The organism is Methanogenium organophilum (genome assembly GCF_026684035.1).
In the GTDB taxonomy this organism is placed as follows: domain Archaea; phylum Halobacteriota; class Methanomicrobia; order Methanomicrobiales; family Methanomicrobiaceae; genus Methanogenium; species Methanogenium organophilum.
Genome location: NZ_CP113361.1, coordinates 519,043 through 575,718 on the forward strand (window position 1 = coordinate 519,043; position 56,676 = coordinate 575,718).

The following is a 56,676-nucleotide window of genomic DNA, read 5'->3' on the forward strand; positions in this document are numbered from 1 at the left end:
TCCACACCCTCCTCTTCTACGGCCAGAGTGTCCCTCTCACCCGGACAAATGAGACGGACACAGGCACTTCCTGCGGAGCTGTCGTCCCTGAAACCGTCATCGACGGCCACATCACCGTCCACGCCTCGGGCCGGGCCGTCCTCGCGACCACACGGGCGGGCCACTTCGCAATACCCTTCGCGAGCTTCCAGCAGGTCGCCCGCGGGGAGGCCGTCTCCGCACCCCTCTTCCCCGCCGTGCCAAACACTGCCGGGGGGTTCCTGTGACGCCGGACAGCCAGGCAGGGAATCGGGCGGCCCGGACACAGGACATCCGGGACGCCCTCTTCTCAGACGACATCGTCCACTGCGACACCCCGAACTTCAACGCCGGGCGCATTGACGATGCGGATGACAGTGCAGATGATGACGGGCATGCGGGAGATGACAGTGACACGAAGAGTTCCACTCTTCCACCTCACTTCCACCCGAAAACGGCAAAAAGTGGAACTCAAAAAAATGCGCATATTGACGATCATTCAGGTAAATAGGATAATAATAGAGAGATATGTACAGATACTACAGGAGTCTTCCACTCAATTCGGGTATCATTCAGCAATCAGGGTTCGGGTAGGAAGGGGGACGGGGGTATCTATGATCCGGCGGAAAGTGGAACTCAAACTCTTTCCACGCCAGTTCGTCCACGAAATTCAGTTTAATCATCAGAAACGGCACAGAACGAGTGGAAGACAAAGTGGAACACCGGGGAAACGTGTGGAAGACAAGAACCAAAAACCGGGGGCCGCACCCTCCTCCTCCCCGGCATCCCTGACCACCGGGACTTTAAGCGTTCATCCGTCTCCCTCGGGCACTGCACGGTCTGTGGTGACGGGCCGGCCGTGTACCAGTCAAAAGCACAGCGGGCAGCGATCTGTGAGACGTGCTATGCCCGGCTTGTCCGGGAATGGAACCCGGGAGTGGGGGTGCGGTGATACGAAAAATGGGATTTCATACGGAGGAAACCGGCCCCCGTTTTCATCTTTCGCACCGTTCAGGTATCCTCCCTGCGTCATCTCCGGCGGAAGAGGCCACCGGCAACCGCGAGCACCGCAACCATGAGAAGCATACCCACAACCGGGAAATCCATTCCTGACTGCGTGGCTGTCGGCACCGCCGTGGTCGGCAGAGGGGGGACCGGGGTGACAGGAGACTCGGTTGGCGTGGCCACCGGCGTAGTGGTGGCAGGGACAGTGGGGCCGGTATCCGGCGCCACCTGCTGCATCAGCGCAAAGATACTGAAGTGGGTCACCTGGGCCGTTACCGTCCGTTTCGCAGCGTCGACCGTAGTCACGACATTCTCATAGGACCCGCTCTCCTCATTATAGTACATCACCACCAGCGGCTGGCCGGTTGCCATGAGGGCGGCCCATTCCCCTTCGGTAAAGGTGAAGATTAGATCAATGGCAGGCGAGAACGTCGCACCATCGGGTTCGCACGCATAGGCGTATCCGGCGAGAGAGTAGCTGGTCCTCCTTCCGGGGGATGGCGCAGCGACTGCGGTGATGCCCACTTCACTGAGGCGCTCCCCGTCTTCGTCGAGTGCCACCACACCTCGCGGGACCGTCAGTTTGCCGATGGCATCGTCGGCCTCAACATCAACCGGTGCAACGACATACCCCTTTGCGGTGGTCATAAGGGCGCCGACATCATCGTATGACCTTGCCCCCAACCCACTGTCGTCCCCGTCATCGGCGGATGGTATCACCGTGATCAGGTCTGCACGGATCAGCTCGTTATAGCCGGTGGGGCCCGTTACGTTCAGGGTTACCGAATAGCGGCCCGCCGTTTCATAGATATGCTCCGGGTTCTGCAGAACGGAGGTCAGCCCGTCCCCGAAGGACCAGGACCAGTTCGTGATGTTCCCGGTCGACGTGTCAGTGAACCCGACACGCAGAGGAGCAGTCCCGGTGACGGGTTCGGCAGTGAAATTGGCCACCGGGTCGGGGCTGACATAATAGGTGAGCGGAAGGAAATCCGTGTTGTATGTGTCAATGACACGCGACGCGTTGCAGAACCCGTCGCCGCGGTCCGGAGTGATTTGCGACCAGCCGGTGCCGTCCGGTTTCGCCCAGTAATTGCCGCCGATGAAGGGGCCGTTTACAATATTCGGGCCGGGAGTCTTGGATACATTCCAGAATGAACCGGTGACCAGGCCCTGGGTGAGGTCGACATTCATCTCGTTGAAGAAGTAGTTGTTCCAGAATGTTGCGTTGGTGGTATCGTACATTCCGATTCCGACATCCCCGTTCCCCCGGACAGAGCACCCGGTGACTGTAAAAGAATTGCCCCCGAGGATCAGTCCGACGACGCCGTTGTCATCCGCCGTCACATTGACCAGCTGTACCAGACTGCTCTCTTCCACATCGATACCGGCAAAATTGTTCCTGCTGGCGTTCACCGCCTGAAGTGACAGGTCCCAGCAGTCTTCAGCGGCGATTCCCGTCCCGGCACCCTCCGGCCCCCTGTTCAGGAGAGCGTCCGTTCCGACAATCCGCACCCTGTCTGAGTCTTCAATCAGGATTCCGTTTTGGGTGTTATCGCTGGCAGCCGAGGTTTCAATACGAACGTCGTCACTCCCCAGAAGAACAAATCCGTTGGTGTTCTGCTCTGCAATCACGTTCTGGATGGACGCCCCGTCGGACGAGAGCAGGAATATCCCGTTCTCATTTTTCTCCAGGGAAAGGTCCCGGATGACGAGATCCGTTGCGTTTATCCCATAGACCGTTCCCGCATTAATGGCGCTGTCGACAACCGCACCGGACACATTGACGAGGTAGGAGACTGGCTTGCCGTCAACGGTATTGGAGGTGTCGACCTGATGCAGATAATTCTCGTACTGGTTCCCGTCGACGCAGAAATTCAGATCGTTGTCATGCATCACGTTGCCTGTCAGTGTTGCATTTTGGCTGGTATCGATCAGGATGCCATAGCCGCAGGTGCTCACGGTGTTGTCTGCAACGTAGTAGTCGTTTCTCATGATCCATATGCCCCATTCACTCCCGGATATGGTATTCGCCGTGATACTGCCGTTCATCGCCGGGTGAAGCACCGAGCCCGTCATGAAGACTCCTCCGTTGCCCTCGTTATTGTGGATCTGGTTGCCCTGCACCTGCGAATCGTTCGAATTCTCGTTCCACAGGCCGGTGTTCACGTTCCCGTTCATCGTGCAGCCGGAGACGATGAGCCCGCTGTTGCCATGCGAAAGAATGCCGGTCCCGCCGACAGAGGGGAGTTCTTCGCCCCATCCGTTATGGCTGACATTCGTGTTCAGGACCTGTGTGTTCGGGGAGTTCGTGACGGTAATGCCGTTGCCGCCGAAGAAGACCCCTCCGTCTGCCAGCGGGACATTATCGGTCACGGTGCAGTCCCGAATCGTGGCATTCGGGGAGTCGGCGATGCCAAAGCCGCCCTGATTGCCAAGGGCCCGCACCTCCCACAGCGCCGCACCCTCCACATCGGTTATCCAGATGCCGGCCCCCCAGCCGCTCACCGAGAGATTGGTGATGGTGATATTACTGAGTCCCGTGGTACGGTTCTGCGCCAGGATACCGGTTGTGTTCTGAGTCAATACCCCATCGAGAATGTGCCCCCCGCCGTCAAGGAAGACATCAGAGGACTGTATCCATAGGCCGGTATCCACACTGGCGTTGGTGAGGTTGTTCGTGAGCAGATACTGTCCGGGGCTGTCGATTATGCCGGGGGCAGTGAACGGGATCGCGTCCCCGGCGGAAGGTATCTGGAGAGAGCCGGCAGCGGAGATCATGCCGAGATTCACCTGTGCCGGAGGAGATGATTGCATGGTGTCTCCTGCTACGCATCCCACCAGAAGGAGCGTACAATATGCGATCATCAGCACAGTGGCGACGACCTTCGTCGGTTTAATCATGCTGAGGTCATTTCGTCCTATCGCATAAAAATGTTGCTTCAAAAAGGGGATGGCATTCAATCCCAAAATGGCAGGCATTTCGTTCAAAAAGGCTTTAAAATATAGATAACAGGAAACTGAAATGAACATGCCCATCCGGAACATGTACCGGACCACCACCACCCGGTCCATCACGGTGAGGGATGGCGGTGCGGGTATTTCGCACAACCGCTGTGGCGAACCCGGCGGGGATGCAGACAAAGAGGGATATATTCCTGCAGCGGGCACATCGGTAACCCGTGCCCCGGTTCATCCGGAAAGGGGAACAGGGGAGATGCGAAGCGATCTCGTTTGTTACCGGGCACTGCACACGTCCCTGACCCTCCCGCTGCCGTACTGCAGCACAATCCTGCGGGTATTTCCCCGCTTCGGGGGCCGGTATGTCTTAATGAGCCCCAGGTTGCGGAACTTCTCCAGCCGTTCAAAGAAGAGGGTATAGCACATCGGTACCTGCGGTTGCAGTGCCCGGTAGAGGTCGCCTGAGATCATCTCCTCCCCTGTCTGCTGGTATAGCGTGCCAATGGCGCCCAGCATGTTCCGTTCGTCCTCCCTGAGTGTCCGGACAATGGATTTGAGGTGCTGGTTCTCTGCCTCCTGAACGGATGCGACGACATCAGCCGCACTGACCGAACGGCGTCCGGCGGATTCAGCCCGCAATACCGAGCGGTTCGCAAGAGCGATGCCCATCCGCAGGTCGCTGCACCGCATCGTTTCCGTAACGATACTGTCCAGGATCTCCGGGGACACCACATCCGGGTAGAGGCCCGCCCGGACCCGGTCACGGAGGATGGCCCGCACCTCCCCCTCCCCATAGGGCGGGAAGTATATTTCGTTCGGCTGGAAGACCGAGACCACCGATGGACTGAGGAGACCGGCAACAGGGATGTCGATATTGCTCACGGTCACGATGATGCCTGTCCGGATGCCGGGATACTCCTCATAGAGCCGAAGCAGGGTGCCAAGCACCTTCTCGAGCAGGTTGTCATGGAAGATGAAGTTCGCATCGTCCAGGCAGATGAGGAGGACGGCGCCTCTCGCAGAGAGTTCCCCGCAGAGGGTTTCCGTGAGACTCTGGACACAGACACCGGATACCGGGGGTTTCTGGTGGAATACCGCCTCGTATATCCTGCGAAAGACCCGGTATTCGGTCTGGTTCCTCCGGCAGTTGACAAGCACCGGGATTATTTTCCGGGTTGTCCCCTCAATCTCTCCAAAAACCTGTTTCACAGACGTGGTCTTCCCCGTACCCGGCGGTCCCCTGAGGATCATATTGAGGGGGCGGGCTCCGTGGAAGGCGGGCCGGATATTTTCTGCAATCCGGGAGAGCTGGGTGTCGCGGAACCGGAACTGTTCCGGTGTGTGTTCACCGTCAAAGATGCTGCAGTCCCTGAAGAGCGTTTCATCGGACATCAAAATATTCTGTTGCATATAGGAAAGATGAGAGAGGGTGCATTTTAAGGAAGGCTGGGGGGAGGGCGAAAGTATTTTTTAACGGGCGGCGTATTTCCTGAAAAATTCCCGTATTGCTGTAATGGGTTTGAATAGTGTTTTTTTCATGGACATACGGGCAGCATTTTCAGTTATATAGCGAAATTGGTCAATTATTTATCCGATCCACTGGAACATCCACGCCACCGCTCCGCCGACGACCCCGCTGAGTCCGGCACAGACACCGCCCATCCGCCGCTCTGCCCCGGCTTTTTCGGCCCGCCACCCTTCGAGGTCACGGAGGCGGCCCTCGAAGTCGGCATCGGTCTCTTTCATCTCTTCGAGCGTCCGGCAGATCCATCTGACATCGCGGTGCGTCTCGATGATTGTTGCAGTCAGATCATCCTTCATGTTCTTTTTGTCTCCGTATGTTCTGTGCATAGAATCGGTGAGGACGGGGGATAAGTATTACTTATGGTAATATTGATCTATGGCATTTGCACTGCTGGAAGGGACTGGCAGAAGTGTGGAGTTTGTCCCAATCTTTTATAGCGATGGAGAAACCAGGCAGACTGAATCAGCATAATGCAGTTTTCTTATCCCTTCATCACATGCTCCATCCTTATCAAATGAATCACCGTACAGGAGCAAATTAATATGTACGTGCCTTCATAGTACCATCTAAAGAGTGATTCTCTATGATGCTACCCAAAGCATCACGATTTCCCGTCATTCGATCATCACGAAATGGAGTAACAGAAAAAATGAAAGTGAGGGACTGCATTAAGATGATCGAGGCAGACGGATGATATCTTGTGGTTACCAGGGGTAGTCACCAGCAGTATAAACACCCGGCAAAGCCTGGCAGAATCACCATTGCCGGACACCCGGCAGATGTTCTTGCACCGGGAACATTGAACAGTATACTAAAACAGGCAGGTCTTAAAGGAGAGAATGGATAATGAATCGATTTCTGGTTATTGTTGAAAAGACTGACGGCAACTATTCTGCATACTCCCCTGATCTTCCAGGATGTGTGGCTACCGGAGCGACCCGCGAGGAGGCAGAAGAGCGAATGCACGAAGCCATTGAACTCCATATCGAAGGTCTGAGAGAGGATGGATTTCCGGTACCCATGTCACGATCTTCAGCCATTTATATAGCGGTCCGCTAGGCAGGACAGATTCCTTCTGCTCTTCATATTGTTCCCGGATGCACATTTCCCGGAACCAGAGACCGAATGTTCGTCTATTTTTTCGGAATTGATTCACCCCGGTGCGGCGATGATAATGGTGCAGTGAACCGATGGATTCCGCCGGTGCGCCGGGATCATTTTTACGCCCGTATAATTCTTCTTTTACTTTCACACCGCCGCATTTTCTTTGAATTCCATCCAATGTTAAGTCACGTTAATATTACCCAAAGTAATATGTTAGTATGTCAGTCGCATCCCGGGACCTCGGCTGGCAGGAGTGCCAGAAAATGGCTGACTTTATCCAGACAACCAACACCAAGAGTGCGGTGCGGGACCTCTCCGTCCCCATCGCCGATATCACCACCTTCGATGTCCTCGTGCAGGACATCATCGACACGAACCCCTTCGGCTGCACCTCATACGAGGAGCAGGGAGTGACCATTGACCCCGTCGTCCGCTCCCAGGAGCGCTACACGGCAAAGGTCATCTACGAGAACCTCGAGGCCGATACCATCGGAGAGGTATCCGTCCGGTCGCCGACCGTCACCGCCTTCGGGACCGCTGCCTCCCATGTGATGGCCGACGACGACCTTGCGACCGCAATCGGCGGAACGCAGTCCCGCGACACCGCAAAGGACACCTTCTCCTGCAAGCTGAAGTGCCACGACCCGAACGGGGAGGTCTACTACGTGACCCTCTCCCGCTCAAAGGTCCGCATCTCATCCTACGCGGATGATGCCATCCGGGCCACCGTTGAGACATGGGCCGACGGGAAGCCGGAACTTTCCTGAAACGGCCTGTGCCGGCTTTGTGAGGCAGGGGGTTACCCCCTGTTTTTCTAAATCTATGAATTTCTTTATCGTATCAGGAGTGCGAAATCAGAAATTCTCAGGGGTTGAGGCTCTGAAAAAACCGGCCAAAACTGACTTTCGCTGTTTACTATTCTCATGGCGAAACAGTCTCTGATACCCTTTAAAGCCGCTGATAATATTTTTTAAATCAGAATGGTTGCCGGAAAACATCACTCAAATTCAGTCCTTTGAATTCCGGACTGTCTTATGATTGATTGCAGTGTACCACTACGAATTTCATTATGGTTTGGAACAGGAACGGTAATTGTTGAACCAGGAATGCTTTTCTGCATTATTATATGGCTCCCTTTCTGTCTTACTTAGAGAGTTACCATGTTTTGAGAGAATATTGCAGACTTCCTTTCCCGATAATACATGAAGTTTAGCCAATAGCCACATCCATCCGTGTGATATAAATCTCTCCGTGGAACCGTGACTGTATCTCCTGCGGGGATGCGGTTTCAAAAAAGAGCTGTAAAGCTTCATGAAGGTTTTTACGGGCTTCTTCTACTGTACTGCCCTGGCTTGCAATGTCGTATTCAGGGCAGAATGAAACATAGCCATCGTCTTCCTTTTCAATAATAGCCGTCAGCTGTTTTTGCATAATTTTTCTCCCGTTCTTTGTAATAATATCATTCAGCATACCATAAAATTTCTTAGTAATTAGAAGAATTTTTTAGCCTGTTCAATCATTACCTTGCTCAGGCCTTCTTTTTCAGGGTTGTATAGTATTCACGGGCTTCTGAAACCGAGAGGGGTTCATCATCATCTGCCTCGTCCATGAACCTGTCGAGACCATAATCTTCGATGATTGCTTCTATCTTATGAAATGTCTGAATATCAAGGATAACACTCACCGGCTCATTATCATCCGAAACAATGAACTGAGGTTTTATATCAAACATGTTCGTCTGCCTTCCTTTGTGGTTAATGTAAGACACAGTGGATGTAAAATGTTGTCTCCGGGGGAATCGTTACGGGAGAAGAATTCATGCGATACTATCCATAGTCCCCTTCGCGGCACCCTGTCCCGCGATACGAGGGTTGGACACCACCTCGCGTAAGCTGAAGTGCCACGACGCAAACGGCGAGACGTACTATGTCACGCTCAGCCGCGACAAGGTGCGGATCTCATCCTACGCGGATGACGCCATCCGGGCCACCGTTGAGGCATGGGCCGACGAGAAGCCGGAGCATCATCCGGCACTATCATTCGAACATCACGAAATGGAGACAGGAAAGAGAAGAACTGTATCAGGATGATCGAGGCAGACAGATGATGCCGGACGAAAGACACGGATGTTTTGCCAGGCATCGGTGATGGAGAAAAAACCGGCGCTGCTTTTATATGTATTCCACCTAATCCCTACATACCAGGTGTAATCACGATGTCTTTTGGAGATTCCCGGATCGGGGAAATAAAACAGGATCTGACCGATTCGGATAAAGAACGGATCATCAGTCAGATCACGACATATCTCTCCGGCGTAGATGATCTGTTGCTTGGATATCTCTACGGTTCGTTCCCTGTTCGGAATGATTTTCATGACATTGACATCGGATTGCTTGTCTCCGGAGAGAGGGAACCCTATGAATCCTTCCGGTATGCCATGGACATCGCATCCGGCCTTGAGCAATCCATTACACCGAGATTCGAGGTCGATTGCCGGATACTCAATGGTGCACCTGTTCTGTTTCAGTATGAAGTGGTGAAAACAGGCATGGCGGTTTTTGTCCGTGACGAGAACATCCGGATTGACTTTGAAGCTGGCGTGATGTCAGGATACCTTGATCAAAAACCCCTCTTTGACAGGATGGACAAAATGCTTCTCGCACCGGTGAGAGAATGAGAGTTCTTCATCATATGCAGGAGTTGCAGGATGCAGCGAATGACTGGAAGCGGTATCAATCCATCCCACGGGAAGACTTTTTTTCCAGTCGCGATACCCGAAATATGGTCTTTCATGCAATGATGGTTGCAATTCAGTCGGCAATTGATGTGGCAACCGACATTATTGCAGAGGAGCGGCTTCAAAAGCCTGCAACATACCGGGAGACGTTTGAGATCCTTGGCAAAAACGGGATTCTCCCCGACCCCCTCGCAAGAGAATTATCAGCTTTGGCCGGGTTTCGCAATGTTCTGGTCCATATATACTGGGATTTGGATTTAGAACAGATTTATGCGATTCTGCAGCGGGATCTGGTTTTCGTTGAAGATTTTGCTGAAGTAATACGGAAGCACCTCTCGTAGTGGCGATTTCATTGCCGCATGCCTGTCGGATTGCATACTATTTCCTCCCAATTGCTCTTCATTTTCCGTTCTTGTGTTGCATCCGTGGAAAAACTGCAAAAACGGGAGACGTATTATCAGGGATTATGGAACAAGAGAATAGATTTCTTCACGGCTTTTCACACGGCAAAAGACAACACTTCCATCAGAACGCAGGGCGCATCCAATCCGGCAGCGACCGATGCGGATACGATACCGGCTCCGTGTTCCTTTGATTTTGCGGATATCTGTGAGACTGAACAGTGATTTACATTCTGGTATTTCCTGAAATACGAGTTCTTCTATTGTTTCCCGGTATGATACCGGAATATGGGACAGGTTTTTAAAAATGTCATTATATAGACACAGGTGACCATGCTCAGGCCTTCTTTTTCCGGGCACAATCGTATTCGAACAGGCCTGAATTGACGATTGTGAATTTCTATATCTGTTCTAAAAACAGGAAGATACCTATTTAAGTCCAAAACGCCACACGGACGTATTTAGGTGATGAATCATGACAAACAGGCATCCGCACAGCAGGGGCGCCCTGCTTACTCTCCCGGGAATTATCCTTATTCTCTGCATCTGTACTCCGGCGATGGCCGCGACGATCACCGTCGGTCCGGACGGTGATTATACGGGCATTCAGGCGGCAATCGACAACGCCACCGCAGGTGACACCATCCTCGTCACTGCCGGTACGTATGCCGAGGCAATCGACGTGAATAAGACCCTCACGATACGGGGGGTGAACGGGACCCCTGCGGTAGGAAAGGCGGATGCATATGCATCGGTCCGGATAACGGCGGATGACATCATTCTTGAGAACTTCCGGATAACCACCGGTAAACGGTGGGATGTGTGGGTCGGCGGGAACAACCTCTCCCTGTACACCCTGAATATGACCGGCCATGACCCGGCGTACACGGGCGACCCGGTCATCCTCGCCGGGGATGTTGCCGGGCTCCTCGTTGACGGGTGCACCCTTGAAACGAGTGGTGCGATGGGGATCCTGACGAACGATGTCCCTGAATGTGTCCTCCGTGACTCAGCTGTCATCGTGCGAAACGATGAAGAAAGAGAAGCCGGAATTGGATTTTGGGCCAAGTATAACGAGACCTCTTCTTTCGGGCCTCAGATTACCAATACCACATTCATTGGCGGGTCGATCAGGATTTTATGTATGGGGTCATATGTTCACGGCATTACGGTTGCGGACAATACGGTCCGGAATAGCGAGTGTGAAGGGATTCTCGTGATCGGTCACGTAAAAGACGAACTGCCCTATCCGACAACGAACGTGACCATTGTGGGGAACCATGTGAGCGGCTCAGAATCTCTCAATGCCAATATCATGATCGAATACTGTGCAGACGGGCGTTTCGAGGATAATCTGGTTGAAGACTCGTATGAGGGTGCCGATGGGATATATCTGCAGTATCTGGACAATTTCCTGATACAGGGGAACACAGTGCAGAACGCCACGGTTGATGCAACGAAAGGGATGTGTGCAGTGAACCTGGAGGTGGTCACAAACTCCGTTATCTCCGGCAACACTGTCACAAATGTGGACCCGTATGGCTTCTGGTATGCGCCGGGACCAAATTTCCTCCCGAACCTGACCTTCGACACCACCAATACCGCTGACGGCCGGCCGGTGCGGTATTATGAAGCAGCGAACGGTGTCTCCCTGAATGGTGAGGAGATTGCGATGCTCCTCGCGCTCAGTTCATCGGATATCCAGGTCACGGACTGCACCATCGCAAATGCCGGACTCGGGGCCGGTATCTATGGGTGCAGTGACCTCACCATCACGGGCAATACCTTCCGGGAGACGAACAACGGCATGATGCTCATCGACTCGTCTGATTCGGTCATCCGGGAGAATACCTTCAACGAGTCGTTCTTTGCGATGGGGGTCGGTGACAACGATAACACGCTCATCACCCAGAACACCTTCTCCGGCTATATGGACAGCGGCATGGTGATTCATTGCGGGGACCCGGATGGGGTCACGATCTCTGAGAACCTCTTTGAAGGCTCCATGATTGGGAGCGATCAGGGTGTGGCGGGAATGGACGCGACCGCGTATGGCATTGATCTCGTGAATAATACCTTTACGGGCAACAGCCGGGGGATTCTTCTCGGCCTCTCCAGCGGACTGACGTTCCGGGACAACTGCATCCTGGATAACAGGGTGGGGGTGAATCTGCTGGGCGCCTGCAATAACGTCTTCCTGAATAATACGATCATCAATACGGAGGATAATTTTGTCGGCATTATCCTGAACAATGCCGAGGCGCCCGGCAGTGGCCCCTGCTCGGACAATCTCTTCTCGAACAACTACATTGAAAGCGATGTGCCCCTGTATGCCTTCTACCTCACGGGATCGCAGGCAGAGGAGCCCTATGAATTCGGGCCGCTCTGGGGGCCGGAGATTGTTCCTCCTGCCCTTGCAGAACCGGAGGCCAAATTCCATAACGACTGGAACGTGACCAAAACGGCCGGGACGAATATCGTCGGCGGCCCGTTCCTGGGCGGCAACTACTGGGCGACACCAAACGGGACCGGCTGGTCACAGGTGACGCCCGACCGGGGCGACGGGTTCTGCACCGAACCGTTTGCGTATAATGAAAACAACACCGATTATCTGCCGCTGCACCTCTATGTTGATCCGACACCGGTGGCGAATTTCACCTTCTCCCCTGCGACGGGAGATCTCCCCCTGACGGTCACGTTTACCGATACCTCGACCGGGAATATCACGAACTGGTCCTGGTCATTCGGGGACGGGGCGACCTCTGAGCTGCAGCACCCGGAGCATATCTATGAAACGGCGGGCCTCTATTCGGTGACGCTGAATGTGACAGGCCCTGCGGGAGAGAGTGAGCTGACGCGTCCGGATGCGATCTCTGTCCATCCGTATGGGGACGGGGACGATGACAGCAGGTCTGCCCCGGCGGTGGCGACCGGTACCGGTTCGCTGTATACGAACAGCCGGGGGCTGGTGTTGCAGGAGCTCATGGTCTTTGCAGGGGACAGTACGGGTGAGCTGACGGTCCCGTCCGGGTCTGTCGCGCTCGATGGTGAGGGAGACCCGCTTACGGGTGTGACGATTGCACCCTCCGAACTTCCGTCTGACGGTGCGGGCGGCCAGTTTGCGTTTGCGGGGTATGCCTATACCTGCAGCCCGGACGGGGCGACCTTCTCGCCTGCAGCTGATCTGGTCTTTACCTTCACGGAGGCCCAGTGGGCGGATCTGATGGCAGACGGCCGGCCCCTCGTGGTGACGTACTATAATGAAGAGACCGGTGTGTATGAGGCGCTCCTGACGACGGTCGATGCGGCGACCCGCACGGTGACGGCAGAGGTGACGCATTTCAGTTCCTTTATCCTGATGTACCGGTCAGCGGTAGTTGAGGATACGCCGGTTGCGACGTCTGCACCGACGGCGGTCTCCCCGACCACAGTTTCCCCGACCGCGACCGTTCAGGAGACACCGGAGACACCGGCAACATCAGAAATGACCCCCACTCCCGGCGAGGCCACGCCCTTCCCGGTGACGGGGGCTCTTGGTGCACTGCTGGTCTTTGCGGTATGTGCCTGTGCCGGCAGACGGCGGTAATTTCCCATTTCGTTCCTCTTTTTTCCAATTGTGTGCTCAGACTGACCGGTTCTCTCACATGACAGGTATATAACATTTTTTTTAAAACAGGGGGCTATACCCGGGCCTTCTTTTTCCGGGCACAATCGTATTCGGAACAGGTCTCTATGGACGGTTTAAAATTTCCATATCTGTTCCAAAATTGCAGTTGAATACTTATATATTGCCTAAATGTTTATTAGAGTATATATAGGCGATAAATCATGACAAACAGATATCTGCACAGCAGGGGAGCCCTGCTCTCCTTCTTGGGAATTATCCTTATTCTCTGTATTTTCACTCCGGCGACGGCCGCGACGATCACGGTCGGTCCGGACGGTGACTATACGGGTATCCAGGAGGCAATCGACAACGCCACCGCAGGTGACACCATCCTGGTCACCGCGGCCACCTACGACGAGGCATTAGACGTCACCAAGTCCCTCACGATCTGCGGGGTGAACGGGACCCCTGCCGTCGGCAGGGCGGATGCAGATGCATCGGTCCTGATATCGGCGAATGACGTCATTCTTGAGAACGTACGGATCACCACCGGTGCACGGTGGGATATCTTTGCGGGGGGAGATAATCTCTCCCTTCGTGATCTGAATATGACCGGCCATGACCCGGCAGACTCGCACGACCCGGTCATCATCGCGTATAGTGTTGCCGGTCTCTCGATTGATGGGTGCATCCTCGATACGAGTGGTGCCTTTGGTATCCAGACGACCAATGTCGGTGACGTTGTTCTGTGTGACTCGCAGATCCGGACACAGAACATTGCAGGAGAGACGGCCGGTGTTGGATGTAATGCAGCGTTTAATCTGGACTACCTCTCCTTTTTTGGGCCTGTGATTACCAATACCACATTCGTTGGCGGGTCGATCGATGTTGCCTGTCAGGCGGAAGTTCACGGCGTCACCATACTGGGGAACACGGTCTCGGACATTGAAGCTGACGGGATCGTGGTTAGCGGTGACATGAAGAATGGCTCTCCCTCTAAGCTGACGAACGTGACCGTCGAGGGGAACTGCGTGAGAAACTCAGAGGCGAACCGCTTCACGAATTTCGTCGTAGAGCACTGCACAAACGGGCGTATCGAGGATAATCTGGTTGAAAACTCGTATGGAGGTAACCCGGGTATTTGTCTAAGCACGCTGGACAATTTCCTGATACAGGGAAATGCGGTGCGCAACGCAACCTTTAATGAAAAGGAGGGGACGACTGCGATGTACCTGGAGGTGGTCACGAATTCCATCGTTTCCGGCAACACCCTCACAAATGTGGACCCGTATGGCTTCCGGTATGCACCAGGACCAAATTTACTCCCGAACCTGACCTTTGATGCCACGAATACCTGTGACGGCAGGCCGGTGCGGTATTATGAAGCAGTGGACGGTATCTCCCTCGATGGCGAGGAGATTGCGATGCTCGTCGCGCTTAGTTCATCAGGTATAGAGGTAACAGACTGCACCATTGCAAACGCCGGACTCGGGGCCGGTATCTATGGGTGCAACGGTCTCTCCTTTTCGGGCAATACCTTCCGGAAGACAAACTACGGGATGATGCTCATCTCCTCGTCTGATACGGTCATCCGGGACAATACCTTCAACGGATCGTTCTGGGGGATGGGGTTCGGTGACAACATGGACACGCTTATCACCGGCAACACCTTCACCGGCTATATGGACACCGGGTTACTCTTCCATTGTCAGTCCTCGGATAGTGTCACGATCTCTGAGAACCGCTTTGAAGGCTCCCTGAGCGGGGAGCAGGCTGTGGCGGGAAGTCAGGCGTCCGGACATGGCCTCGAAATCGTGAACAACACCATAACGGGCAATACCCGGGGTATCTTTCTCTCAGACGTGGAAAAAATGACGTTCCGGAATAACCACATCACGGATTACGGGGTGGGGCTGAATCTGATGGGCGCGAGCGAAAACGTCTTCCTGAATAATACCATCATCAGCGACGAGGAGTATTCTGTTGGTATTATTATCAACAATGCCCTGCAGATCGGCGGGGGTCCCTGTTGGGACAACCTGTTCTCGAATAATTATATCGAAAGCGATGAACCCCTGAATGTCACCTACATCGTTAAGCCAAGTGTGGATTCCTATGAATTCGGGCCGATCTGGGGTGCGGAGATTGTTCCCGACCCTGGGGATTCGGAGGACAGTTGTCACAACGACTGGAACGTGACCAAAACGACCGGCACGAATATCGTCGGCGGCCCATCCCTGGGCGGCAACTACTGGGCCACACCGGACGGAACCGGGTGGTCGCAGGTGACGCCTGATCGTGGCGACGGGTTCTGCACCGAACCGTTTGCGTGTGACGTGAACAACACCGACTATCTGCCACTGCACCTCTATGTCGACCCGACACCGGTGGCGAATTTCACGCTCTCTCCCGCGACGGGCTACGCCCCCCTGAGCGTGGTATTCAATGATACGTCAACCGGGAATATCACGAACTGGTCCTGGTCGTTCGGGGACGGGACGACCTCTGAGCTGCAGCACCCGGTGCATGTCTACCAAACGGCGGGCCTCTATTCGGTGACGCTAAATGTGACAGGCCCTGCGGGACAGAGTGAGCTGACGCGTCCGGATGCGATCTCCGTCCATCCGTACGGGGACGGGGACGATGACAGCAGGTCTGCCCCGGCGGTGGCGACCGGCACCGGTTCGCTGTATACGAACAACCGGGGACTGGTGTTACAGGAGCTCATGGTCTTTGCGGGAGACAGTACGGGTGAACTGACGATCCCGTCCGGGTCTGTGGCGCTGGACGGTGAGGGAGATGCGCTCGCTGATGTGACGATTGAACCCTCAGCTCTGCCATCTGCAGATGGCGGGAGCGGCTTCTCGTTTGCCGGGTATGCTTATACCTGCGGCCCGGACGGGGCGACCTTCTCGCCTGCAGCTGATCTGGTCTTCCGTTTCACCGAGGCGGAGTGGGCAGAACTGATGGCAGACGGACGGCCCCTTGTGGTGACGTACTATAATGAAGAGACCGGTGTGTATGAGCCGCTCCTGACGACGGTCGATGCGGTAACACGCACGGTGACGGCCTCTGTTACGCACTTCAGTTCCTTTGCCCTGATGTACCGGTCAGCGGCGGTTGAGGATACGCCGGTTGCGACGTCTGCACCGGTGCCACCATCTGTGACGCCGACAGCGACTTCAGCGGCGACGGATGTGCAGAGCACTGTCACTCCGGCAGGGGCTGCAACACCTGAGGCCACACCCTTCCCGGTCGCGGGCTGTCTCTGTGCGGTGCTGGTCTTTGCGGTATGTGCCTGTGCCCTCCGGCGGCGGTAGGTCCCGGATTTTATCTCTTTGTTCTCTCTTTTTTTCTCTCTCTTTTTTTCTCTCTCTTTTTTCCGGGCGGAATGGTCCGGGCCGGATGGATTTGATACATTTGATACATCACCTTCCGGGTACGGCATGCATCTGTTACTTACCGGGTGGTATCTGTCGGTCGCATTTCGGTACTGTGGTCTCCCAAAATGGCAAAGCCGCTCTTTTCGGGGATACTGATGAAGACAGGTTCGGAAAAAGAGGAATGAAAATTACCATTAGTAATTTATCAATGGCAAATATATCATTCATAGTAATTCATAAATACTCCTGCACACTATTAGGGGATAATGAGTGCAATGTCCCCGTCCGAAAAAAACGAACCAAAATCTTCACCGTATCGGGTGATACTGCATGGAAGGTTATCCGACCCGACCCAAAAAATCAGGGAATGCTCCGCTATCCTTGATCACTGGGACGTGTTTACCGAAAACCGTGAAGACCGGATTTTAGATGAACACCTGTCAACGGCCATGATTGGGAGTGCCTACACCCAGTCCAGCCCACCGCTGACCGTTCGGCAGCTGTTTGGCCTCTGGCGCAACGGTCATGGAATCCATACCCGTTTCTATGATGAAACTGGCGAACCAGTGCCCGGACCGCTCTATATGGTGGGCATGGGCGGCAGCGTCCTGTCGGGCGCCTTTGTGTTCTGGGGCGTAGTGCCGTCACAGGAGCTGATTGTCGTCTCCAATATCTCTCCCGAACCGGGGAGATGCAAGGTGCCGTCGAACAGTATCCTCTATGCAAAAGCGGCGAAGGGGGAGTAGGCGGGGATATACTGCACTGAACGACTGACCGGTCGGGCATGAATGCCGGCTGAAGCGTCCGGGGATAAATGGGCCGATTCAGTTAGGAAGTCCAGATTTCCCGCACTGGCGAATCCCTTCAATAATCACCGGTTTACGATCCCCACTATCTTTCCATTTGAGGAGAGGGTCGTACATGAGCCGTTTTATAAAATGGCATTTGCCCTTTTACGTATATATTGTGTGCGTCAAGTACACATTTTTACAACTTATTTTTGGGTAAATGTACACATTTCTCTAACTTAAGATTGAAAGGGTGTTTGTTCATGAGAGTTCCTGCCCTCGTGTAGGGTATCATGGACACGAGCCCTTCGGCTGCACCTCATACGTGGAGCAGGGATTGACGAAGGGCCCCGTCGTCCGTTCCCAGGAGCACTACACGGCAAAGGTCCTCTACAAGAACCCTGATGCGGACACAGCGGGCCGGATACGGGCAGGAGATTCTTGCAACACTGTTGCAAACATTGAGCAGGCCACATTTCCGTGAACTCTTTCCTCGCAACGGCAATCGGCGGCACCCGGTCCCGTAGGGGGTTGGACACCACCTCGCGTAATTTCAGCATTTCATCTGAAGAATATTCGCTGAATGTTTCCCGGATACAAACCGCATTATGCGACTTACGGATGCGTCAATGTCATAAAGATATTTCACCGGGTCATGCTGAGGCATATACCAGAACTCCGGTTGTTTCAATGGTCTTCTTCAGGTATGGATTGTCTATGGCCTGTTCTTCCAACAGGTCCACACTCCGGCCGAATATCGTTTCAAGTTCTTCCAGGAGATCGAAATAGGCGTCTGCATGTAGAGCAGGACTCATTTGTTCGAACGAAACCTGAATGTCGATGTCGCTTGTGCGAACATCAAAGTCAGACCGGACAGCAGATCCAAAGATCACCATACGGCGGACATGATATTTTTTGCAGAGGGCTGCAAACGGTATTCCGTGCACGGGCCCGGTGAGGGGGCGGCCATCAGGGTTTTCGAACATTGATATGGTTACTATATTCATCTCTGATAGTATTCTTTTCCGGGATTTACGATTCGTCACCTTCTCCCGCACCAGGGTCCGCATCTCATCCTGTGCGGATGATGTCATCCGGACTGCGGTTGGGGCGTGGGCCGACGGGAAGCCATAACAGGGATGCTGTCATCCTATTTTTGGATGATAGAGCCCATGCCATCCGTTTTAACACAGAAATTGGCTACAGAAAATAGCCCCATTTTGTTCATTATTTGACGTTTTAATCAACTATTTAACTGTAAAATTAAATTTCAATTCTTTTGGAGATTTTGGTGCACCTCGATAAATCCAATCAACAAAATATCATATATTTTACCTACTTTTGTAAAATATACTACAATAATAAAATATATATGATTTTAAAGTACTTTTTTATCATAATGGTAAAAATTTTGAAATCGGGAAAACAATATCGAATAAATATCCCAAAAGACATCCTTTCCATGACAGGATGGAATGAAGATACTGAACTTATTATTACACCACTTTTGAAAGATCCAACAGAACCAATTAATCAAAATACACCAATAATTATTAAAAAAGTTAATTTTATTTCGAGCGATGATTCAGCCACTAAAAATTAAGACGGGGATATTATGTCGGAATGCATAAAGTATAATGAAAAATCCATAGTAAGAGATACAGCTGATCCATCAAATATTCAAATATTCGATAAAACAGGCCCACAATTCCAAATAATCCAAGGAGATGCACTTACATCACTAAAAAATATTCAAAGCAACATATTTCAATGTTGTATTACAAGCCCCCCTTATTGGGGCCTCAGAGACTATGGAATAAATGGCCAAATTGGAGCAGAACCAACCCTAGATGAATACATAACCAATATTGTGGAAATATTCAGGGAAGTCAGAAGAGTATTGACAGATGATGGAACCTTATGGATAAATATTGGGGACACCTACACAAGCGGAAACAGGAAATGGAGAGATTATGATAGAAAAAACTCAAATCGAGGGATGAATTACAGATTCCCAACTCCAGAAGGATTAAAGCAAAAAGATTTGATTGGACTTCCTTGGAGAATTGCTTTTGAATTGCAAAAAGATGGGTGGTTTTTACGCTCAGATATTATTTGGCATAAAACAAATTGTCAACCAGAATCAGTTAAAGATAGGCCAACCAAATCTCATGAATATTTGTTTTTACTTACAAAATCTCCAAATTATTATTATGATTATGAATCCATCAGAGAACCTACAAAAAATGGAAAAGGATTGAGGAATAAAAGAACTGTCTGGTCGATCCCCACAGAATCAAATAAATTTGCTCATGTAGCAATGTTCAACAAGGCATTAGTGGAGCCATGTATAAAGGCAGGTTCCAAAGAAGGCGATCTATTATTAGATCCATTTTTTGGCTCAGGGACAATGGGAATTGTAGCACTAGAATTAAATAGAAATGTTGTTGGTATTGAGTTAAACCCAGATTATGTAAATATTGCAGCCAATAGACTTTGTGATAGTGTAAAAAGAATGATGAAATAGGAAAATATCAAGATAATAATCACAGAATTATGGAAGAGAACAAATCACTTTGGATTCGGAACATTGATTTCGACAACCTCAAGGATCTTCTCCATATTGTAAGTGCAAATGATGGGAAACTCAGAGCCTTAGAATTAGAGAAAATTGCAGTTGAAGAGGGTATTTTAATTAAAAATAATGGCAAACCCCTTGCCCGTTCTCCAAAATACTTTTACCGGAAGGCTCTGGAAAACATCGATATAGCCTATGTTAAAAAATACAGATATTATGTTTCAGATAACATCTGGGCGAAAAAATTGCTTCAAAACTCCATATATAAATCAAGTCTATCATACGAACAAAAAGAACCACTAAGGGAGCTTTTAATTCAAAATAAAGATTGCAGACATCATTTTTTTGATTTATTTATGGGACAAAAAAAATATGATTTGAATTTATTTAGATCTTCAGGGACAGAGGTTGTTGTTATAACAAAAAGTATGAATAATTCCATAAATCACAACAAAAGAAATAAGAATATTATTTATGAAGGAGTTAGTGGAAATTCGATAGAACTTAATAGCCAAGATTTGGTTTTTGCGATTCATGAAGGAATACGCAAATGGGCCTTAAATCTTGATTTAGTTGACGAATACATACTAAAATTTGAAGATGGGAGAATAATCTATCCGATTTGCCCAAATATAGATAACAGTAAAATTTCCGAATTGTTTTTCGATGCTGTAAAAAATGTCAATACTGATTCAGAGTGGTCAATCATCCACATTCCTAAATTAATTAGTGATATTGCTCTACAAACACGGTTTCCAATTGAGGCCATTAAAAATCAAATATCCAATCTTTATAAAAATAATCCCCAGTATATTATGTTCATAAAGTCATCAACTGCATTTATTGACATTTCAACCCCTTTTGAAAAACAGGATAATGCATTTAGAAAGTTATATCTAAATTTACACAAAGAGGGCTATATATCTCACATACGTGTCAACAAACAGATGTTAGCGGAGAAATAACATGTCATCATTCCTTGAAGAAAATTATTATCTGAAAAAAAATCCATTTCCTCCAGCAGCTTCCAGTATTGAAGAAAAAAATGTTTTCATTTTAGATAGTTGGAACGAGAAGGTTTCATCATTTTATACAACTCTTTCAAATGGAGAAGGTGTAAAAGCTTTTCCAATAATTGGAGAGTATGGAACTGGAAAAACTGCATTTCTTAAAGGATACCTTAACAGATATTTCAAGGATCAAAATTTACTTCCATTTTATTTTGAGAACCCGGGAACACAGTTTTATGACCTTGCAAATGAACTATTTCGAAATATTGGAAGATATGAATTTACTAAGGCGATTTGGGAGTTGACAAAAAGTTATCTCCCACAAGAGAGCCAAAGAACTCTCTTTGAAGATGATTATCCTAAATTTTTAGAGAAATTGAAATCAAAATCTGACAGAGAAGCAAAAGCTCATGAAATCCAACAAGCCCTTAGGAACGGCATTGACATCGTAGATGATGAAGAAATCGCCTACAGAATTGCTACAATGATTGTCGAGACCAAAAATAAACCATATTTCGAATATAAAGATTTTATTGCCGGAAAAAAAGATTCAGTTGTTGCAGAAAGAGGGGAGCATAAATTCTTTTCAGCAATAATTCAGCTAATAATGAAAATATACGATGTTGAAGGAATTGTATTTTTAATTGATGAATTCGAAGATGTTGCCCTAACCAAGAGAATGACACGGAGTAAATCATACGAATACTTAGCAACACTAAGAAATCTGGTAGATATTTCTGATGAGTACAATCTTTGGATCGTTATAGCCATGACACCGCAGGCAGCAGAATTAACACAAGAAATGAATCCTGCACTATGGGAACGATTCACTCATGATGAGTCAACAACCATTACATTGGAACCGTTATCGCTTGATGATTCTAAGGGATTATTTGAAAAGTGGTTAGCGAAATATAGAATCCAGAGTTCCAATAACAATATTAACTCGATTTATCCTTTCACTGAGGATTATCTCGATGCACTAAACAATTATGCAGATCTAAGGATTGCAAGGAAATTAGTTAAAATTGGATTTTTCTCACTTTCATTTGCAGAAACTAATGAAATTCCAGCACCATTAGGTCCAGATGTGCTTGAGGCTGTACTTAAAGAATATAATCTCGGATCTTCTGGAATGAATATCTAATATGGGATTTGCATGACAAGCCAATTTGAACTACCCAAGGATGTTATGCTTGATACAAATGCCATGGTGTATTTGTATTTATACGTAGATACTTGCGATGAAATAGGGATTGACTTAGATCAAAATTCATTTGTTGATTTTACAAATATCCTTGATGAACGCCTCAAAAAACCAGCAAATCAAAAGGTACTACAAATTAGAATGTTGAAAAAAGGGTATAATGTTTACAAGAGCCTAAATAAACTAAAAAATTCTGATAGCACGTTTTACTTCTCTAAACTTGCTAAACTAGAATTAAACCACGTATGCCTCGAAAATAAATATCATCAAGAATTGTCTGAATGTAATATCCCTTATAGAATACGACAAAAAGACCCATTTAAATATGATATCCCCCCAGCATATCTCACTGAAATATATACTACCGGAGTAATAAATCACGTAAAAAGGATGGAAGAATTATTGTCAGATAAGGGGGTTGAATTTAATTTAGTTGATGAAGATCCAACTGTAATGGGACAAACAATTGATATAATTACTACAATATTCAATCAGTACATTCACCTACAATCAAATGATTTGTACATCTATTGTTTGGCAGTGCAAACAATGTCCACTTACTTTTTGCTATTTGACGGAGAGCTTAAAAACGTTGCAGAGAAACTCAGAACTGATGATTACTATAGAGAATACCGTGAAAAAATTATTGATGATTTATGCAGGTGTAGGAGGTTAGATAAATTCAATTTTGATGAAGAAGGAAAACATAATGTTATTTTTCCCGAAGCGGTTAACACAATATAATTAATCACATTCAATAGGTCAATTAATTTACCAATTACTTTCAATATTTCACCTAAGTTGTTATTTTGCCTTCGGAAGTACCACGTACCCCTAAACACACAAGATATTCTAAAGAATCACATGCACAACCAATGAAAATTAGACATCATACATGGTTTAATTAGGCATCTCCCCTTTAATCTCACTGGGCAGGAAGGTTGTTTGGATTTTGATGTCAATGGCAACGTAATTTTCCTCAACAGTGGCAAAATAAAATTTTCATGGTTGGGAACGGTTTCACGCCTTTTGGTTGTGAATAAAGGAATTAGTCCACCCATCCCCCACAGCATCCCACCACATCTCCACCTCAGTCCAATTCGGTTTGAAATAGTATAGGGAGCAGAGATCGGGCGGATACCTCCCCGTCCGGTATCCTTCCAGCAGGAAGAGCGCTTCATTTCCCACTGTGGAGGTCTGGTTATACGGCCAGTACGAACTCAAAGGTGATACAACCGGGGCTGCCGGCTCCCCGGAATCGATCTCCTGCATCAGTTGCCCTGCGTCCTCGGGTGTTATCCAGCCCTCCGGCACATCCATCACCACGACCGGTTCATCAGGGTGCGTGCGCAGGTCATCGAGAAATTCAATCGGCGTGTGCGTCTCAAAATAGCACGCATCCCCCGTGGAGAGGTGCGTATCAGTTCTCCCGGTCAGGTGCTCAAAGGAACAGGTATCCGCAGACAGAGACGGCCCCTTGCCTGAAGGGGGTGGAGTCAGAGGGGGTTCAGTACCTGAAGGGAAGTCGGTCGAAGAAGGTGTGGCTGAAGGAAGCGGAGACGGAGTGAGTTCCGTCTCATTACCGACACCGGGTTCGGGGGAAGATGGCCCGCTGCACCCGGCACTCAGGACCATTGCAAGCACTGCAGCCAGTACGAGAACAACCGGAAGGAACTGAATCTTCATTCAATAGGATCCTTGTTTCATTTCGGATATACCTGTTGACACGAAAATGATTCATCTCCGGAGCCACATCAGCCGGATGCCCGCCCTGCCTGAAAGAGCTTCTGGCAGACAATCCCCCTGCAAACCGTTCATGCAGGAGAGATGCCATCTATGACCACGGAGGACGGAAATGAAACCAGGAACCATCCATGGATGTACCAAAAGAGTCCGGCCCGGTTGTGCAGCACAAACGCACCATTAACAGAAATCACACGTAACACAGCACAAACAAACTCCCTCCTCAACCACAACAGCTAAATCTAATCGTACAATATATTAGACATATGTCTAAAAATTTAGACATAAATGAAAACAGTCTCATGGTACTCTCCGTCTTTTCCAACGGATATGACAATGAATACTACATCCGGGAGATGTGTCGCCATCTGCCAATCAGTCACGGGACTGCCCAGACCATTCTTGTCCGGTTAGAAGAGAAACGTGTGCTTACATCGTCCCAACGCGGAAAGATCAGGCTCTTCCGCATAAAACCCGGCGAAATTGCCACCCAGTATTTCACGATTACCGAGATCTATAAAAAAATCCGGTTTATGGAAAACGAACCCTACATATCAGAAATCCTGACCAAAATATCTGCAGTATCAGAAGGAATTGTTCTGCTCTTTGGCAGTTATGCAAACGGCACCGCTACCGAGGATTCCGATATTGATATCTTCATTGCAGGAACCACTGACAAACAGGCGATAAAAAACCTTGAAACACTGTACCATGTTGAGATAAATGTCATTGTATATCCCATACCGGCATTTACGTCACAGGAAGAATTCGATCCACTCATAACCGAAGTGAAAAAAAACCATATCATCTGGAAAAACGCCGAATCGTTTGTCCGGGATGTGCTGAAATGAGAGATCGGGGATTACCATGAAGGATAAACTGGCCTGGTGTGCCGGAATCAAAAACGGCATCATACTCATCGATCCGAACGACAATCTTGCATCTGCATACCAAAGAAAAGCCGAAGAGGCAATGGAAGCCATGCATTCCGTATCATCATTTGACTGGAAGATCTCAACCGGATACTATTCCCTCTATTTTTCCCTGTATTCGGTGCTCATGAAAATCGGGATCAAATCTGAAAACCATAGCTGCACGATTGAAATTATGCAGCATCTTCTCACTGAGTACTTCACTCCGGAAGACTGTGATCTGGTCGAGACAGCACGACGGGCACGTGTGGAAACACAATATTATGTTACAAATACCGTCTCCCGCGAGTTTTCCGGTACGCTTTCAAAACGTGTACCCCGGTTTTTTGTAACATGCAAATCAGTTGTCGATGGCCTTGATGAAAAACAGGTGCATGAATTGCGAAAGAACCTCATGAATCTTATTGATGAAAGCTAAATTCACTAGCCGGAAACAGGAATATACATTCATGACGCGAATTATGCCATGGCATTGCGTCATCCTTCGTCAGGAGACACGTTTTCTTCAGACATACACAATCCCTCATGAACCTATTCCCATCCCGTGACATACCTCTTCCATCTAAAACCTGACACAGAACCCTGATAGGATCGTCTCCAAAGCCGCATCGCCCGGATGCCCGCCCCACTTCGACCAGATAATCCCCCTGCAAAAACGTTAATGCAGTAGAGATGCCACCTATGACCACGGAGGACAGGAATGAAACCAAAAGAGGAGGATATCCGGCATGCACTTCGTGAGCTTAGAACACTTGCGGGATTTGAAAACGTACGGTTTATCATCCTCTTTGGCTCGGTCGCAGAAGGGCGGGCGACGGAAACCTCTGATATTGACCTCTGTATCTATTACGCCGGAACGCCTGAAGAAGGACAGCAGTTCCGGTTTGCGGCCCAGACTCTGTTATGTGACGACCGGTATGACGTCCAGATATTTGCGAACCTTCCGCTCTATGTCCAAAAAGAGGTGCTGCGGGGCCGGGTGCTCTACTGTCCGGATGAGCGGTTTCTCTATGATATTGCGCTCGAAACAATCCGGGAGTATGACGACTTCAGGCACCGACTGGATGACTATCTCGGGGTACGGGCGATCGGATGAAAACCGACGTCCGGACTACGGTCATCCGTGTTAAGCTCAGTGAGATGGCAGAGAGTGTTGCACTCGTTCGTGAGAACCTGCCTGATTCTGTTGATTCCTTCGCCGGAATGGGTCTTCTCAAGGATGGCATCTATAAACGAATGGAGTATGCCATCGAAAACGTCTATGATATCTGTGCAATTCTGAATGCTGACCTTCACCTGGGTGTTCCCGGAGGGGATGCGGAGATTCTGGAGAATCTGATGCAGCACGGTGTGATATCATCTGATATGGGTGATAGTCTCAGGAAGATGAAAGGATTCCGAAACATTGTGGTTCACCGGTACGGTCGAATCGACGATGCCATTGCATTTACTATTCTGCAGGCGCATCTGGATGATTTTGCCGCATTCCGGGAGGAGATTGAGCAATTTTTAGGGTCAGCCGGAGCATAAGAGGGTTGTTGATTCCCATTCTGCCGGGTAGAGGAGTTCACCCGGTTGGATGTCATCTAATTCTCTTTTAGAGAATGAATGGTAACGGTTGGGGATGGAGGGTGAAGGTACAGCGCTCCTGTAGGAATAGTGATTTACACCATACCGGTTTCAAACATTTTTAAAATAACCGGATAAACTATCGTGATTCGTCATAAAATGCGAGCGGCAGGATTCGAACCTGCGGACTCCTACGAGATCGGATCTTAAGTCCGACTCCTTTGGCCAACTCGGAAACGCTCGCACAGAAAACCGGAACCGGGACCAAAGCCGGACACCAGCAAACCGGACCACAGACAAAGCCCCTGTGTTTCCGACGGAAACACTGGTCACCTGCCACAAATCGTCCGGAGAATTAACTTCGATGCGTCCCATGCCGAAGCATTGGGTTAGTATACATTGTTTTACATGGCTAAAAATGTGGTGGAGTGAAGCGGATGAAGAAAGGGAATATGACGATTAAATACCAGTCTGATGACAGTCAATTGAAGGTATGACGAAGCTCGGCGGTCTGAGAACAGAGAGAACGTATGAAGGGGTGATGACAGGAATCTAACAGAAATGCAGGATAATTATGTGAGAGAGACTGGTGGAAACAGGGGATAAAAAGAAGACAGGATGCAAAGAGAGGCGGGTGAGAGCAGACAGGAGAGGTGAATCAATTAAAAAATGCCTCTCTCACGCACACGCTCACGCATCCCATCAGGACATATCAAAGCGTTCATTCAGTGGTCATTCAAACTGTTTTCAACTGTTCTTCATTCATTCGTCGTTCAGGCGGTTGGTTCGTGCGTTGTGTTCCGTATCATCACACAGAAAATCGCCACCACATTCGATCATAATCTCATTCAATCGCAACCAACGCACGCACAGTCTCACTCAATCGCAATCCGCCGCTGCGTCTCAAGGGCACTCACCGGCAGCCGGACTTCAAGGATGCCATTCCTGAAGGACGCCTTCGCCCCTTCGGGATTCACCGACTTCGGCAGCGGGATCACACGGGACATCGAGCCATACTTCCGCTCGTGGAGATAATATCTCCCCGTTTCACCTTCCTCACCCTTCCGCTCTTCGCGTTCCTCCCTGCGCTCACAGGTGATCTCAAGCGCCTTCGGGGAGACCAGCTCCATCGAGATGTTCTCCTTTTCGATCCCCGGCATCATATCTGCTGTTACGATCACCTCATTCTCATCCTCCGTCACATCCACCTGGAATCCCCCGGACCACCCTTCCCGGAAGATGGGCACAACCTCTGCCCGCTCGCCCCCCTCGGGCAGGGCGAGAGCGGGGGACGTGGACGACGCCCATTTCATGAGCTGATCCATCTGCCGCCGCATATCCTCAAATTCGTCATAGACTGACCATCGGTACGGTCTTCTTATCATGGTTCATTCACCCCCTGCAGATCCGGCACATTCCCGGAACAGACAGCACACTCTCGTATACTGTCCCCCGGTCACTGCCGGATAACTGCACGGATACCCCGATCATACGTCACAAGATATATAAAGACTGTGATCAATCCACCGAACGAACGACATAACACCCGTATTTTCTGCAAATATCGAATATACGCTCTATTTACCCATCAGAAAAAAACATGCGCAATCATTCACGCCCACAGAAAAATGACCCGAAAATTGCTGCTCTTCGCCCGCAGGCCAGCCAGACAGGAACCCTCCCTACCTGACCAATACCATTATCCTGCGTCATGAAAGAGAACACTGAAGGTGCAAACAGAGACCCGGAGCGGATGACATGAACAAAACCAGACACTCAATCCCCGGATACCAGAAAGTGATCATACTCTGTCTGGCAATTGCCCTCTCCGGAACCGTCTCCGGATACCAGATGAGCGAGCGGTCCTATCAGGCAGTCTCAGCCTGCTACACCGACTATTTCATACAAGGATACGGGAATGTGCCGGTATACAGTCCGGACGGGACCGTCACACAGGCAGGCGTCATCGAAAGCCTTCCCGATGAAAAGGCCTTGTGGGACTGGCGGTACGAGATGGAGCAGATCACAAACAGTACCCGGACCGGGATGCAGGAGTATTATTTCCCGAACGGCCCGGTCATTTCCTATGGATATGACCTGTTGGGAACGATATGCGTCGGCATATGGGAAGAGGCCGACATCACCAGAAGAACACGCGACGACATCTATGCAGTCATTGACGCGGAAGCCAAAACCAGAGGCATTGAGGGTGTCCCCGTTATTTTCATATCCGAATCCATAATCGACACCAGACCGCTCCGCATCCCTGATCCAAACGAAACCGCATTTCTGAGACCACTGTATGAGGTCGCAAACGGATACCCACCTGTACATATATACAACCAGGAGAAGCAGTTCCCGTCCGGCTTCCCCCACTCCTCCGTCTCCTTCCTCATTGAGACGATCACACCGGGGTACTGGTACGGGTAAAAAAGAACGATCAGGTAATTTCAGGGATATCCGGACCCACAAAAAAGTTATTCAATCAACCCAAACAACGCGTCCCGCAGCCCCACATTAAACTGGGCAATAAACATCGCATCACCGATATCGATGACCCCATTCTGGTGCACATCCGTCTGTGCAAATACAGCCGTATTCGTTGCCGGAAGCGGCGTCATCCCGACCACCTCTTTTAAAACACGCAGGGTATCCGCCTGGTTCACCGCCCCGTCCCCATTCGCATCACCGGGGAGAAGCGAGGCAACCGTGATGTAATCGACTTTTATGCAGGCTTCCTCACATCCATTCACCGCGAGGGTTACCGTATACGTCCCGTCTTCCGTATAGACATGCCTCGGATTTTGCTCAGAAGAAGACGTGCCGTCACCAAAGGTCCAGCTCCAGAACGTTGAACTGCCCGTGGACATATCCGTAAAATTCACCGCCAATGGCGCTTTCCCATGGGTCATATCAGCAGTGAAATTCGCAACGGGCACCGTTGGCCGCAGGACAACTGAGAGCATACTCATCCCGCTGACAACAGTATCGCCCCCGCTGTCCGATAGCACCCCGGTTATTGTATACGTGCCGACCGGTTCATCCGCGGGAACACCCAGCCGGTATGTCACCGCATCCGGCGATGTCACGTTCCATATCCACTGTCCTGAAGCGCCGGATACCGACATATCATCTGCGGTGGAAGACACAGGCGTTATCGTCCACCCGGCCGGGACCTCCTCGGTCAGGACAACAGGTGAGGCAAACTCCCCGGAGAACGTCACCGTAACCTCGGTTTCACCGCCGGGAGGAACCGATACCGCTGATATGCTGCGTTCGGCGCTCAGGACACGTGGCGGATCGTCACTCATCCCCTGCATGCAGAAACGCTCCCATCCATCCACCAGCGGATACAGGTCCTGCTCACTTGCGGCAACCACATACGATGTATCCCCGATGCCATTTCCATCTGCATCAACACCGCCGTAGTCACTCCAGTAGTTTCCGAGACGGCTGGTGCGATTGATCCCCCCGAACGGGTAGCAGAATAATTCAGTGGTGTTCCAGTGATTCTGGTCTGCATTGGTGATTTCTGCATTCCGGCCGTTGCCAATGAAATTGTTCAGATAAATCTGGTTACCGACAGAACCATCGATTTTCAGCCCGCAATTCACATTCCGGGATATGTTGTTGCAGGAAATGGTGTTGTGATTCTGACCGGCATCGAAGAGGAGACGGACACCACAGTAGCCATTCTCACAGAGAGAGTTTCCCGATAGATTGAGATAATCGGCCCGCTCGCCATAAATTCCATAATAATTTGAATCCTGGATGGTATTTTCTGAGATTTCGACATTGTCACTGAAATAAAATTCAATCCCGTTTGTTTGTGACTGGCCAATGTAATTATCACGGATGCATACATTACTGCACCCGATAAACCTGATACCCTGCTTGTTCTGGATGATTTCATTTTCGGATATTTCTGATCCGGAACTCGCCTGGATTCCCACCTGCATCGCGTTCTTTACCGTGAAATGGGTGAAGACAATCCCATAACTCCTGAGATCCACACCGATATCGCGGCAAAGCGCATCGATCACCGGATACCCCTCACCTGTATCCTGCCCCTGCAGTACCAGCTGCTTGGTCACCACGAGATTTTCGTTATAGGTTCCGCTCTCCACGAGGATCACATGGCCGCTGCGGGTGTCGATGTCATCGATTGCCCCCTGGATATTGATGAAATTCTCGCCGGTGTCGATATTGTGAACCGGATACATGCCATACGGGGAGCTGAGTTTTACAATCCAGGCATCCCAGCGTCCATGGTTGCCGCATACATCACCGTCATTTGATCCAAACGTCTCAGCAGCGACAATATATCCGCCATCAGCGGTCGGCTGAACAAAATATCCGATATCGGAGTATGTTCCCCCAAGACATCTCTGCCATTCAGGGGAACCGGTGTTATCCAGTTTTATCACCCAGACGTCCCAGTCTCCATGCCAGCCGGTCACATCACCATCCCAGCTTGCAGTGGAACCGGCCATGATATATCCCCCATCCGGCGTCTCGCGAACAGAATCTGCCAAATCCAGACCGGAACCCCCGAAACATCGCTGCCATTCAAGTGTGCCCGCACCGTCCAGTTTCACGATCCACGCATCATCATTGCCATGGTTTCCCGTAACATCGCCATCGGTCGAAAAGGTCGAGCCGGAAACGATATACCCGCCATCAGCAGTCTGCATGACAACCGGATTCCAGTCCCGGTCTGTTCCCCCAAGACATTTCTGCCATACCACATCGCCGGTATCATCCAGTTTTGCCACCCAGATATCCTCCGCGTGGCCACCATGATTTCCGGAAACGTCACCATCGTCGGACTCGGTTTCGCCGGCGATGATGTACCCGCCATCTGTCGTCTGCCGGATGGACGTCCCCCGGTCATACCCGGCACCGCCAAGACATCGCTGCCACACAAGGCTGCCTGCACCATCCAGCCTGAGCACCAGAATATCCTGATCTCCGTGGTTCCCGGACACGTCACCGTCATCAGAAGTTGTGGAACCGGCAACGATATACCCGCCATCGGGAGTCTGCTGGACATAGCACCCACGATCTGAAGCTTTACCTCCAAAGCAGCGCTGCCATGTGATGGCGCCGGCGTCATTCAGTTTCACCACCCAGATATCAGTGCCGCCATGATTCCCGCTTACGTCACCGTCGATGGAAGTGGTCCAGCCAACAACAATATATCCACCATCTCCCGTTTGTTCAATGAAACCGCTCCAGTCAGCAGATGATCCACCAAGACAGGTCTGCCATGCCACGGTGCCGGCAGCGTCCAGTTTCACCACCCAGACATCAGTATCGCCATGGTTCCCGCTCACATCCCCATCATTCGAACCGGTGAACCCGGTAACAATGTACCCGCCATCTGCAGTTTGCCGGACGATTCGTTCCCATTCTCCTTCATCCCCCGTTCCCCCCAAACACCGTGCCCATTCGATCCCCGGAGCCTCTCCCGCCACCACACTTCCATCCACAGGCACCGGCTCGGTTTGCACCCCATACGGCAGAGCCTCCGCAACCGGTTCTCCCGCAGATACGGACGACACCAGCCCAATGAATACTATCCCTACAGCAATCCCAAAAAGAACCATTCCTTTATCGATCATCATCGCATCGCCTCCGGTTCCGGCTCCTGACATGCGTGCTGCAGCGTGTGGAGGGATGATAAATCGAAAATTCGGCAGAGAGAAATCCGGTGCAGCACCCGGTGTACCCGGAATATCCCCCCATGAACGCGAACCCCCCCGGAACGTGTTGATTTGACTGAATGATGAAATGTCAATTCCGAAACATATCCTGTGCAATCTGTTTGCAGATGAACCCAATGGATGCCTGAATCATTAAATATTTTGCCGCTCTCCGGGTTCAGAGGCATGCAGGAAACGGTTGCCAATCAGGCATAAAACACAGGGTGATGAGAAGAGATGACAGACCGGTATCAAAACAGAACATCCGGGCCGGGAAAAACCCTACAACAGCACCAGGTACGCCACCACCGAGAGCAGGAACGCAAAACAGGAGAATCGCCAGGCCCAGCGGAGCGATGAAGGTGAGCATCGCATTCACCGTGCTTGCCAGCCGGGAGATGCAGTTTGACCCGAAGACGGTCACCCCCTCCACCCAGCCGGTGCCGCCCGCCGCTTCTACAGGGGCCGAACCGATATGAAACCCCTCATCCGGACAGATCCAAACGAGACACCCACACTACCACCGCTTCACGAGATCGCAAACGGCTATCCGGGTGATGCACCGGAAACCGGACACCGTATAAATGAGATTGGTCAGGCACTGTTCTGCGTCTTCCCCCTCTCGTTCATCACGCCATAGAGCGGCTCTTTTCTGACCATCACATATATTCACGTTAATACCACGAATCACTCACCGAATACGTAACCGCTGCCTCTGCAAATCCCACATTCCCGCCGGGCAGCGATGCACGGACGGATGATTCCCAGACCGGAGCCTGAAACGCCAGTTTCTTCCCCCCACCGCCGATATAGCGGAGATCAAAGTCTGCCGACGTATCGGCGGAGAGCCGCAGGCCGTCGGCATACACAACACTCTGATACTTCCCGTAATTATTCCGGGCGAACGTTTCCACACTGACATTCCCCGGTATACTCACAACAGGCATCAGCAGACGGGGCCCGGATTCCCGGTCAAATGCCGCAAGAATCATATCGATATCAGATACCTCACCTGACACAGACCGAAAGACCAGCATATCCCCGTACGGTGTCGTCTCAACAGAGAGATTCCAGTCGGGATTCAACCGGTATACCCCGGGTTCAGCCCGGACCCGGGCCAGGTTCGCTTCAGAAAATACCGGCTCTCCGCTGAGATAGACAGGAATAGGCACCATCAGCGTGGCCGCACCGTCGGTAACCGTATTATCCATGCCGGTGATCCGGATCACATAATTATTGTTGCCTTCCGCACCTTCGACAAGATACGGGCCGCACAATAGTGCAGCCAGCCCGACAACCGCTATCGATACGATAACTGCAACCGCAATACCATCGCTCTTCTTCATTCGGCTCAAAGATCACACCTTTCCCACAATCATCCAGGATTCGGCGATGAGTCCGGAATCATTAGCAGAGTATGTGTAATACCGGACGAAAAGAGTGTTGCCGGTAAAGACGGGTATCACCCCGGCAGGATACGTATCAGAGGAATTCCCTACAACAGCACCAGGTACGCCACAACGGAGAGCAGGAACGCAAACAGGAGAATCGCCAGGCCCAGCGGAGCGATGAAGGTGAGCATCGCATTCACCGTGCTTGCCAGCTGGGAGATCCGGTTCGACCCGAAGACCGTCACCCCTTCCACCCAGCCGGTGCCGCCTGCCGCCTCCGCCGGGGCAAGGTCCGCTATTGCCGTACGCACCGCATCTTCCACATAGGGGATGATCTCCTCTGCCGGGATGCGATAGCCCACCGGATTCCTGCCGGAGAGCGTATTCACCACATGCGAATCGGTGGTCATGATCTCGCACTCATCGACCACAGTCAGCAAATGATCCCGCAGCACCTCACGGACCCCGTGCTCCACATTGTTGCCGTCAAAGAGCACATAGGCCGTCACCTGCCCCTCCACCCGGACTACAAGCGCCATGATCCCGAGATCCCCGAATCCCTCCTCACGGGAGAACGGTACCGCCCGGTGAGCAGCCCCCACCTCAAAAGACGCACAGGGCAACGTAAGACATCCGTCCGCTGCCACCTGCGCCGCCTTCCAGTATTCATAGGCAGAGAGCGACCCCGCTACCACCGGTTCGGTCACATCGACCATGCAGTTGTGCCCGTCCACAAACGCCACATGCCGGTAGCGTCTCTGGCACTCCGCCATCACCGCAAGACCGATGGCATACTCCAGGTCCTCAGTCTTCTCCGGGGAACGGGTGGCAATAAGGAGCAGCGTATCGCCAAATCCCTGTGCACAAATATCCACCGACCCATAGGAATACCTGCGGGACGGCGTTGCCTTCGGGAAGAAGACCGCATCCCGCCGGGACGCACGCACCGCATCCGCCATCCCCGTCACCTCACTCTCCGAGACAAGGTTGAAGTCATGCGTCGCACACCCGTGGGCGACAAACGTGTCCATCCCGATCATATCGTGGAGCAGTTTCGGCAGGTTCGCCCCGCCGATCTCCCCCATTGGGCCGGGATGCAGGTTCGGCACGGTGAAGGTAATATCCCCCCGCCCTGCACGGGAAAAGAAGAGCGACGCCTGCTGGACATAGACGTCCTCGCCGATCTCCATGAAGAACTCATCCAGTGCCTTATCGCCGTCCGTATTGTGGGCGATGAACGCATTGATGAAATGCAGGGCGCTGATACGGAAGTTCTTCCGCAGGGGTCGCTCCACAAGCCAGAGGAAGAGCAGTACCCCACAGCCGAAGAGCAGGTGCAGCACAATCACGAAATACAGGAAATCCATCCCGAAATAGTATGTTCCCGCAATCGCTGCTGCGATACTCTGCAGTGACGCCGCAGGCACCATCCGGGCCATCCGGTAATCGGCAATCCCCGCGAGCACAATCAGCCGGACGGAAAAGACCACACCCAGTGCCACCGCAAAGAGCACCGAATAGAAGTTCGGGTATGGCAGAAATGTCAGGAGGAGACTTACAATGACCTGAAAGACCATGCACGCCATTGCGAGGAGTGCCGAGCGGTTCCAGGTAATCTTGCCCCCCACACTCTCAACAGAGGGTTTTGTAAGGACAAAAGCGAAAAGTGCGGGAATCACATACCCGGAAAATCCGAATACCAGCAGGTAATTGCGCCCGCCGATGTACCCCGCTCCGTCGATCACAATCCCCATGAGGAGCATAATTGCAACCGAACGCGGCCATGCAGGAGCTGCAAAAATGTACCGGGAGAGGTCTTCAAGTGCAGAATTTCCGCCTTTATCCGTCAGATTGACACACCTGCTTCACTCAACCTAGGTTTGTTCAGTCTCTATTTATGCGATATGATTCAGGGCAGGGAAACCGGTGCAAGGTCGCCGAAATGCTCCCGGTACCGCACTGCCATCCGGTCCCAGTCGGCGAGATTCGTCTGGCACCCGGCCTTCTCCACCACGAATGATGCCGTTGTCGTGCCAATCTCCAGTGCCGTCACCGGATCATAGCCCCGCATCTCCGCCGTCAGGAACCCGGCACGAAACGCGTCACCGGCGCCGGTCGGGTCGGCAAGCGTCACCGGCACTGCCGGGACATGCACCTCTTCGCCGTCCTGGTACAGGAGACTCCCGTCCCCCGACATCGTGATAATGACACGGGGCACCATCGCAATGAGGGCCTCGCGGGAGAACCCGCCGATCGCACAGATCCGTTCTGCCTCATGGCGGTTTACAAAGAGCAGGTCGGTACGCTTCAGGATCTCACAGATCTGGTCACGGGAGAACCGCACCAGGTCCTGCCCCGGATCAAACGAGACCCAGGAGGCCTTCTCTGCCACCCGGACACAGAAATCCGGTTCGGATGGCGCAAGGTGCACGCGGTCCAGAACCGGCGCCTCGGCGTCAGAGAGCGCTGCAGACGCACCCCATTCAAAGTAAGTGATCTGGTCATCCGTCCCGTCATTGAAGAGATAACAGGTCGAGGAATGCATCTCCGGTTTCACAATAAACCGGCGCAGAACACCGAGTTTTGTGAGCCAGTGATCGTACTCGCTCCCGGCAAAATCGCCCCCTACTGCGGTCACCAGTTCCGATGCACCGCCTAAGACCGCGATGCCAGCCGCAATATTTGCCGCACCGCCCCCGTAGAAGATCTCGTGCGCGGTGATAAACGTGGAATGGTTCTTTGCAATCAGTTCGGGAACCGTAAAAAGATGGTCGGTGGTGGTATGACCCACAACCGAGATCATATCAGTTCGACCCCGACAGCTCTTCGACCTCAAGAACCTTCAGCGGAATGTCACGCAGCGACTGTCCGATGACAGACTTTGCGATCCGTTCGGCGTGTGCCTCAGATTCCGCCTTGAAGACCTTCATCTCAAGCGTCAGCCCGACAAGGGCGATGTTTGACACAATCAGGGCATTATTCAGTTCCTGTTCACAGAACGGGCATATTGCCTGTCCGATCTCGATCTCTACAAACTTGGCTTTCGGGTTCAGCCGTTTTCCTGCTTCAGATATGGCGATGCCAATCGCATCGTCAAGGGTATCCACATCGCGGACAACCCATCCGGACTCCAGTATAACGCGGTAGTCACTCATTTTCTCATGCCTCTTACCAGATATTTTCGTGTACGTGTTCACCGATGGGCATCCTTCCGGCATAGGACGGGGGCAGATGCCCCTTTCCTGCCGCAAGGAGGACCAGCGGACGGATATGCTCCGGGAGCGCGAGGATCTCACTCACGGTCTCCTCGTCAAAAGCGCCTGTCCAGCAGGTCTGCAGACCCGCTGCATGCGCTCCGAGCATCATATAAGTCGCGGCAATCGTTGCGTCCTGCACCGCATAGAGAATGCCCCGTTCCCCGTACTGCGACATCGACCGCACGTAATTCGCGCAGACCACAAAGACACAGGGTGCCTCCATCAGGTGCTGCTGCTGGAACGCCGCATCGGAGAGATCTTCACGGATGCCCTCATCTGTTGCGATCACCACATCCCACGCCTCACGGTTGCCCGCTGACGGGGCACGCTCCGCGGCGCGAATGACTGCTTCAATCTCTGCAGACGTTAGTTCAACATCGCTAAATTCACGGACAGACGAGCGTGTCCGTAAAAATCCCAGGAATTCAGAGGAATCCATGTTCAGACAGAAACTCCCATGCTTCCTGTGCAGGAGTCGTAGCAAGGCTCACTGCATCTCCGATCTTCTGGGTTGCTTCCGCAAACTCGTCAGACTCAAGACGCGAGATGGCTTCACTCACGCGGTCTGCGGCCTGCTGGAAATTCCGGTTCTTCGTCGCATTGAATCCAAGCATCAGATTGGACCGGAACAGCTCCAGGAAGTTCGTCGTTACGCGCTTTGCAGCGGTACGCTCCGCGCCTTTGTAATCGTATAATGTTGCAAGAATCTGGGAGGCGGCGATAAGTTCAGACTTTGACCGCTCAGAAAACTGATATGCTGCAACTGCTTCTTTTGCATTCATCACAAAACCTACCGATTGTCTCATATAAAAACGGGATGGGTGATAATCTCACCCGGGTATCAATATTGTGTCTATTTGGATCCTTTGATGGAAGCAGGTGAACGGCGGATTCTCCTGCGGAACCGTGGATCATTCTCAGGACCTCTGCCGCGTCCGCGTGCTCCGCCGCGTCCGCCTCTGCCGCCCCTCCGGCCATCATCCTGTGATGCCTTCAGTGCCTTTTTCAGCTGATTACCGGTTTTAAACCGCTGGTTTGGACCGGGTTTCTTATATGTTCCTTCCTTTGCCGGGACAAGTCTGACCTGACCCTTTACGCTTTTAATCTGCGTCCATGTTGTGGTACCAGTTTTTCCCATAGAACAACTCCTTACTAATTAACACAGGAAAACGGATAAATGTAACCGAGAGGAAGACCCTCTCAGACAATCTTACCCAGTTCCTCCTTCAGCAGTTCGGATATGACCTTACCGTCCGCCCGACCGCGAAGTTCTTTCATCACGACCCCCATCAGGGGCCCCATCGCCCGCATGCCCTGTTCGCGGACAAACGCGTCCCGCTCGGCAATCGTCGCACAGATGACTGCGCGTACTTCTTCACGGCTTACCGACGGTGCTACCGTGTTGATTGCGACATCAATATCCTGACCCTCTGCAAGGGCACGGATGACCGGCGGAATCGCCTCCTTTGCAACCGCACCCGTCTCCACGCGCACGAGGAGGTCGATAAGCGCCTCGCCCGGCACAGCCGCGACGTTCGCACCGTCACGGGAGAGCTCCTTGAGGGTCCCGAGAAGCGTGTTTGCCGCAAGGGCGGACTTCACACCCCGGCTGACCGCCTCTTCAAAGAGCCCGCACCGCCGCGAGTAGACCATCTGCCGGGCGAGGGAGGCGGCGAGCCCCATCTCGCGTTCATAGCGCTCTGCCTTCGCGGAGAGCAGTTCCGGCAGGACAAGCGCGTCATAATACGCGCCCGTCACCGGCACCGGCAGGACATCCGTCTCCGGGTACATCCGTGCCGCTCCGGGCAGGGGGCGCATATATGCCGAGCTGCCTTCCTCAAGCATCTTGCGCGTCTCTTCCGGCACACCCTCAAGTGCCATCTCCGCACGCCGCCGGATCTGTCCGATGGCACAGGTGACCTTCTTTTTGGTGTCCGCGACGAGCACCACACAATCATTTTCCCCGGCGCCCACGGCTTCCTTCAGGGCGGTGACCTCTTCCGCCGTCACCCCGTAGGCAGGCAGTTCATCGGTGTGGAAGAGTCCGCCCACACCGCATTTCTTGGCGTAGTCGGACATCTCGCTCCCGAGACGCCTGCCGGGCTGGATCTCGCGACCGACAAGACCGTCATAGCCACGGAGACAGACCGCGTGAATCGCTTTCGCCCGTTTCAGAATGGCAGACCCGGTATCGCTGAAGAGCGCGGTCACATCATGGGACTCCTCGTCCACCGAGGCGCCCCTTGAGAGGAGTTCGTCACGAATTTCAACGAGACTCACCTGTCGCTGCACCTCGCGACGGACCACTTCCTCGATGAGCCGGAGTTCCTGCACACCCTTGATCTCGACACGGGCGCCCGCGGCGATGGAGATGTTCACGTCCTGCCGGATGGTCCCGATACCCCGTTTCACCTTCATCGTGGAACGAAGCAGCATCCCGATGTAGGCAGCGACATCGTGCACCGCTTTTGGCGTGTGCATGTCGGGGGCGGTCGTGATCTCAGCGAGGGGGATTCCCAGACGGTCGAGGGAGAAGGTATCCCCTTCTACCCGCTGGGCAGCCTCCTCTTCGAGACAGATGGACTCGATCCGCTCCCCAGTGGGGAGGGAGCCGTTCAGGGAGACGAGGGCAGTCCGCTGGAACCCGCTCGTGTTGGAACCGTCGATGACCAGTTTGCGCATCACATGCACCTGTTCGACCGGTGTCATACCCATCATCTTTGCGATGGTGAGCGCGAGTTCCAGTGCCTCCGGGTTCAGGGGTGCAGGCGGTTCTTCATCGTTTTCGACGAGGCAGGTGGTGTCATACGCATAGTAGGAGAACGGGCGCATGACCATCATCTCCTCGCGGGCCGCCCGGTCGATCTCACCCATCTCCGAGACTGTCGCCCGGAGATAACGGAAGAACTCGCCGGTATGCTCCTCCACGTCCCGCAGGACGGTCGGGCAGTGGCAGAAGAGTTTCTCTGCCGTGTCGAGCTGCTGGTGAATCTCGATACCGGCCTTCAGGCCCAGTTTCGCATACTCAAAATCCATTGTATGAACACCTCCCGAACTCGCCCCGCAAGGGCGTCGCCATCAGGCGGGCCGCCTCTTCGGTGTCGGTTGTCTGCCCGAGCACCCACATCAGTTTGACGTAGGCCACCTCAGGCAGCATCTCCTCACCTTCGACCACGCCTGCGGCGAGGAGGTCACGGCCGGTGTCGTAGACACGGTCACAGACACGGCCGTTGAGGCACTGGGAGGTCATGACCACGACCGTCCCTGCATCGATGAGCGCCTTTAAGGACGCGATCACGGGTGCCGAGGTGTGGCCCAGACCGGTACCGCAGACCACCAGCCCGCGGTATCCCGCAAACGCATCAACAACGTCCGGGCTCATGCCGGGATAGAAGGTGGTCATCCCGACCTTCTCCTCAAGGGTTGCGGCGAGCACCGGTTCGGTGTCCGGCCGCCTGCGCACCGCATCCCCGGACAGTGTCACGTCCAGTGACGGGTAGGCAACCGTTCCGATGGGCTCCATCCCGAAGCTTTGGAAGGCGTCCCGCCGGGAGGTGTGCATCTTGCGCACCCGTGTGCCCCGGTGGATGGCACAGGCGTCGTCATTCGTGCTCCCGTGCATCACAACCGCCACCTCGCCAAGGTCTGATATGGCCGCCGCCGCACTCGCAAGGCCATTCATCACATTGTCACTGGACGGACGGTCCGCGGACCGCTGTGAACCGACAAAGATGACCGGCGCCGGGGTGTCGAGCATAAACGAGACTGCCGCCGCCGAGTATGCGAGCGTGTCGGTGCCGTGCGTCACCATGACGCCCTCGGCACCGTTTTTGATCTCTGCACAGATGCTTTCGGCAAGGGTCTGCCAGATGGCAGGGGTCATATTCTCCGAGAGAATCGTTGCGAGCACCTCTGCACGGAACTGTGCTATATCGGCAAGCCCCGGAATGGCACGGAGGATATCGTCAGCGGTAAACTGGCTGGTGACGGCCCCCGTCCGGTAGTCCACGCGGCTTGCGATCGTGCCGCCGGTGGAGATGATTGAAAGCTGCGGAAGGGAGGCGTTTTGTTCGACCGCCATCTCTCCCGCCTCCGTCGCCTCCGGCGGGGCAACCACCGAGAGGCATGACGGGTCGACACCGATATTGTATCCGCTGTTCAGTTTGATGACCGCTTTCCCGTCGCGGTCGGTAATATATGTCCCTTCAAGGTCTGTTCCCGCATAGCGGCAGGTGACCTGTGTGCCTGATTCCATCATGATTCGTCTACCAGTGTCTTTCCTTCCCGGATCATTTTGTCTTCTGCATCCTGCAGGCGTTTCTGTTCGGACAGGACCCAGATGCGATCCTCTTCGCGTGCCACATTCCGCATCGCAATTGCCTTTTGCACCGTCTCCGGGGCCGGGCCGCCGGGTGCACGGCGCATCCGCACACTCACATCGACATCAAGGGCCTCTGTGATCCGCTCCGCCGTGAGGCCCCGCTCCACCAGCGAGATACCGGAGAGGTCCTGTGCCGCCGCCTCGAGGACAGCGAGCGTGATCGTCTCGCTCCGGACCGCACGGCCGATGATATTGTGGGCCGCCCGGAAGGGCAGACCATACTCCCGGACCAGCACATCCGCGAGTTCGGTCGCGGTGGAAAAGCCCCGTCCCGCCTCTTCGCGCATCCGGTCCGGATGGAAGGTGGCGGTCTCAATGATGCCCGTTGCGATGCCAATACAGGCGCCGGACTCCGCAACCGCCCGCCAGAGGGAGGGGGTCACGTCCTGCAGGTCACGGTTATAGCTCATCGGAAGGCCCTTGACGGCAGTAAAGGCCGCCGTGAAGGCACCTGCGACCGCACCCGTTTTGCCCCGCATGATCTCCGCCGTGTCCGGGTTCTTCTTCTGCGGCATAATGGACGAGGTCGAGCAGTATGCGTCGTCCAGTGTCACAAACCGGACGAAGGCAGAGCTCCAGAGAACGATCTCTTCCGCCAGACGGGAGAGTGTTGACATAAGAATCGTGCAGGCGGAAGCGGTCTCAATCACAAAGTCACGGGCGGAGACCGCATCCATCGTATTGAGCATGAGGTCCGGGAACCCGAGGAGTTCCGCCGTCATCTCCCGGTCGATCGGATAGCCGGTGGAGGCGAACGCCGCGGCGCCGAGAGGGGAGCGGTTCACCCGGATATAGGCATCCGTGAGACGCTCAAAGTCACGGGAGAGTGCCTGCTCGTAGGCAAGAAGATAGTGCCCGAGGGTAGTGGGCTGGGCGTGCTGGAGATGAGTAAATCCCGGCATCACCGTCTCCGTGTGGTTTGCTGCCTGCTCTAAGAGTGCGCCGCGCAGGGTGATGAGCCCCTCCAGATGGGTGAGCAGCTCTTCACGCAGACGGACACGAATACAGGTCGCCACCTCATCATTGCGTGACCGCCCCATATGCAGGCGGCCGCCCTTGTCCATGCCTGACGCGGCGATCAGCGTCGCTTCAATGCCGGCGTGCACATCCTCATACTCGTCATCAAATACCGTATCCGGCACACCGTTCTCATACATTTCCAGCAGTGCGGCCATGACCGCCTGCGACGCATCCCGTTCGATGATCCCCTGACGGTCCAGCATCAGGAGATGGGCAATATCCACCCTGACATCAGCATCAGCAATCCACCGGTCTGCATCCATTGACGAGAGGAAGGCAGCCACTTCAGCGGGCCGTCCGCCTGTAAGCCGCCCCCTCCTCACCGGATCGCTCGACATTTTTCAATAAACTCCTGCCTAATCTATACGAAACGAAAACTGTTAAAGCAATGCATTCTTCAGGTAAACACCCCCCGAATACCACCCCCCACGACCAATAATTTGTCCAAATTTGTTTACAATTGGACATATTCGGACAATTATTTGTCAGAAATGGAATGTATTTTATAATACACAGGAAACACCTATATGATTCACCACATCATCTGGAGAACATATCATGAAATCAAAAGGACTCTTTATCCTTGCAGTCTGTGCCATTGCAGCAGTACTGCTCGTCGCCGGCTGCACGGACACCGGCAGTACAGAAACCGAGAAAGACACCCTCTCCTTCGGTTACCAGCCGTCAACCCATCAGGTTGCATACATGGTCGCAAAGGAGAAGGGATGGTGGACAGAGGACCTCGCACCCTACGGCATCACCGACATTGAAGACCACAAGTTCCCCACCGGCGCACCGGAGATGCAGTCCATGATTGCAGGGGACATCGATGTCGCCTATGTCGGTGCAGCTCCTGTCATCTCCGCTCTTGCAACCGGCCTTGATGCAAAGATCGTCGCTGCCGTGCAGGTGCAGGGATCTGATCTTGTTGTCCGCCCTGAAGTCACCTACACCAGCCCTGACGACCTGAAAGGTCTCATCATCGCCACCTTCCCGCCGGGCACCATCCAGGACACCCTCCTGCGTGACTGGCTCCAGTCAAACGGCATTGACCCCGACACCGATGTAGACATCCGCCCGATGGGCCCCGGTGACGCTACGGTCGCCATCTCCGAAGGCGCTGTTGACGCGGTATTCCTGCCGCACCCTGCACCCGCCACCATCGCCGCTGAAGGAAACGGCTATACCGCGGTGCAGTCCGGTGAGATGGAGAAAGACCACGCCTGCTGTGTCCTCGTCGTCTCCGGCGACCTCATCCGCAACCACCCCGACATGGTGGAGCAGATTGTAAAGACCCACATCAAAGCGACCGAGTATGCCATTGCCAACCAGAACGAGACTGCACAGATCTACCACGACATGAACAAGGTCGACATGGCAGTCATTGAGGATTCGTTTACAACCTGGGACGGACGCTGGATCAACAACCCGTCAGTCATCACCGGATCCGTTGTTGACTACACCACAGTTCAGGCAGACCTCGGCTACATCAGTCAGCCACTTACCGAAGATGATATCTTCGATATGTCCTTCTATGAGAAGGCAACAGAAGCCTAACCTTTTTTTCCCCTGCCTGCGCAGATCTGAAGAACCGACCGGGAATACCCGGTACGCTACCTGTGGAGAACGCACGAATGCGTACAAAAAATAAGAATACCTATCGAAATATCCTGATACCGCTCGCCTCGGTTGGGGTGGTCATCCTCGTCTGGCAGATCGTTGCCGTCTACGTCGTCGGAAACACATTCAAACTGCCCAGTTTCACCGAGGTAGTCACCGCATTCATCGCGGACATGTTCGGTACGCGGGGCACCCTCCCGACAGACATCGTCGTGAGTCTGTACCACTTTGCAATTGGCATGGCAGCAGCACTCATCGTCGGCATCCCGACCGGCATCTGCATGGGCTGGTTCCGTGATATCGACATCGCACTGAACCCGATTGTGGAGATCATCCGCCCCATCCCGCCTCTCGCGTGGATCCCCTTTGCCATCATCTGGTTCGGGCTCACGCACGCGGCGGCAGGGTTTATCATCTTCATCGGCGCCGTCTTCCCTGTCATCATCAACACCTACACCGGCTTTCGCAATGTGCCGAAGGTGTTCATTGAAGCGGCACGGGTGCTCGGGTGTACAAAGGACTCCGCTCTGATCAGAAAGATCGGATTCCCGTCGGCAATCCCCGAGATCACCGCAGGGATACGGGTCTCGATGGGCATCGGGTGGATGTGCCTTGTAGGAGCGGAGATCTTCGGTGCAGGCACCGGGAAATACGGTCTGGGGAAGAATCTCTGGACCTATTACAATCTGCACCAGATGGACAGCGTGGTCGTCTATATGCTGGTTCTCGGTGTCATCGGCATTATCATTGACATGCTCTTCCGGCATTATGTGAACAAACAGACCATGCGGTGGCAGAACACCATGGAGTGATTTTGGGATGGCAATAGTTTCTGTAGAACAGGTAACCAAGGTCTTTGCACGCGACGAAGGGGAACCGACGGTCGCCCTTAAAGATATCAATCTGGATATCGAGGAGAAGGAGTTCATCTGTATCGTCGGCGCCTCAGGGTGCGGGAAGACCACCCTCCTGCGGATCATCGCAGGGCTGGAGACCGCAACGGAGGGCACCATCCGCCTCAACGGGACACCTATCGAAGGGACGGATACTGACCGGGGCATGGTCTTTCAGGAATACTCCCTCTTCCCGTGGAAGAGTGTCATCGACAACATCGCATTCGGTCTTGAGATGCGGGGCATCCCAAAGACAGAGCGCAGGGAGAAAGCAGAAAAATACCTGAAGATCATCCGGATGGAGCAGTTCCGGGACGCATACCCACATGAACTCTCCGGCGGCATGCGCCAGCGTGTCGCCATCGCACGGGCCCTTGCAAACGAACCGAAAGTCCTTCTCATGGACGAACCCTTCGGCGCACTGGATGCCCAGACGCGCAATGTGATGCAGCGCGAGCTTCTGGAGATCTGGGAAGAGACCCAGAAGACCGTCATCTTTGTCACGCACAGCGTTGATGAAGCAGTCTTCCTCGCCGATCGCATCGTTATCCTGAGCCCCCGACCGGGGAAAATTGAAGAGGTCATCACAGTGGATCTGCCACGTATGCGTGACCGTACCGCACAACAATTTGCCGAAATGCGCAAACACATCCTGAAATCAATGGAGGATAGCGCATCCATTCGGTAAGCTTTATATGGATATATTTCCATTTTTTAAAGCACATTTATACATAGAGGAGTCACAGTCAATGGTCCGAAAACCCGCCAAAATGTACAGATCTGTCACAAAAAGGGCATACACACGCCGGAAATATATGGGCGGTGTCCCAGGAAGCAAAATTGTGCAGTTCGATATGGGCAACCTGAAAACCGATTTCCCGGTTGCCGTCTCAATACAGGTCGATGAAAGATGCCAGATTCGCCACACTGCGATGGAAGCGGCCCGTGTTAACATGAACAGGAAGCTGATCAAGGATATCGGCAGAATGAACTTCCACCTAAAGCTGCGCACCTACCCGCACCACGTTCTCCGTGAGAACAAGCAGGCAACCGGCGCCGGTGCTGACCGTGTCTCAGAAGGAATGAGATCAGCATTCGGTAAGGCAGTAAGCACAGCGGCACGTGTCGAGGCAAACCAGAAGGTCTTTACCTGTTATACCACAGAGGCAAACGCTGAGAAGGTAAAGAACATTATGAAGCACGGCATCTACAAACTGCCGTCTCCTGGCAGAATTGTCATCGAAAAGAAGAACTAATTCTTCCGTATTCCCCCAACGGGGGCATATACTTTTTTACCATTCGATTACCCATCTCCATTGAAGAGATGGGAAGGGAAACATGCCTGAATTACAAGAACAGGAGAGAATACGCGCCGCCGTTGCACAGGCAACTGCTGACGCACTGAGAGAGGCGGAAATCCACCTCCCACCCGATGTCAAAGCGGCACTGAAGAGCGCATACGCAGCAGAAGAGAGTCCTGTTGCCCGCAGCGAACTCGAAGCCATATTTGAAAACATCGAAACTGCAGAGAGACGAAATGTCCCTATCTGCCAGGACACCGGCGTCCCGGTGGTCTATATCACGATACCACCCGCGGTCCCGTACACGGATGCCATCACCGAAGGCGTGCGTGACGGCGTGCGGCAGGCGACCAAAGAGGTGCCGCTGCGCCCCAATGTCGTCTCCCCGTGCACACGGGAAAATTCAGGCGACAACTGCGGTGCAGGGATGCCCGCCGTGCATATCTCGCCGGGCGATACGTTCACCCTCACGGTGCTCCCCAAAGGGGCCGGGTCGGAGAATGTCTCCGCACTGCGGATGTTCCTGCCGTCCGAGACCGGAAAGATTGCGCAGTTCATCACGGAGTGCATGCTCCGTGCCGGGGGAAAACCCTGCCCGCCGGTGATCTTAGGCATCGGCATCGGCTCCACTGCTGACGGGGCGGCAGCGCTCGCAAAGGAAGCGCTCCTCGAACCACTTGGAGAGATGACGGCCTTCGAACAGGAGATCTATAACGCGGTAAACGCCCTCGGGATCGGCCCGATGGGCCTCGGCGGGAAGACGACCTGTCTCGGCGTGCGGATACGAAAAGGAGGGTGCCACACAGCATCACTCCCTGTTGCCCTAAATGTCCAGTGCTGGGCGGCCCGGCGGGCGACGGTGGAGGTGCAGTATCCATGACCACCCTCACAACCCCGCTGGGCGACGAGGTGCTCGCCCTCAAAGCAGGGGACAGAGTCACCCTCTCCGGAATGATCTATACCGCCCGCGACGAGGCGCACCTCCGTATGCAGGAGGCAGGCATCCCCTTTGACCCGAAGGGGGCGGCCGTCTACCACTGCGGACCGGTGGTGAAGGAGGGCAAAATCATCGCCGCGGGCCCCACCACCAGTGCACGGATGAACGAACTCTCTGGATTCCTCCTCGATGCCGGTGTGCGGGCACTCATCGGCAAGGGCGGTATGGGCGACACCGTGCGGGAAGAACTCCGGGGCAGGGGTGTCTATCTCGCCTTCACCGGCGGGTGTGCGGCCCTTGCAGCCTCACGGATGACCCTGAAAGGCGTGTTCTTCGAAGATTTGGGGATGCCTGAGGCCGTCTGGGCCATCGAGTGCAGAGAGCTCCCCCTGACCGTTGCAATCGACGCGGAGGGAAATGATCTCTTCCGTGACGTCCGCCTCCGTGCCCAGAGAGCATTTGACGAAATGTTCTGATTTCCCTCTCTATTTTGGGAAGGCAACCGGAACTGTCGATACCTTTAGTAAATACCCGAAACAACATATACGCAGGACGTGCCTGATGAAACTGATAATCGATGAACGGAGGTGCAAAGGGTGCAACCTCTGCACCACCGTCTGCCCATACAATATATTTCAGGAAGGCAGAAAACTCAACGAACGGGGAATTATTGTTCCCATCCTTGACCGCCCGGAACGGTGCACCAACTGCCGCCTCAGAAAACTCTATGGGAGGCAGTTATGCGGCGCATGCCAGATGATCTGCCCGGATCAGGCAATTTACTGGGTTGAAGAAGACCCTTATTCTGAAGAAAGCGTGGTGATTGAGTTTTGAGCAAAATTGAGTTCATGCAGGGAAACCGAGCCTGCTGTGAGGGTGCTCTTGCCGCAGGATGCAATTTCTTCGGGGGATACCCGATTACCCCATCAACCGAAGTTGCAGAGCTGATGGCACTGAAGCTCCCGAAGGCGGGAGGGACCTTCATCCAGATGGAAGACGAGATCGCAAGCATGGGGGCCATCATCGGCGCCTCGTGGACCGGTGCACGCTCCATGACCGCCACGTCCGGGCCGGGATTCTCCCTTATGATGGAGAACATCGGCTATGCGGTGATGACGGAGACACCGTGTGTCATCGTCAACATCCAGCGGGGCGGCCCCTCCACCGGACAGCCGACGATGTCCGCACAGGGAGACATGATGCAGTGCCGGTTCGGTTCACACGGTGATATGGCAACGATTGCCGTTGTCCCCTCGACGGTGCAGGAGATGTATGAACTGACAGCAAAGGCGTTCAATCTCGCCGACCGGTTCCGTGTCCCCACCTTTGTGATGTCGGATGAGACCATCGGCCACATGCGTGAGCGGATCATCATCCCCGACAAGGTCGACATCGTGCCCCGAAAACCGCTTCAGGAGGGGAAACTCCCCTTTGAAGCAGATGAGAACGGGGTCCCCGGATTTGCGAAGTTCGGCAGCGGCCACCGGGTGCATGTCACCGGCCTGACACACGATGAACGCGGGTACCCGGATACAACCGACCCCGACGTCCACGCGAAACTGGTGAAGCGCCTCTACAACAAGGTGGAGTCCAAACGCCACGAGATTGCCGACTATGACGCGGTCAACACCGATGCGGAGACCGTCTTTGTCACCTACGGACCCGGTGCCAGGACGGTCCGGCAGGTCCTGCACGACCACCCCAACGAGGAGATCGGCCATCTCAACCTGAGAATTGTCTGGCCGTTCCCCGAGGACACCCTGAAGCTCTTCCCCAATGCAAAGACCTTCATCGTGCCGGAACTGAACCTCGGCCAGATGGTACGCGAGGTCGCCCGCCACACAACGGGTGAAAAGGTCGTCTCCATGCCGAAGATCGGCGGCTACATTCACACGCCGGATGAACTCTACGCAGCCGTGGAGGCAGAGAAATGACCACCAGAGTCTTTGAGAAGTGGTACCGCGAAGACCGCCTCCCCCATATCTTCTGCACCGGGTGCGGCAACGGCACCGTGATGAACTGTGCCATCAAGGCGGTGGACATGATGCAGTGGGAGATCGACGACACGGTATTTATCTCCGGTATCGGCTGTTCATCCCGTGCACCGGGATACATATCGACAGACTCCCTGCACACCACCCACGGGAGAGCACTTGCCTTTGCGACCGGTGTGAAGATGGCGAATCCCGATCTCAATGTCGTGGTCTTCACCGGAGACGGTGACCTCTCTGCAATCGGCGGCAATCACTTCATTCATGCATGCAGACGGAATATCGACATGACCGTCATCTGCATGAACAATATGATCTACGGCATGACCGGCGGACAGGGAAGCCCCTGCACTCCCGTCGGGAAGATCTCCACGACCACCCCCTACGGAGCAACAGAACCCGTCTTTGACCTCGCAGACCTTGCGGTTGCGGCCGGGGCAAGCCATGTGGCACGGTGGACGTCCTACCACACAAAGGAACTGACCAAAGCGATCGAGACCGGCCTTGCGACCGAAGGACTCTCGTTTATCGAGGCAATGGTCCAGTGCCCGACGGCATACGGCAGGAGAAACAAACTCCGGCAGGTGACAGACCAGGTGGAGTGGATGCGTACGCATGCCATCCTCCTCCAGAAGGCACGCCGGATGGAGCAGGAAGGAAAACCAATCCCCGAGGAACACTTCACGGTCGGTGAATTTATCCACCGGCAGCGCCCGGCAATGGGGGTGCGCAGATGAGGCACGAAGTCCTCTTCTCCGGATTCGGAGGGCAGGGAGTGATCCTCTCGGCGGTCATTCTCGGGCGGGCGGCGGCCCTCTACAGCAATAAATACGCGGTGCAGACTCAGGTCTACGGGCCGGAGGCACGGGGCGGTGCGTCGATGAGTGCAGACGTCATTGACGACGAACCCATCCTCTACCCGAAGGTCACCACACCGGACATCTATGTGATCATGTCCCAGCAGGGCTTTGAGAAGTACGGGGCAACCGCCCCGGAGGACGCCCTCATGCTGGTGGACTCAGAACTGGTGCTCTCCCGCCCGGCGTGCACCTGTATCGAAATCCCCGCCACCACCGAGGCCAAAGAGAACCTGGGCCGGGTCATCGTCGCAAATATTGTAATGCTCGGCGCCCTCGTGACCGCCACCGGTGTGGTATCAGAGGACGCCATTGAACAGGCGGTCCTTGACAGTGTCCCGAAAGGAACCGAGGACCTGAACCTCGCAGCCCTTCACCGCGGATTTGAACTGGGAAGACAATAAACAGAGGAAATAACGGATGAAACTCCTTGAATTTGAAGCAAAAGAGATATTCAGCAAGAACGGGATCCCGATCCCGGACGGTGTGGTAATCAGAAGCCCGGATGAACTCCGGCGTCTCCTGGACGGATTCACGGACGAAGTCGTGGTCAAATCGCAGGTAGACGTCGGGGGACGGGGAAAAGCAGGCGGCATCATCATCACCCGGAAGGCAGATGCGGTCGAAGCGGCCACCCATCTCTTTTCCTTCCCGATCAAGGGCCTTATCCCGAAGGCCATCCTTGTGGAAGAGAAACTCCCGATTGAACACGAATACTATGTAAGCATCACGATTGACCGGACGACCCGCCAGCCCATGATTCTCTTTGCGGAGACCGGCGGCGTGGACATCGAAGAGACGGCACGGACCAGACCGGACGCTCTCCGGCGTGCCGGGTTCTCACCCCTGCTCTCTGACGTGCCGGGATTTCTGATGCGGCAGATACTGGGAGACGCCCCGAAAGAACTCGGGCCGGTCATCAACAATCTCTACAAGGCGTTCTGCGCCTCAGACGCGCTCCTCGCAGAGATCAACCCCCTCGTGACAACCTCACGGGGAGTCTTTGCCGCAGACGCAAAACTCATCGTCGACGACAATGCCCTCGCACGACAGGGTATCACTGCAAACCGCGACCTGACGCCACGGGAGCGGGAGGCCGAGGAGAACGGATTCTCCTACGTCGAGCTGGACGGCTCGATTGGCGTCATCGGAAACGGTGCGGGCCTCACGATGTCCACGCTTGACCTTATCGCACACTACAACGGCAAGGCGGCAAACTTCCTCGATGTCGGTGGCGGTGCCGGACGGGAGCGGGTCATGAAGGCCGTCCGTCTGGTGGCGGGCATGCCGGATGTGAAAGTCATCGTGGTCAACCTCCTCGGCGGCATCACCCGGTGCGATGAAGTGGCACGCGGCATCATCGACGCAGGCATCGACCAGCTCGTCATCACCCGCCTTGCGGGAACGAACGAAGAGGAGGGACGCGCCCTCCTTGCGAAGAACGGATACCAGATGCTCGACACCATGGAAGATGTGGTCAAAGAGGCAGTAAAGGAGGCAGCAGCATGATATACGGAGACCATACGACCGGCGTCATCGTCCAGGGTGCCACCGGCAACCAGGGTGCATTCCACATCAATCTGATGAACCAGTACGCACGGGAGACCGGCGGACGCGGGGTAGTCGCAGGCGTCACCCCCGGAAAGGGCGGCCAGACGGTTCACGGTGTCCCGGTGTATAACAGCGTGCGCGAGGCAATGGCAGAGCACGATGCGACCACCTCGGTTCTCTTTGTGCCCGGTTTTGCGGCAGGCGACTCCATCATGGAGGGAGCCAGCGCCGGTCTTGAACTCGTGGTCGCCATCACCGAGGGTATCCCGGTGCATGACACCATGCGGTCCCTTGCGTTTGCCCGGATGGAGGGGTGCACGGTCATCGGGCCCAACTGCCCCGGCACGCTCTCCCCGGGTGAGCTGAAACTCGGCATCATGCCACCCCACCTTGCCATGCCCGGCAACGTGGGTATCATCTCCCGGAGCGGAACACTCACCTACGAGGTCATCAACGAACTGACACGGGCAGGCATCGGCCAGTCCACTGTCGTCGGTATCGGCGGCGACCCGGTCATCGGCCAGACCTTCACCGAGGTTTTGGAACGGTTTGAATCCGATCCGCAGACAAAGGCCGTTGTGCTGATCGGTGAAGTCGGCGGAAACCTCGAAGAGGAGGGAGCGAGATCAACGAACCTCCCGCTGGTATCCTATATCGCAGGCATATCCGCCCCGCCGGAGAAACGGATGGGCCACGCAGGCGCCATCATCGAAGGCGGCGAAGGCGATGCCGTCTCAAAGATTGCACGGCTCAGTCGGTTGGGCATCCCGGTCGCGGGAAAACCCTCTGATATTCCGGAGCTGGTGCGGGAGCTGTTATGACCACGACGATGCTGAACGCAGCGGCGGCACTTGCAGAAGAGGTCGGCGCAAAGGCAATTGTCTCCTTTATCGAACCGGTGGAGTTCACCTGTGACATCCCCGTCATATGGGTGCAGGATATGCAGCTTGATGTCCTGCGTGACCTCACGATGCACGACATCCTTGAGATCTCCGAGCGGCACCTGCATGATGCCGCCGTCCAGATCTATATCACCCAGAAGTATGAATCGGGCAAAGTGGTCGGCGTCTTCCCGTATGCGATCCTTGTCTATGACATCAACCAGGAGAAGGAGTTCATCAGCGTCAAGGAGTTCGATGATATTGTCCCGCGGGACGTGATGACCGCGGTCCTGCAGCTGGCCCTTGAGATAGCGGTCGAAGGCCGGGAAGGCAGATCAATTGGTACCGCGTTTATCATCGGCAACACGGAGGAGATCTACACTCACTCCCACTCCGCCATCATCAACCCCTACCAGGGACACCGGAAGGAAGTCCGGGATATCACCAACCGCAACAACTGGGAAAGCGTCAAGGAGTTCGCCCAGTTGGACGGGGTCTTTGTCGTGGACACGACAGGCTCCATCCAGTCCGCCGGCCGGTATATCGATGTCAAAGGAGACGACCTGAGCCTCCCCCCTGGCATGGGCGGGAGGCACCGGGCAACCGCATCCCTCACCCGCATCATCCCCGCCGTGGGAGTCACCATATCAGAGAGCGGCGGCATGGTCCGGGTATTCCGGAACGGCGAATGCTGGCTGACCGTCCGCTCAGACGTCAGAATTAAAAACTAAGGTTCTTATCCATATTATTGAACCCACGTGATCATCATATTTCATAGCGTTCAATACTGCAACCGGGCAATGGAGGACCAGTCCACCCCCTATTGCAACCGGTCACCTGAGGGGGAGAGGCAGGGAGGCGGGCACCCCCTCCCCTGCATGTTGATTTCGTATGATTCGTTACCCGGACAAAACTGCGAAGGAGACCATAATTTTCCTGGTATTCCCAAAGTATTCTCCAGAGTAATATTTTACCATAATGGAAATTCTTATGTTACACTGAACCCACTTTTTAATTATCTATTAGGAGTTCGTGAAGATCAATGGTACGTAATATTGCAGTTGAGACACTCAGCGAAACACCGCTTAACAGACAGAAGCTGGAACTTGCAGAACGCAAATGTATCGGCCACCCGGACAGCCTTGCAGACGGGATCGCAGAAGCGGTCTCACAGGCACTCTCACGGGCATATCTGGATGAATGCGGTGCTGTCCTCCACCACAACACCGACCAGGGCGAGATTGTGGCAGGGGAGTCGCTCCCACGGTTCGGTGGCGGTGTTGTCACCCGACCGATGTATGTACTGCTCACCGGGCGTGCCACAAAGACCTTTGACGGCGTGACCGTACCCACCGACGCCATTGCACTTGAGGCCGCACGAAATTACCTCTCAGAAACTTTGGAATACCTCAACATGAACAAGGATGTCATCGTTGACTGCCGTATGGGAGCAGGATCCTCTGATCTCCGGGATGTATTCCGTGCCTGCGAGGAGAAACATCTCCCGCACGCAAACGACACCTCCTTTGGTGTGGGACATGCACCGTTCTCCGATCTGGAAACGGTCATTCTTGCCGTGAGCGAACACCTCGACGGCGTATACCGCCCCAAAAACCCGATCATCGGAACCGACATCAAGATCATGGGCCTGCGGCAGGAAGAGGAGATGAACCTCACCCTCTGTGTACCCATGATCGACCGGTTCTGTGCCGACATGAACGACTACATTGAGGCAGTCACCAAAGTCGGTGAAGAAGTGCATCGTGTCGCATCCGGTATTACCGACCGAAAGGTCACCGTGGACATCAACACCGGCGACAACTACGAAAAGGAGGATGCCATCTTCCTGACCGTGACCGGCACCTCTGCTGAAATGGGTGACGACGGATCGGTGGGCCGTGGCAACCGTGCAAACGGTCTTATCACCCCGCACCGCCCCATGAGCATGGAAGCGACCAGCGGAAAGAACCCGATAAACCATATCGGAAAGATCTACAACCTCCTTTCGACCGAAATGGCACAGCAGTGTGCGCAGGAGATTGACGGCATCGAGGACCTCTACATCAGACTCCTCTCCCAGATCGGCCGGCCGATTGACCAGCCGCTCATCGCAGGCGCACAGTTTGTGGCGGCAAAGGGGGCCGACGAGGCAGCCATCAGCCGCGGTATCGAAGAGATCATCGATGCAGGTCTTGAGAATATCACTTCAATCACCGAACGTGTCATCCGCGGTGAGATGAAGACCTTCTAATCCCAACACAGACGGAATTACCCATATGACAGACGAGACACGAGAGCACCTACGGCTGGCCATCCCGAACAAAGGACGCATATCTGACCCCATTATCGAACTCCTGGAAAAGGGCGGACTCCATCTCCATAGTTCATCCAGCCGCAAGCTCATCGCACCGACATGTGACCCGGCTGTCGAAGTGCTCTTTGCCCGGCCGATAGACATTCCCGAATACGTGGCGAATGGTGCGGCAGATCTGGGGATCACCGGGCGTGACATGGTCGGGGAACGCGGATCACCGGTGACAGAGATTCTGGACCTGAAGATGGGCGGTGCAACCCTTGTTCTCGCGGTCCCGGAGGAGTCCGGTATCCGGACAGCTGCTGACCTTGAAGGCAAGCGGATTGCAACGGAGTTCCCCCACATCACAGAGGGATTCTTCCGGGAACGGGGAGTAAATGTGGATTTCTTCCCGGTCGGCGGTGCCTGTGAGGCAACACCCTATCTCGGGGTGGCGGACGCCATTGTCGATCTGACGAGTTCCGGGACGACCCTGAAGACCAACCACCTGATCATCATTGAAGAGATCCTCCGGTCAACGACCATTCTCATCGGGAACAATACCGCCATGGAACAACGGCGGGACAAGATTGATGAGATCACCCTTGCCCTCGACAGTGTCATCTCCGCCCGCGGCAAGTGTTACCTGATGATGAACGTACACCGCGACTCCCTGGATGAAGTGAGTGAAGTGCTGCCGGGTCTCGGCGGACCGACGGTCATGGACGTCGCATCAGACGGCAGTCTCGTTGCGGTTCATGCCGTGGTGGATGAGGAACGGGTATACCAGCTCATCACCCGTCTCAGGAACGCCGGTGCAAAAGATATCCTTGTCATGCCGATCGACCGGCTGATCCGGTGAGAGCCATGAAGGTATTTCCCGCTGTGGACATCCTGAACGGCACCTGTGTCCAGCTGGTGCAGGGCAACCGGGAAAACGCCGTCACATATGGCGACCCGGTTTCCCGTGCAAAGGACTGGCTGCAGGAAGGAGCAGACGCCCTCCATGTCATCAACCTGGACGGCGCATTCGGGGCGGCGGAGAAGAATGTCGGTCTGATCAAAGAGATCATCCGCTCCACCGGTGCCGAGATCCAGCTGGGCGGTGGCATCCGGAGCACCCGCGATGCAGCAGGCTGGCTGGATGCCGGTGTGACCCGCGTCATCATCGGCACGCTTGCGGCAGACAATCCGGACGCGATCACGGAGATTGCAGACATTTACGGCAAAGAAGCGGTGATGGCCGGTGTCGATGCACGGGGCGGCAACGTGGTCGTACATGGCTGGGAGAAGACAGCAGGTGACCTCATCACGATGGCCCGGCTCTTTGAAGAGAAGGGGGCAGGCTCTCTCCTCTTCACCAACGTGGATGTGGAAGGACTCTGTAACGGTATCGCAGAAGAACCGGTCAGGCGTCTGAGAGAGGCCGTGCGTATCCCGGTAATCGCGTCAGGAGGCATCACAACGCCGCAGGACGTCCGGATCATGCGTGAGATAGGTGTGGAGGGCATTGTACTCGGTTCAGCCCTGTACAGGGGCACTATCACCCTGAAAGAAGCAATAGAAGAGGCAGAGAGATGAGACAGGCGGAAATAACACGAAAAACGAATGAGACGGATATCACCATCACCGTGGACCTGGATACCGAAGGTACGATAGCAATCGATACCGGGATCCCGTTCTTCGACCACATGCTGGAATCCTGTGCACGCCACGGGAGGTTTGGCCTGACGGTGAAAGCGATGGGGGACCTTGAAATCGACTGCCACCACACCATCGAGGACACGGCAATTGTCCTTGGCGAGGCGCTCCGTGAGGCACTGGGGGAGAAACGGGGCATTCAGCGGTTCGCACACATGGCAGTGCCCATGGACGAAGCAATCGCGGTGGTCACGCTGGACCTTGGGGGACGGGGATATCTCGTGTATGACGCGGCGTTCTCACCGAACGGGTTCGGAAAAATCCCTGCGGACATCTTTGAACATTTCTTCTACTCACTCTGTATCAAAGCAGGTATCACCGCCCATATGAAG

62 protein-coding genes and 1 tRNA gene (2 of these 63 cut by a window edge) are annotated in these 56,676 nt (G+C 53.6%); 42 read left to right on the top strand and 21 right to left on the bottom strand.

All coding sequences use genetic code 11. The features are described from left to right. Window positions 1-266 carry the 3' portion of a hypothetical protein gene (locus OU421_RS02685; protein ID WP_268187073.1) on the top strand. The gene continues 94 nt to the left of window position 1, outside the view, so the window shows 266 of its 360 coding nt (coding positions 95-360); the start codon falls outside the window, past its left edge; it ends in the stop codon at window positions 264-266. Next, on the top strand, window positions 263-529 hold the full coding sequence (locus tag OU421_RS02690) for a hypothetical protein (RefSeq protein WP_268187074.1): 267 nt from the start codon (window positions 263-265) through the stop codon (window positions 527-529). The genes OU421_RS02685 and OU421_RS02690 overlap by 4 nt, the downstream gene beginning before the upstream one ends. 518 nt (window positions 530-1,047) lie before the next feature. Here the strand turns inward: OU421_RS02690 and OU421_RS02695 are convergent. The 3 genes from OU421_RS02695 to OU421_RS02705 all read right to left on the bottom strand — a co-directional run bounded on the left by OU421_RS02695 (window position 1,048) and on the right by OU421_RS02705 (window position 5,802). Beyond that, window positions 1,048-3,924, bottom strand: a complete 2,877-nt coding sequence (locus OU421_RS02695; protein WP_268187075.1) for a NosD domain-containing protein — start codon at window positions 3,922-3,924, stop codon at window positions 1,048-1,050. 333 nt (window positions 3,925-4,257) lie between these two features. Beyond that, window positions 4,258-5,391, bottom strand: coding sequence for an ORC1-type DNA replication protein (locus OU421_RS02700; protein ID WP_268187076.1), 1,134 nt, complete (start codon window positions 5,389-5,391; stop codon window positions 4,258-4,260). Between the two features lie 177 nt (window positions 5,392-5,568). Continuing rightward, complete coding sequence (locus OU421_RS02705) at window positions 5,569-5,802, bottom strand: hypothetical protein (RefSeq protein WP_268187077.1); 234 nt, start codon at window positions 5,800-5,802, stop codon at window positions 5,569-5,571. Window positions 5,803-6,206: 404 nt separating this feature from the next. Between OU421_RS02705 and OU421_RS02710 the strand changes: the two genes are divergently transcribed. The 3 genes from OU421_RS02710 to OU421_RS02720 all read left to right on the top strand — a co-directional run bounded on the left by OU421_RS02710 (window position 6,207) and on the right by OU421_RS02720 (window position 7,377). Continuing rightward, complete coding sequence (locus tag OU421_RS02710; protein ID WP_268187078.1) at window positions 6,207-6,353, top strand: type II toxin-antitoxin system HicA family toxin; 147 nt, start codon at window positions 6,207-6,209, stop codon at window positions 6,351-6,353. After that, entirely contained in the window at window positions 6,353-6,565 is a 213-nt protein-coding gene (locus tag OU421_RS02715; RefSeq protein ID WP_268187079.1) for a type II toxin-antitoxin system HicB family antitoxin, read from the top strand. The genes OU421_RS02710 and OU421_RS02715 overlap by 1 nt, the downstream gene beginning before the upstream one ends. Before the next feature lie 263 nt (window positions 6,566-6,828). Continuing rightward, window positions 6,829-7,377, top strand: coding sequence for a hypothetical protein (locus OU421_RS02720; RefSeq protein WP_326493517.1), 549 nt, complete (start codon window positions 6,829-6,831; stop codon window positions 7,375-7,377). Window positions 7,378-7,607: 230 nt separating this feature from the next. Here OU421_RS02720 and OU421_RS13055 read toward each other — a convergent pair whose 3' ends face one another. The 3 genes from OU421_RS13055 to OU421_RS02730 form a co-directional block, all read right to left on the bottom strand. Then, on the bottom strand, window positions 7,608-7,730 hold the full coding sequence (locus OU421_RS13055; protein ID WP_407659783.1) for a type II toxin-antitoxin system HicA family toxin: 123 nt from the start codon (window positions 7,728-7,730) through the stop codon (window positions 7,608-7,610). Window positions 7,731-7,819: 89 nt separating this feature from the next. Then, on the bottom strand, window positions 7,820-8,041 hold the full coding sequence (locus OU421_RS02725) for a type II toxin-antitoxin system HicB family antitoxin (protein ID WP_268187081.1): 222 nt from the start codon (window positions 8,039-8,041) through the stop codon (window positions 7,820-7,822). Between the two features lie 97 nt (window positions 8,042-8,138). After that, window positions 8,139-8,342, bottom strand: coding sequence for a hypothetical protein (locus OU421_RS02730; RefSeq protein ID WP_268187082.1), 204 nt, complete (start codon window positions 8,340-8,342; stop codon window positions 8,139-8,141). Between the two features lie 37 nt (window positions 8,343-8,379). Between OU421_RS02730 and OU421_RS02735 the strand changes: the two genes are divergently transcribed. From OU421_RS02735 to OU421_RS02770, 8 genes are all read left to right on the top strand, one after another. Then, complete coding sequence (locus tag OU421_RS02735; RefSeq protein ID WP_268187930.1) at window positions 8,380-8,700, top strand: hypothetical protein; 321 nt, start codon at window positions 8,380-8,382, stop codon at window positions 8,698-8,700. A gap of 125 nt (window positions 8,701-8,825) precedes the next feature. Beyond that, window positions 8,826-9,287, top strand: coding sequence for a nucleotidyltransferase domain-containing protein (locus OU421_RS02740; protein ID WP_268187083.1), 462 nt, complete (start codon window positions 8,826-8,828; stop codon window positions 9,285-9,287). Continuing rightward, a complete protein-coding gene (hepT, locus tag OU421_RS02745; protein ID WP_268187084.1) occupies window positions 9,284-9,688 on the top strand; it encodes a type VII toxin-antitoxin system HepT family RNase toxin in 405 nt (134 codons plus the stop codon). The genes OU421_RS02740 and hepT (OU421_RS02745) overlap by 4 nt, the downstream gene beginning before the upstream one ends. 84 nt (window positions 9,689-9,772) lie before the next feature. Next, the gene (locus tag OU421_RS02750) at window positions 9,773-9,973 is read left to right on the top strand and encodes a hypothetical protein (protein WP_268187085.1); all 201 of its coding nucleotides are present in this window, start codon (window positions 9,773-9,775) and stop codon (window positions 9,971-9,973) included. A gap of 250 nt (window positions 9,974-10,223) precedes the next feature. Next, window positions 10,224-13,334: a NosD domain-containing protein gene (locus OU421_RS02755; RefSeq protein ID WP_268187086.1), complete on the top strand. Its 3,111-nt coding sequence runs from the start codon at window positions 10,224-10,226 to the stop codon at window positions 13,332-13,334. Between the two features lie 242 nt (window positions 13,335-13,576). After that, the gene (locus OU421_RS02760; protein WP_268187087.1) at window positions 13,577-16,675 is read left to right on the top strand and encodes a NosD domain-containing protein; all 3,099 of its coding nucleotides are present in this window, start codon (window positions 13,577-13,579) and stop codon (window positions 16,673-16,675) included. 329 nt (window positions 16,676-17,004) lie between these two features. Beyond that, window positions 17,005-17,484, top strand: a complete 480-nt coding sequence (locus OU421_RS02765) for a hypothetical protein (RefSeq protein WP_268187088.1) — start codon at window positions 17,005-17,007, stop codon at window positions 17,482-17,484. A 367-nt stretch (window positions 17,485-17,851) separates the two neighbouring features. After that, window positions 17,852-18,010, top strand: a complete 159-nt coding sequence (locus OU421_RS02770; protein ID WP_268187090.1) for a hypothetical protein — start codon at window positions 17,852-17,854, stop codon at window positions 18,008-18,010. A 169-nt stretch (window positions 18,011-18,179) separates the two neighbouring features. Here OU421_RS02770 and OU421_RS02775 read toward each other — a convergent pair whose 3' ends face one another. Continuing rightward, window positions 18,180-18,620 carry a nucleotidyltransferase family protein gene (locus tag OU421_RS02775; RefSeq protein WP_268187091.1) on the bottom strand — a complete coding sequence of 147 codons (441 nt, stop codon included), beginning with the start codon at window positions 18,618-18,620 and terminating at the stop codon, window positions 18,180-18,182. A gap of 305 nt (window positions 18,621-18,925) precedes the next feature. Between OU421_RS02775 and OU421_RS02780 the strand changes: the two genes are divergently transcribed. The 5 genes from OU421_RS02780 to OU421_RS02800 are packed head-to-tail and all read left to right on the top strand — an operon-like array spanning window position 18,926 to window position 23,065. Further along, the gene (locus OU421_RS02780) at window positions 18,926-19,129 is read left to right on the top strand and encodes a hypothetical protein (protein WP_268187092.1); all 204 of its coding nucleotides are present in this window, start codon (window positions 18,926-18,928) and stop codon (window positions 19,127-19,129) included. A 12-nt stretch (window positions 19,130-19,141) separates the two neighbouring features. Next, entirely contained in the window at window positions 19,142-20,053 is a 912-nt protein-coding gene (locus OU421_RS02785) for a DNA-methyltransferase (RefSeq protein WP_268187093.1), read from the top strand. 29 nt (window positions 20,054-20,082) lie between these two features. Beyond that, a complete protein-coding gene (locus OU421_RS02790; protein ID WP_268187094.1) occupies window positions 20,083-21,069 on the top strand; it encodes a hypothetical protein in 987 nt (328 codons plus the stop codon). A gap of 1 nt (window position 21,070) precedes the next feature. Beyond that, the gene (locus tag OU421_RS02795) at window positions 21,071-22,261 is read left to right on the top strand and encodes an AAA family ATPase (protein ID WP_268187095.1); all 1,191 of its coding nucleotides are present in this window, start codon (window positions 21,071-21,073) and stop codon (window positions 22,259-22,261) included. Between the two features lie 12 nt (window positions 22,262-22,273). Next, window positions 22,274-23,065 carry a hypothetical protein gene (locus OU421_RS02800; protein ID WP_268187096.1) on the top strand — a complete coding sequence of 264 codons (792 nt, stop codon included), beginning with the start codon at window positions 22,274-22,276 and terminating at the stop codon, window positions 23,063-23,065. A gap of 276 nt (window positions 23,066-23,341) precedes the next feature. Here the strand turns inward: OU421_RS02800 and OU421_RS02805 are convergent, their stop codons facing one another. Beyond that, window positions 23,342-24,007: a hypothetical protein gene (locus tag OU421_RS02805; RefSeq protein WP_268187097.1), complete on the bottom strand. Its 666-nt coding sequence runs from the start codon at window positions 24,005-24,007 to the stop codon at window positions 23,342-23,344. Between the two features lie 323 nt (window positions 24,008-24,330). Here OU421_RS02805 and OU421_RS02810 point away from each other — a divergent pair, with 323 nt between their 5' ends. The 4 genes from OU421_RS02810 (at window position 24,331) to hepT (OU421_RS02825) (ending at window position 26,526) form a co-directional block, all read left to right on the top strand. Continuing rightward, window positions 24,331-24,915 (top strand): nucleotidyltransferase domain-containing protein, encoded by a 585-nt coding sequence (locus OU421_RS02810; protein WP_268187098.1) that lies wholly within the window; start codon window positions 24,331-24,333, stop codon window positions 24,913-24,915. Between the two features lie 16 nt (window positions 24,916-24,931). Next, a complete protein-coding gene (locus tag OU421_RS02815; RefSeq protein WP_268187099.1) occupies window positions 24,932-25,414 on the top strand; it encodes a HEPN domain-containing protein in 483 nt (160 codons plus the stop codon). A 282-nt stretch (window positions 25,415-25,696) separates the two neighbouring features. Then, the gene (gene mntA, locus OU421_RS02820) at window positions 25,697-26,092 is read left to right on the top strand and encodes a type VII toxin-antitoxin system MntA family adenylyltransferase antitoxin (protein WP_268187100.1); all 396 of its coding nucleotides are present in this window, start codon (window positions 25,697-25,699) and stop codon (window positions 26,090-26,092) included. Beyond that, window positions 26,089-26,526: a type VII toxin-antitoxin system HepT family RNase toxin gene (gene hepT, locus OU421_RS02825; protein ID WP_268187101.1), complete on the top strand. Its 438-nt coding sequence runs from the start codon at window positions 26,089-26,091 to the stop codon at window positions 26,524-26,526. Before mntA ends, hepT (OU421_RS02825) begins: the two co-directional genes overlap by 4 nt. A gap of 199 nt (window positions 26,527-26,725) precedes the next feature. On the opposite strand, the gene OU421_RS02830 is transcribed toward hepT (OU421_RS02825), so the two are convergent. Beyond that, a tRNA-Leu gene (locus tag OU421_RS02830) sits at window positions 26,726-26,809 on the bottom strand. 631 nt (window positions 26,810-27,440) lie between these two features. Continuing rightward, window positions 27,441-27,950, bottom strand: coding sequence for an Hsp20/alpha crystallin family protein (locus OU421_RS02835; protein WP_268187102.1), 510 nt, complete (start codon window positions 27,948-27,950; stop codon window positions 27,441-27,443). Window positions 27,951-28,323: 373 nt separating this feature from the next. Between OU421_RS02835 and OU421_RS02840 the strand changes: the two genes are divergently transcribed. Then, window positions 28,324-28,995, top strand: coding sequence for a hypothetical protein (locus OU421_RS02840; protein ID WP_268187104.1), 672 nt, complete (start codon window positions 28,324-28,326; stop codon window positions 28,993-28,995). Between the two features lie 47 nt (window positions 28,996-29,042). Here OU421_RS02840 and OU421_RS02845 read toward each other — a convergent pair whose 3' ends face one another. After that, complete coding sequence (locus tag OU421_RS02845) at window positions 29,043-32,222, bottom strand: NosD domain-containing protein (protein ID WP_268187105.1); 3,180 nt, start codon at window positions 32,220-32,222, stop codon at window positions 29,043-29,045. Window positions 32,223-32,497: 275 nt separating this feature from the next. Between OU421_RS02845 and OU421_RS02850 the strand changes: the two genes are divergently transcribed. Continuing rightward, window positions 32,498-32,749 (top strand): hypothetical protein, encoded by a 252-nt coding sequence (locus tag OU421_RS02850; protein WP_268187106.1) that lies wholly within the window; start codon window positions 32,498-32,500, stop codon window positions 32,747-32,749. After that, window positions 32,746-32,910, top strand: coding sequence for a hypothetical protein (locus tag OU421_RS02855; RefSeq protein WP_268187107.1), 165 nt, complete (start codon window positions 32,746-32,748; stop codon window positions 32,908-32,910). The genes OU421_RS02850 and OU421_RS02855 overlap by 4 nt, the downstream gene beginning before the upstream one ends. 34 nt (window positions 32,911-32,944) lie before the next feature. Here the strand turns inward: OU421_RS02855 and OU421_RS02860 are convergent, their stop codons facing one another. The 10 genes from OU421_RS02860 to argH form a co-directional block, all read right to left on the bottom strand. Beyond that, window positions 32,945-33,616: a hypothetical protein gene (locus OU421_RS02860; protein ID WP_268187108.1), complete on the bottom strand. Its 672-nt coding sequence runs from the start codon at window positions 33,614-33,616 to the stop codon at window positions 32,945-32,947. 149 nt (window positions 33,617-33,765) lie between these two features. After that, window positions 33,766-35,511: a DUF2070 family protein gene (locus tag OU421_RS02865; protein WP_268187855.1), complete on the bottom strand. Its 1,746-nt coding sequence runs from the start codon at window positions 35,509-35,511 to the stop codon at window positions 33,766-33,768. A gap of 59 nt (window positions 35,512-35,570) precedes the next feature. Beyond that, window positions 35,571-36,464, bottom strand: a complete 894-nt coding sequence (locus tag OU421_RS02870; protein WP_268187110.1) for a carbohydrate kinase family protein — start codon at window positions 36,462-36,464, stop codon at window positions 35,571-35,573. Window position 36,465: 1 nt separating this feature from the next. After that, the gene (locus tag OU421_RS02875) at window positions 36,466-36,816 is read right to left on the bottom strand and encodes a DUF555 domain-containing protein (protein ID WP_268187111.1); all 351 of its coding nucleotides are present in this window, start codon (window positions 36,814-36,816) and stop codon (window positions 36,466-36,468) included. Window positions 36,817-36,829: 13 nt separating this feature from the next. Next, window positions 36,830-37,357, bottom strand: a complete 528-nt coding sequence (locus OU421_RS02880; protein ID WP_268187112.1) for a nitroreductase family protein — start codon at window positions 37,355-37,357, stop codon at window positions 36,830-36,832. Then, entirely contained in the window at window positions 37,344-37,700 is a 357-nt protein-coding gene (locus OU421_RS02885; RefSeq protein WP_268187113.1) for a hypothetical protein, read from the bottom strand. Before OU421_RS02885 ends, OU421_RS02880 begins: the two co-directional genes overlap by 14 nt. 71 nt (window positions 37,701-37,771) lie before the next feature. Further along, window positions 37,772-38,056 carry a DUF5350 domain-containing protein gene (locus OU421_RS02890; protein ID WP_268187114.1) on the bottom strand — a complete coding sequence of 95 codons (285 nt, stop codon included), beginning with the start codon at window positions 38,054-38,056 and terminating at the stop codon, window positions 37,772-37,774. A 62-nt stretch (window positions 38,057-38,118) separates the two neighbouring features. Next, complete coding sequence (gatE, locus tag OU421_RS02895; RefSeq protein ID WP_268187115.1) at window positions 38,119-39,954, bottom strand: Glu-tRNA(Gln) amidotransferase subunit GatE; 1,836 nt, start codon at window positions 39,952-39,954, stop codon at window positions 38,119-38,121. Then, a complete protein-coding gene (gene gatD, locus OU421_RS02900; RefSeq protein ID WP_268187856.1) occupies window positions 39,944-41,173 on the bottom strand; it encodes a Glu-tRNA(Gln) amidotransferase subunit GatD in 1,230 nt (409 codons plus the stop codon). Before gatD ends, gatE begins: the two co-directional genes overlap by 11 nt. Continuing rightward, window positions 41,173-42,657: an argininosuccinate lyase gene (gene argH / locus OU421_RS02905; protein ID WP_268187116.1), complete on the bottom strand. Its 1,485-nt coding sequence runs from the start codon at window positions 42,655-42,657 to the stop codon at window positions 41,173-41,175. Before argH ends, gatD begins: the two co-directional genes overlap by 1 nt. A 220-nt stretch (window positions 42,658-42,877) precedes the next feature. Between argH and OU421_RS02910 the strand changes: the two genes are divergently transcribed. The 17 genes from OU421_RS02910 to hisB form a co-directional block, all read left to right on the top strand. Beyond that, on the top strand, window positions 42,878-43,876 hold the full coding sequence (locus OU421_RS02910) for an ABC transporter substrate-binding protein (RefSeq protein WP_268187117.1): 999 nt from the start codon (window positions 42,878-42,880) through the stop codon (window positions 43,874-43,876). 77 nt (window positions 43,877-43,953) lie between these two features. Continuing rightward, window positions 43,954-44,751, top strand: a complete 798-nt coding sequence (locus tag OU421_RS02915) for an ABC transporter permease (protein WP_268187118.1) — start codon at window positions 43,954-43,956, stop codon at window positions 44,749-44,751. Between the two features lie 7 nt (window positions 44,752-44,758). Next, the gene (locus tag OU421_RS02920; protein WP_268187119.1) at window positions 44,759-45,520 is read left to right on the top strand and encodes an ABC transporter ATP-binding protein; all 762 of its coding nucleotides are present in this window, start codon (window positions 44,759-44,761) and stop codon (window positions 45,518-45,520) included. A gap of 61 nt (window positions 45,521-45,581) precedes the next feature. Further along, window positions 45,582-46,088, top strand: coding sequence for a 50S ribosomal protein L16 (locus OU421_RS02925; RefSeq protein ID WP_268187120.1), 507 nt, complete (start codon window positions 45,582-45,584; stop codon window positions 46,086-46,088). An 82-nt stretch (window positions 46,089-46,170) separates the two neighbouring features. Further along, a complete protein-coding gene (locus tag OU421_RS02930) occupies window positions 46,171-47,013 on the top strand; it encodes a fumarate hydratase (protein WP_268187121.1) in 843 nt (280 codons plus the stop codon). Beyond that, window positions 47,010-47,546 (top strand): FumA C-terminus/TtdB family hydratase beta subunit, encoded by a 537-nt coding sequence (locus OU421_RS02935; protein ID WP_268187122.1) that lies wholly within the window; start codon window positions 47,010-47,012, stop codon window positions 47,544-47,546. Before OU421_RS02930 ends, OU421_RS02935 begins: the two co-directional genes overlap by 4 nt. 85 nt (window positions 47,547-47,631) lie before the next feature. Further along, entirely contained in the window at window positions 47,632-47,904 is a 273-nt protein-coding gene (locus OU421_RS02940) for a 4Fe-4S dicluster domain-containing protein (protein WP_268187123.1), read from the top strand. Then, window positions 47,901-49,004, top strand: coding sequence for a 2-oxoacid:acceptor oxidoreductase subunit alpha (locus tag OU421_RS02945; protein WP_268187124.1), 1,104 nt, complete (start codon window positions 47,901-47,903; stop codon window positions 49,002-49,004). The genes OU421_RS02940 and OU421_RS02945 overlap by 4 nt, the downstream gene beginning before the upstream one ends. Beyond that, window positions 49,001-49,798, top strand: a complete 798-nt coding sequence (locus OU421_RS02950; protein ID WP_268187125.1) for a thiamine pyrophosphate-dependent enzyme — start codon at window positions 49,001-49,003, stop codon at window positions 49,796-49,798. The genes OU421_RS02945 and OU421_RS02950 overlap by 4 nt, the downstream gene beginning before the upstream one ends. Beyond that, window positions 49,795-50,322, top strand: coding sequence for a 2-oxoacid:ferredoxin oxidoreductase subunit gamma (locus OU421_RS02955; protein ID WP_268187126.1), 528 nt, complete (start codon window positions 49,795-49,797; stop codon window positions 50,320-50,322). The genes OU421_RS02950 and OU421_RS02955 overlap by 4 nt, the downstream gene beginning before the upstream one ends. A 16-nt stretch (window positions 50,323-50,338) precedes the next feature. Beyond that, the gene (locus tag OU421_RS02960) at window positions 50,339-51,427 is read left to right on the top strand and encodes a succinate--CoA ligase subunit beta (RefSeq protein WP_268187127.1); all 1,089 of its coding nucleotides are present in this window, start codon (window positions 50,339-50,341) and stop codon (window positions 51,425-51,427) included. Further along, entirely contained in the window at window positions 51,424-52,290 is an 867-nt protein-coding gene (gene sucD / locus OU421_RS02965) for a succinate--CoA ligase subunit alpha (RefSeq protein ID WP_268187128.1), read from the top strand. Before OU421_RS02960 ends, sucD begins: the two co-directional genes overlap by 4 nt. Then, the gene (locus OU421_RS02970) at window positions 52,287-53,081 is read left to right on the top strand and encodes a DNA integrity scanning protein DisA nucleotide-binding domain protein (protein WP_268187129.1); all 795 of its coding nucleotides are present in this window, start codon (window positions 52,287-52,289) and stop codon (window positions 53,079-53,081) included. The genes sucD and OU421_RS02970 overlap by 4 nt, the downstream gene beginning before the upstream one ends. A 311-nt stretch (window positions 53,082-53,392) precedes the next feature. Continuing rightward, entirely contained in the window at window positions 53,393-54,601 is a 1,209-nt protein-coding gene (locus OU421_RS02975) for a methionine adenosyltransferase (protein ID WP_268187130.1), read from the top strand. A gap of 25 nt (window positions 54,602-54,626) precedes the next feature. Then, window positions 54,627-55,505, top strand: coding sequence for an ATP phosphoribosyltransferase (gene hisG, locus OU421_RS02980; RefSeq protein WP_268187131.1), 879 nt, complete (start codon window positions 54,627-54,629; stop codon window positions 55,503-55,505). A 5-nt stretch (window positions 55,506-55,510) separates the two neighbouring features. Next, window positions 55,511-56,224 (top strand): 1-(5-phosphoribosyl)-5-[(5-phosphoribosylamino)methylideneamino]imidazole-4-carboxamide isomerase, encoded by a 714-nt coding sequence (gene hisA / locus OU421_RS02985; RefSeq protein ID WP_268187132.1) that lies wholly within the window; start codon window positions 55,511-55,513, stop codon window positions 56,222-56,224. After that, a protein-coding gene (gene hisB / locus OU421_RS02990) for an imidazoleglycerol-phosphate dehydratase HisB (RefSeq protein WP_268187133.1) crosses the window boundary here: on the top strand, window positions 56,221-56,676 show its 5' portion. The gene runs 126 nt beyond the window's last position; only the first 456 of its 582 coding nucleotides appear in the window; the start codon lies at window positions 56,221-56,223; the stop codon falls past the right edge of the window. The genes hisA and hisB overlap by 4 nt, the downstream gene beginning before the upstream one ends.

What these genes read in the sequence shown, in the direction of transcription:
- OU421_RS02790 (WP_268187094.1), top strand. Translation starts at nt 20,083, where the DNA reads ATGGAAGAGAACAAATCACTTTGGATTCGGAACATTGATTTCGACAAC.
- OU421_RS02970 (WP_268187129.1), top strand. Translation starts at nt 52,287, where the DNA reads ATGACCACGACGATGCTGAACGCAGCGGCGGCACTTGCAGAAGAGGTC.
- OU421_RS02885 (WP_268187113.1), bottom strand. Translation starts at nt 37,700, where the DNA reads ATGAATGCAAAAGAAGCAGTTGCAGCATATCAGTTTTCTGAGCGGTCA.
- OU421_RS02855 (WP_268187107.1), top strand. Translation starts at nt 32,746, where the DNA reads ATGAAACCCCTCATCCGGACAGATCCAAACGAGACACCCACACTACCA.
- hisA (WP_268187132.1), top strand. Translation starts at nt 55,511, where the DNA reads ATGAAGGTATTTCCCGCTGTGGACATCCTGAACGGCACCTGTGTCCAG.
- OU421_RS02785 (WP_268187093.1), top strand. Translation starts at nt 19,142, where the DNA reads ATGTCGGAATGCATAAAGTATAATGAAAAATCCATAGTAAGAGATACA.
- OU421_RS02720 (WP_326493517.1), top strand. Translation starts at nt 6,829, where the DNA reads ATGTCAGTCGCATCCCGGGACCTCGGCTGGCAGGAGTGCCAGAAAATG.
- OU421_RS02870 (WP_268187110.1), bottom strand. Translation starts at nt 36,464, where the DNA reads ATGATCTCGGTTGTGGGTCATACCACCACCGACCATCTTTTTACGGTT.
- mntA (WP_268187100.1), top strand. Translation starts at nt 25,697, where the DNA reads ATGAAACCAAAAGAGGAGGATATCCGGCATGCACTTCGTGAGCTTAGA.
- OU421_RS02740 (WP_268187083.1), top strand. Translation starts at nt 8,826, where the DNA reads ATGTCTTTTGGAGATTCCCGGATCGGGGAAATAAAACAGGATCTGACC.
- OU421_RS02890 (WP_268187114.1), bottom strand. Translation starts at nt 38,056, where the DNA reads ATGGGAAAAACTGGTACCACAACATGGACGCAGATTAAAAGCGTAAAG.
- OU421_RS02795 (WP_268187095.1), top strand. Translation starts at nt 21,071, where the DNA reads ATGTCATCATTCCTTGAAGAAAATTATTATCTGAAAAAAAATCCATTT.
- OU421_RS13055 (WP_407659783.1), bottom strand. Translation starts at nt 7,730, where the DNA reads ATGCAGAAAAGCATTCCTGGTTCAACAATTACCGTTCCTGTTCCAAAC.
- gatD (WP_268187856.1), bottom strand. Translation starts at nt 41,173, where the DNA reads ATGGAATCAGGCACACAGGTCACCTGCCGCTATGCGGGAACAGACCTT.
- OU421_RS02780 (WP_268187092.1), top strand. Translation starts at nt 18,926, where the DNA reads ATGGTAAAAATTTTGAAATCGGGAAAACAATATCGAATAAATATCCCA.
- hepT (WP_268187101.1), top strand. Translation starts at nt 26,089, where the DNA reads ATGAAAACCGACGTCCGGACTACGGTCATCCGTGTTAAGCTCAGTGAG.
- OU421_RS02805 (WP_268187097.1), bottom strand. Translation starts at nt 24,007, where the DNA reads ATGAAGATTCAGTTCCTTCCGGTTGTTCTCGTACTGGCTGCAGTGCTT.
- OU421_RS02860 (WP_268187108.1), bottom strand. Translation starts at nt 33,616, where the DNA reads ATGAAGAAGAGCGATGGTATTGCGGTTGCAGTTATCGTATCGATAGCG.
- OU421_RS02700 (WP_268187076.1), bottom strand. Translation starts at nt 5,391, where the DNA reads ATGCAACAGAATATTTTGATGTCCGATGAAACGCTCTTCAGGGACTGC.
- OU421_RS02835 (WP_268187102.1), bottom strand. Translation starts at nt 27,950, where the DNA reads ATGATAAGAAGACCGTACCGATGGTCAGTCTATGACGAATTTGAGGAT.
- OU421_RS02875 (WP_268187111.1), bottom strand. Translation starts at nt 36,816, where the DNA reads ATGAGTGACTACCGCGTTATACTGGAGTCCGGATGGGTTGTCCGCGAT.
- gatE (WP_268187115.1), bottom strand. Translation starts at nt 39,954, where the DNA reads ATGGATTTTGAGTATGCGAAACTGGGCCTGAAGGCCGGTATCGAGATT.
- OU421_RS02705 (WP_268187077.1), bottom strand. Translation starts at nt 5,802, where the DNA reads ATGAAGGATGATCTGACTGCAACAATCATCGAGACGCACCGCGATGTC.
- OU421_RS02950 (WP_268187125.1), top strand. Translation starts at nt 49,001, where the DNA reads ATGACCACCAGAGTCTTTGAGAAGTGGTACCGCGAAGACCGCCTCCCC.
- OU421_RS02960 (WP_268187127.1), top strand. Translation starts at nt 50,339, where the DNA reads ATGAAACTCCTTGAATTTGAAGCAAAAGAGATATTCAGCAAGAACGGG.
- OU421_RS02910 (WP_268187117.1), top strand. Translation starts at nt 42,878, where the DNA reads ATGAAATCAAAAGGACTCTTTATCCTTGCAGTCTGTGCCATTGCAGCA.
- OU421_RS02715 (WP_268187079.1), top strand. Translation starts at nt 6,353, where the DNA reads ATGAATCGATTTCTGGTTATTGTTGAAAAGACTGACGGCAACTATTCT.
- OU421_RS02760 (WP_268187087.1), top strand. Translation starts at nt 13,577, where the DNA reads ATGACAAACAGATATCTGCACAGCAGGGGAGCCCTGCTCTCCTTCTTG.
- OU421_RS02695 (WP_268187075.1), bottom strand. Translation starts at nt 3,924, where the DNA reads ATGATTAAACCGACGAAGGTCGTCGCCACTGTGCTGATGATCGCATAT.
- OU421_RS02840 (WP_268187104.1), top strand. Translation starts at nt 28,324, where the DNA reads ATGAACAAAACCAGACACTCAATCCCCGGATACCAGAAAGTGATCATA.
- OU421_RS02920 (WP_268187119.1), top strand. Translation starts at nt 44,759, where the DNA reads ATGGCAATAGTTTCTGTAGAACAGGTAACCAAGGTCTTTGCACGCGAC.
- OU421_RS02955 (WP_268187126.1), top strand. Translation starts at nt 49,795, where the DNA reads ATGAGGCACGAAGTCCTCTTCTCCGGATTCGGAGGGCAGGGAGTGATC.
- OU421_RS02925 (WP_268187120.1), top strand. Translation starts at nt 45,582, where the DNA reads ATGGTCCGAAAACCCGCCAAAATGTACAGATCTGTCACAAAAAGGGCA.
- OU421_RS02810 (WP_268187098.1), top strand. Translation starts at nt 24,331, where the DNA reads ATGTCTAAAAATTTAGACATAAATGAAAACAGTCTCATGGTACTCTCC.
- OU421_RS02940 (WP_268187123.1), top strand. Translation starts at nt 47,632, where the DNA reads ATGAAACTGATAATCGATGAACGGAGGTGCAAAGGGTGCAACCTCTGC.
- OU421_RS02730 (WP_268187082.1), bottom strand. Translation starts at nt 8,342, where the DNA reads ATGTTTGATATAAAACCTCAGTTCATTGTTTCGGATGATAATGAGCCG.
- hisG (WP_268187131.1), top strand. Translation starts at nt 54,627, where the DNA reads ATGACAGACGAGACACGAGAGCACCTACGGCTGGCCATCCCGAACAAA.
- OU421_RS02935 (WP_268187122.1), top strand. Translation starts at nt 47,010, where the DNA reads ATGACCACCCTCACAACCCCGCTGGGCGACGAGGTGCTCGCCCTCAAA.
- OU421_RS02755 (WP_268187086.1), top strand. Translation starts at nt 10,224, where the DNA reads ATGACAAACAGGCATCCGCACAGCAGGGGCGCCCTGCTTACTCTCCCG.
- OU421_RS02850 (WP_268187106.1), top strand. Translation starts at nt 32,498, where the DNA reads ATGAGAAGAGATGACAGACCGGTATCAAAACAGAACATCCGGGCCGGG.
- OU421_RS02975 (WP_268187130.1), top strand. Translation starts at nt 53,393, where the DNA reads ATGGTACGTAATATTGCAGTTGAGACACTCAGCGAAACACCGCTTAAC.
- argH (WP_268187116.1), bottom strand. Translation starts at nt 42,657, where the DNA reads ATGTCGAGCGATCCGGTGAGGAGGGGGCGGCTTACAGGCGGACGGCCC.
- OU421_RS02775 (WP_268187091.1), bottom strand. Translation starts at nt 18,620, where the DNA reads ATGACATCATCCGCACAGGATGAGATGCGGACCCTGGTGCGGGAGAAG.
- OU421_RS02815 (WP_268187099.1), top strand. Translation starts at nt 24,932, where the DNA reads ATGAAGGATAAACTGGCCTGGTGTGCCGGAATCAAAAACGGCATCATA.
- OU421_RS02930 (WP_268187121.1), top strand. Translation starts at nt 46,171, where the DNA reads ATGCCTGAATTACAAGAACAGGAGAGAATACGCGCCGCCGTTGCACAG.
- hepT (WP_268187084.1), top strand. Translation starts at nt 9,284, where the DNA reads ATGAGAGTTCTTCATCATATGCAGGAGTTGCAGGATGCAGCGAATGAC.
- sucD (WP_268187128.1), top strand. Translation starts at nt 51,424, where the DNA reads ATGATATACGGAGACCATACGACCGGCGTCATCGTCCAGGGTGCCACC.
- OU421_RS02800 (WP_268187096.1), top strand. Translation starts at nt 22,274, where the DNA reads ATGACAAGCCAATTTGAACTACCCAAGGATGTTATGCTTGATACAAAT.
- OU421_RS02915 (WP_268187118.1), top strand. Translation starts at nt 43,954, where the DNA reads ATGCGTACAAAAAATAAGAATACCTATCGAAATATCCTGATACCGCTC.
- OU421_RS02765 (WP_268187088.1), top strand. Translation starts at nt 17,005, where the DNA reads ATGAGTGCAATGTCCCCGTCCGAAAAAAACGAACCAAAATCTTCACCG.
- OU421_RS02725 (WP_268187081.1), bottom strand. Translation starts at nt 8,041, where the DNA reads ATGCAAAAACAGCTGACGGCTATTATTGAAAAGGAAGACGATGGCTAT.
- OU421_RS02880 (WP_268187112.1), bottom strand. Translation starts at nt 37,357, where the DNA reads ATGGATTCCTCTGAATTCCTGGGATTTTTACGGACACGCTCGTCTGTC.
- OU421_RS02845 (WP_268187105.1), bottom strand. Translation starts at nt 32,222, where the DNA reads ATGTCAGGAGCCGGAACCGGAGGCGATGCGATGATGATCGATAAAGGA.